At 72.1% G+C, this 56,438-nt stretch carries 55 protein-coding genes (1 of these 55 only partly in view); 18 read left to right on the forward strand and 37 right to left on the reverse strand.

Annotation, left to right across the window (positions count from 1 at the left end; all coding sequences use genetic code 11):
- Positions 1–98: 98 nt before the first annotated feature.
- The 6 genes from H7X46_RS12195 to H7X46_RS12220 all read right to left on the reverse strand — a co-directional run bounded on the left by H7X46_RS12195 (position 99) and on the right by H7X46_RS12220 (position 6,111).
- Positions 99–332: a LuxR C-terminal-related transcriptional regulator gene (locus H7X46_RS12195; RefSeq protein WP_222131903.1), complete on the reverse strand. Its 234-nt coding sequence runs from the start codon at positions 330–332 to the stop codon at positions 99–101.
- Between the two features lie 370 nt (positions 333–702).
- Positions 703–1,743: an NAD(P)-dependent alcohol dehydrogenase gene (locus H7X46_RS12200; RefSeq protein ID WP_186359518.1), complete on the reverse strand. Its 1,041-nt coding sequence runs from the start codon at positions 1,741–1,743 to the stop codon at positions 703–705.
- A gap of 26 nt (positions 1,744–1,769) precedes the next feature.
- Positions 1,770–2,897, reverse strand: coding sequence for a sn-glycerol-3-phosphate ABC transporter ATP-binding protein UgpC (locus H7X46_RS12205; protein WP_186359519.1), 1,128 nt, complete (start codon positions 2,895–2,897; stop codon positions 1,770–1,772).
- 39 nt (positions 2,898–2,936) lie between these two features.
- Positions 2,937–3,770 carry a carbohydrate ABC transporter permease gene (locus H7X46_RS12210; protein WP_186359520.1) on the reverse strand — a complete coding sequence of 278 codons (834 nt, stop codon included), beginning with the start codon at positions 3,768–3,770 and terminating at the stop codon, positions 2,937–2,939.
- On the reverse strand, positions 3,770–4,708 hold the full coding sequence (locus H7X46_RS12215; protein WP_370588721.1) for a carbohydrate ABC transporter permease: 939 nt from the start codon (positions 4,706–4,708) through the stop codon (positions 3,770–3,772). Before H7X46_RS12215 ends, H7X46_RS12210 begins: the two co-directional genes overlap by 1 nt.
- Complete coding sequence (locus H7X46_RS12220) at positions 4,705–6,111, reverse strand: sugar ABC transporter substrate-binding protein (protein WP_370588722.1); 1,407 nt, start codon at positions 6,109–6,111, stop codon at positions 4,705–4,707. The genes H7X46_RS12215 and H7X46_RS12220 overlap by 4 nt, the downstream gene beginning before the upstream one ends.
- A gap of 179 nt (positions 6,112–6,290) precedes the next feature.
- On the opposite strand from H7X46_RS12220, the gene H7X46_RS12225 reads away from it, so the two are divergent.
- Positions 6,291–7,325, forward strand: coding sequence for a LacI family DNA-binding transcriptional regulator (locus tag H7X46_RS12225; protein WP_186359521.1), 1,035 nt, complete (start codon positions 6,291–6,293; stop codon positions 7,323–7,325).
- 27 nt (positions 7,326–7,352) lie between these two features.
- Positions 7,353–7,574: an FAD-dependent oxidoreductase gene (locus H7X46_RS12230; RefSeq protein ID WP_186359522.1), complete on the forward strand. Its 222-nt coding sequence runs from the start codon at positions 7,353–7,355 to the stop codon at positions 7,572–7,574.
- A 43-nt stretch (positions 7,575–7,617) separates the two neighbouring features.
- Here the strand turns inward: H7X46_RS12230 and H7X46_RS12235 are convergent, their stop codons facing one another.
- The 9 genes from H7X46_RS12235 to H7X46_RS12275 form a co-directional block, all read right to left on the reverse strand.
- A complete protein-coding gene (locus tag H7X46_RS12235) occupies positions 7,618–8,244 on the reverse strand; it encodes a 3-oxoacid CoA-transferase subunit B (RefSeq protein ID WP_186359523.1) in 627 nt (208 codons plus the stop codon).
- Positions 8,245–8,246: 2 nt separating this feature from the next.
- Positions 8,247–8,990 (reverse strand): CoA transferase subunit A, encoded by a 744-nt coding sequence (locus H7X46_RS12240; protein WP_186359022.1) that lies wholly within the window; start codon positions 8,988–8,990, stop codon positions 8,247–8,249.
- A 2-nt stretch (positions 8,991–8,992) separates the two neighbouring features.
- Positions 8,993–9,775: a 3-oxoadipate enol-lactonase gene (gene pcaD / locus H7X46_RS12245; RefSeq protein WP_186359524.1), complete on the reverse strand. Its 783-nt coding sequence runs from the start codon at positions 9,773–9,775 to the stop codon at positions 8,993–8,995.
- On the reverse strand, positions 9,772–10,266 hold the full coding sequence (locus tag H7X46_RS12250) for a nuclear transport factor 2 family protein (RefSeq protein ID WP_186359525.1): 495 nt from the start codon (positions 10,264–10,266) through the stop codon (positions 9,772–9,774). Before H7X46_RS12250 ends, pcaD begins: the two co-directional genes overlap by 4 nt.
- A complete protein-coding gene (catC, locus tag H7X46_RS12255) occupies positions 10,263–10,550 on the reverse strand; it encodes a muconolactone Delta-isomerase (RefSeq protein ID WP_186359526.1) in 288 nt (95 codons plus the stop codon). The genes H7X46_RS12250 and catC overlap by 4 nt, the downstream gene beginning before the upstream one ends.
- A 2-nt stretch (positions 10,551–10,552) precedes the next feature.
- The gene (locus tag H7X46_RS12260) at positions 10,553–11,674 is read right to left on the reverse strand and encodes a muconate/chloromuconate family cycloisomerase (RefSeq protein WP_186359527.1); all 1,122 of its coding nucleotides are present in this window, start codon (positions 11,672–11,674) and stop codon (positions 10,553–10,555) included.
- Between the two features lie 79 nt (positions 11,675–11,753).
- Positions 11,754–12,608 (reverse strand): catechol 1,2-dioxygenase, encoded by an 855-nt coding sequence (gene catA / locus H7X46_RS12265; RefSeq protein WP_186359528.1) that lies wholly within the window; start codon positions 12,606–12,608, stop codon positions 11,754–11,756.
- 19 nt (positions 12,609–12,627) lie between these two features.
- The gene (locus H7X46_RS12270) at positions 12,628–14,202 is read right to left on the reverse strand and encodes a 4-hydroxyphenylacetate 3-hydroxylase family protein (RefSeq protein WP_186359529.1); all 1,575 of its coding nucleotides are present in this window, start codon (positions 14,200–14,202) and stop codon (positions 12,628–12,630) included.
- Positions 14,203–14,257: 55 nt separating this feature from the next.
- A complete protein-coding gene (locus H7X46_RS12275) occupies positions 14,258–14,815 on the reverse strand; it encodes a flavin reductase family protein (protein ID WP_186359530.1) in 558 nt (185 codons plus the stop codon).
- 148 nt (positions 14,816–14,963) lie between these two features.
- Here H7X46_RS12275 and H7X46_RS12280 point away from each other — a divergent pair, with 148 nt between their 5' ends.
- Positions 14,964–15,746 (forward strand): IclR family transcriptional regulator C-terminal domain-containing protein, encoded by a 783-nt coding sequence (locus H7X46_RS12280; RefSeq protein WP_370588723.1) that lies wholly within the window; start codon positions 14,964–14,966, stop codon positions 15,744–15,746.
- Between the two features lie 291 nt (positions 15,747–16,037).
- On the opposite strand, the gene H7X46_RS12285 is transcribed toward H7X46_RS12280, so the two are convergent.
- The 4 genes from H7X46_RS12285 to H7X46_RS12300 form a co-directional block, all read right to left on the reverse strand.
- Positions 16,038–16,751 (reverse strand): bifunctional 2-polyprenyl-6-hydroxyphenol methylase/3-demethylubiquinol 3-O-methyltransferase UbiG, encoded by a 714-nt coding sequence (locus H7X46_RS12285; protein WP_186359531.1) that lies wholly within the window; start codon positions 16,749–16,751, stop codon positions 16,038–16,040.
- A 97-nt stretch (positions 16,752–16,848) separates the two neighbouring features.
- A complete protein-coding gene (locus tag H7X46_RS12290; protein ID WP_186359532.1) occupies positions 16,849–17,856 on the reverse strand; it encodes a WD40 repeat domain-containing protein in 1,008 nt (335 codons plus the stop codon).
- On the reverse strand, positions 17,853–18,878 hold the full coding sequence (locus H7X46_RS12295; RefSeq protein WP_186359533.1) for a GTP-binding protein: 1,026 nt from the start codon (positions 18,876–18,878) through the stop codon (positions 17,853–17,855). Before H7X46_RS12295 ends, H7X46_RS12290 begins: the two co-directional genes overlap by 4 nt.
- Positions 18,871–19,170, reverse strand: a complete 300-nt coding sequence (locus tag H7X46_RS12300) for a hypothetical protein (protein WP_186359534.1) — start codon at positions 19,168–19,170, stop codon at positions 18,871–18,873. Before H7X46_RS12300 ends, H7X46_RS12295 begins: the two co-directional genes overlap by 8 nt.
- Before the next feature lie 414 nt (positions 19,171–19,584).
- On the opposite strand from H7X46_RS12300, the gene H7X46_RS12305 reads away from it, so the two are divergent.
- Entirely contained in the window at positions 19,585–20,865 is a 1,281-nt protein-coding gene (locus H7X46_RS12305) for an HNH endonuclease signature motif containing protein (protein ID WP_186359535.1), read from the forward strand.
- 96 nt (positions 20,866–20,961) lie between these two features.
- On the opposite strand, the gene H7X46_RS12310 is transcribed toward H7X46_RS12305, so the two are convergent.
- The 4 genes from H7X46_RS12310 to H7X46_RS12325 form a co-directional block, all read right to left on the reverse strand.
- Complete coding sequence (locus H7X46_RS12310) at positions 20,962–22,194, reverse strand: TetR/AcrR family transcriptional regulator (RefSeq protein WP_186359536.1); 1,233 nt, start codon at positions 22,192–22,194, stop codon at positions 20,962–20,964.
- Between the two features lie 23 nt (positions 22,195–22,217).
- The gene (locus H7X46_RS12315; RefSeq protein WP_186359537.1) at positions 22,218–23,765 is read right to left on the reverse strand and encodes a long-chain fatty acid--CoA ligase; all 1,548 of its coding nucleotides are present in this window, start codon (positions 23,763–23,765) and stop codon (positions 22,218–22,220) included.
- Between the two features lie 17 nt (positions 23,766–23,782).
- Complete coding sequence (locus H7X46_RS12320) at positions 23,783–24,322, reverse strand: cupin domain-containing protein (RefSeq protein ID WP_186359538.1); 540 nt, start codon at positions 24,320–24,322, stop codon at positions 23,783–23,785.
- A gap of 66 nt (positions 24,323–24,388) precedes the next feature.
- Positions 24,389–25,141, reverse strand: coding sequence for an SDR family NAD(P)-dependent oxidoreductase (locus H7X46_RS12325; protein WP_186359539.1), 753 nt, complete (start codon positions 25,139–25,141; stop codon positions 24,389–24,391).
- Positions 25,142–25,337: 196 nt separating this feature from the next.
- On the opposite strand from H7X46_RS12325, the gene H7X46_RS12330 reads away from it, so the two are divergent.
- Positions 25,338–26,507: an acyl-CoA dehydrogenase family protein gene (locus H7X46_RS12330; protein ID WP_222131286.1), complete on the forward strand. Its 1,170-nt coding sequence runs from the start codon at positions 25,338–25,340 to the stop codon at positions 26,505–26,507.
- A 125-nt stretch (positions 26,508–26,632) separates the two neighbouring features.
- Here H7X46_RS12330 and H7X46_RS12335 read toward each other — a convergent pair whose 3' ends face one another.
- From H7X46_RS12335 to H7X46_RS12370, 8 genes are all read right to left on the reverse strand, one after another.
- Complete coding sequence (locus H7X46_RS12335; protein ID WP_186359540.1) at positions 26,633–27,760, reverse strand: DUF1015 family protein; 1,128 nt, start codon at positions 27,758–27,760, stop codon at positions 26,633–26,635.
- Positions 27,757–29,016: a phosphoglycerate dehydrogenase gene (locus H7X46_RS12340; protein ID WP_186359541.1), complete on the reverse strand. Its 1,260-nt coding sequence runs from the start codon at positions 29,014–29,016 to the stop codon at positions 27,757–27,759. Before H7X46_RS12340 ends, H7X46_RS12335 begins: the two co-directional genes overlap by 4 nt.
- 200 nt (positions 29,017–29,216) lie before the next feature.
- Positions 29,217–30,524: an MFS transporter gene (locus H7X46_RS12345; RefSeq protein WP_186359542.1), complete on the reverse strand. Its 1,308-nt coding sequence runs from the start codon at positions 30,522–30,524 to the stop codon at positions 29,217–29,219.
- Complete coding sequence (locus H7X46_RS12350) at positions 30,521–31,372, reverse strand: SDR family NAD(P)-dependent oxidoreductase (protein ID WP_186359543.1); 852 nt, start codon at positions 31,370–31,372, stop codon at positions 30,521–30,523. Before H7X46_RS12350 ends, H7X46_RS12345 begins: the two co-directional genes overlap by 4 nt.
- A 52-nt stretch (positions 31,373–31,424) precedes the next feature.
- Complete coding sequence (locus H7X46_RS12355) at positions 31,425–32,639, reverse strand: TetR/AcrR family transcriptional regulator (protein ID WP_186359544.1); 1,215 nt, start codon at positions 32,637–32,639, stop codon at positions 31,425–31,427.
- A 5-nt stretch (positions 32,640–32,644) separates the two neighbouring features.
- On the reverse strand, positions 32,645–34,186 hold the full coding sequence (locus H7X46_RS12360) for a long-chain fatty acid--CoA ligase (RefSeq protein WP_186359545.1): 1,542 nt from the start codon (positions 34,184–34,186) through the stop codon (positions 32,645–32,647).
- A 4-nt stretch (positions 34,187–34,190) separates the two neighbouring features.
- Entirely contained in the window at positions 34,191–34,736 is a 546-nt protein-coding gene (locus H7X46_RS29560; RefSeq protein WP_186359546.1) for a cupin domain-containing protein, read from the reverse strand.
- 43 nt (positions 34,737–34,779) lie between these two features.
- A complete protein-coding gene (locus tag H7X46_RS12370) occupies positions 34,780–35,523 on the reverse strand; it encodes an SDR family NAD(P)-dependent oxidoreductase (RefSeq protein WP_186359547.1) in 744 nt (247 codons plus the stop codon).
- A gap of 183 nt (positions 35,524–35,706) precedes the next feature.
- Here H7X46_RS12370 and H7X46_RS12375 point away from each other — a divergent pair, with 183 nt between their 5' ends.
- A complete protein-coding gene (locus H7X46_RS12375) occupies positions 35,707–36,858 on the forward strand; it encodes an acyl-CoA dehydrogenase family protein (RefSeq protein WP_222131288.1) in 1,152 nt (383 codons plus the stop codon).
- On the forward strand, positions 36,855–37,697 hold the full coding sequence (locus tag H7X46_RS12380) for an enoyl-CoA hydratase (protein WP_186359549.1): 843 nt from the start codon (positions 36,855–36,857) through the stop codon (positions 37,695–37,697). Before H7X46_RS12375 ends, H7X46_RS12380 begins: the two co-directional genes overlap by 4 nt.
- A 75-nt stretch (positions 37,698–37,772) precedes the next feature.
- Here H7X46_RS12380 and H7X46_RS12385 read toward each other — a convergent pair whose 3' ends face one another.
- Positions 37,773–39,164, reverse strand: coding sequence for an SLC13 family permease (locus H7X46_RS12385; RefSeq protein ID WP_186359550.1), 1,392 nt, complete (start codon positions 39,162–39,164; stop codon positions 37,773–37,775).
- A 252-nt stretch (positions 39,165–39,416) separates the two neighbouring features.
- Here H7X46_RS12385 and H7X46_RS12390 point away from each other — a divergent pair, with 252 nt between their 5' ends.
- The 3 genes from H7X46_RS12390 (at position 39,417) to H7X46_RS12400 (ending at position 42,174) form a co-directional block, all read left to right on the forward strand.
- Complete coding sequence (locus H7X46_RS12390) at positions 39,417–39,890, forward strand: Lrp/AsnC family transcriptional regulator (protein ID WP_370588724.1); 474 nt, start codon at positions 39,417–39,419, stop codon at positions 39,888–39,890.
- A 188-nt stretch (positions 39,891–40,078) separates the two neighbouring features.
- Positions 40,079–41,308 (forward strand): CoA transferase, encoded by a 1,230-nt coding sequence (locus H7X46_RS12395; RefSeq protein WP_186359551.1) that lies wholly within the window; start codon positions 40,079–40,081, stop codon positions 41,306–41,308.
- Positions 41,308–42,174: a hydroxymethylglutaryl-CoA lyase gene (locus H7X46_RS12400; protein WP_186359552.1), complete on the forward strand. Its 867-nt coding sequence runs from the start codon at positions 41,308–41,310 to the stop codon at positions 42,172–42,174. Before H7X46_RS12395 ends, H7X46_RS12400 begins: the two co-directional genes overlap by 1 nt.
- A gap of 94 nt (positions 42,175–42,268) precedes the next feature.
- On the opposite strand, the gene H7X46_RS12405 is transcribed toward H7X46_RS12400, so the two are convergent.
- Positions 42,269–43,879 carry a class I adenylate-forming enzyme family protein gene (locus H7X46_RS12405; RefSeq protein WP_370588725.1) on the reverse strand — a complete coding sequence of 537 codons (1,611 nt, stop codon included), beginning with the start codon at positions 43,877–43,879 and terminating at the stop codon, positions 42,269–42,271.
- A gap of 134 nt (positions 43,880–44,013) precedes the next feature.
- Here H7X46_RS12405 and H7X46_RS12410 point away from each other — a divergent pair, with 134 nt between their 5' ends.
- The 3 genes from H7X46_RS12410 (at position 44,014) to H7X46_RS12420 (ending at position 47,702) form a co-directional block, all read left to right on the forward strand.
- Positions 44,014–44,898 (forward strand): TetR family transcriptional regulator, encoded by an 885-nt coding sequence (locus H7X46_RS12410; protein ID WP_222131289.1) that lies wholly within the window; start codon positions 44,014–44,016, stop codon positions 44,896–44,898.
- 172 nt (positions 44,899–45,070) lie between these two features.
- Positions 45,071–46,036: a cyclase family protein gene (locus tag H7X46_RS12415; RefSeq protein ID WP_186359554.1), complete on the forward strand. Its 966-nt coding sequence runs from the start codon at positions 45,071–45,073 to the stop codon at positions 46,034–46,036.
- 10 nt (positions 46,037–46,046) lie between these two features.
- Positions 46,047–47,702 (forward strand): class I adenylate-forming enzyme family protein, encoded by a 1,656-nt coding sequence (locus tag H7X46_RS12420; RefSeq protein ID WP_186359555.1) that lies wholly within the window; start codon positions 46,047–46,049, stop codon positions 47,700–47,702.
- Between the two features lie 91 nt (positions 47,703–47,793).
- Here the strand turns inward: H7X46_RS12420 and H7X46_RS12425 are convergent, their stop codons facing one another.
- Positions 47,794–48,357, reverse strand: coding sequence for a TetR/AcrR family transcriptional regulator (locus H7X46_RS12425; RefSeq protein ID WP_370588726.1), 564 nt, complete (start codon positions 48,355–48,357; stop codon positions 47,794–47,796).
- Between the two features lie 104 nt (positions 48,358–48,461).
- On the opposite strand from H7X46_RS12425, the gene H7X46_RS12430 reads away from it, so the two are divergent.
- The 5 genes from H7X46_RS12430 to H7X46_RS12450 all read left to right on the forward strand — a co-directional run bounded on the left by H7X46_RS12430 (position 48,462) and on the right by H7X46_RS12450 (position 54,232).
- On the forward strand, positions 48,462–49,643 hold the full coding sequence (locus H7X46_RS12430) for an acyl-CoA dehydrogenase family protein (protein WP_186359557.1): 1,182 nt from the start codon (positions 48,462–48,464) through the stop codon (positions 49,641–49,643).
- Entirely contained in the window at positions 49,640–50,659 is a 1,020-nt protein-coding gene (locus H7X46_RS12435) for a phosphotransferase family protein (protein ID WP_186359558.1), read from the forward strand. The genes H7X46_RS12430 and H7X46_RS12435 overlap by 4 nt, the downstream gene beginning before the upstream one ends.
- A gap of 383 nt (positions 50,660–51,042) precedes the next feature.
- Positions 51,043–52,185, forward strand: a complete 1,143-nt coding sequence (locus tag H7X46_RS12440) for an acyl-CoA dehydrogenase family protein (protein WP_186359559.1) — start codon at positions 51,043–51,045, stop codon at positions 52,183–52,185.
- Positions 52,185–53,027 carry a phosphate/phosphite/phosphonate ABC transporter substrate-binding protein gene (locus H7X46_RS12445; RefSeq protein ID WP_222131290.1) on the forward strand — a complete coding sequence of 281 codons (843 nt, stop codon included), beginning with the start codon at positions 52,185–52,187 and terminating at the stop codon, positions 53,025–53,027. Before H7X46_RS12440 ends, H7X46_RS12445 begins: the two co-directional genes overlap by 1 nt.
- Positions 53,024–54,232 (forward strand): ferritin-like domain-containing protein, encoded by a 1,209-nt coding sequence (locus H7X46_RS12450; protein ID WP_370588727.1) that lies wholly within the window; start codon positions 53,024–53,026, stop codon positions 54,230–54,232. Before H7X46_RS12445 ends, H7X46_RS12450 begins: the two co-directional genes overlap by 4 nt.
- A 23-nt stretch (positions 54,233–54,255) precedes the next feature.
- On the opposite strand, the gene H7X46_RS12455 is transcribed toward H7X46_RS12450, so the two are convergent.
- The 3 genes in view from H7X46_RS12455 to H7X46_RS12460 are tightly spaced (each overlapping or abutting the next) and all read right to left on the reverse strand, a layout consistent with a single transcriptional unit that may run on beyond the window.
- Positions 54,256–55,383 carry an MFS transporter gene (locus tag H7X46_RS12455; protein WP_370588728.1) on the reverse strand — a complete coding sequence of 376 codons (1,128 nt, stop codon included), beginning with the start codon at positions 55,381–55,383 and terminating at the stop codon, positions 54,256–54,258.
- Positions 55,329–55,709, reverse strand: coding sequence for an MFS transporter (locus H7X46_RS29565; protein WP_370588729.1), 381 nt, complete (start codon positions 55,707–55,709; stop codon positions 55,329–55,331). The genes H7X46_RS12455 and H7X46_RS29565 overlap by 55 nt, the downstream gene beginning before the upstream one ends.
- Positions 55,706–56,438: the 3' portion of a thioesterase family protein gene (locus tag H7X46_RS12460; RefSeq protein WP_370588730.1), read on the reverse strand. Its footprint extends 92 nt past the window's final position; the window shows 733 of its 825 coding nt (coding positions 93–825); the start codon falls outside the window, past its right edge; it ends in the stop codon at positions 55,706–55,708. The genes H7X46_RS29565 and H7X46_RS12460 overlap by 4 nt, the downstream gene beginning before the upstream one ends.

Consider the following 56,438-nt stretch of genomic DNA (forward strand, 5'->3'; position numbering starts at 1 on the left):
CCCTGCGGCTCGACCATTCCGGCCACCCGACACAACTCCTCGCCCACCACCTGCCGGCCGTCACGGACTACCTCGCGTGGTGGCACGAGAACGTTTCGTCACGGTGCCGGCCCACGGGCTGGGCTGGTCTCGTCGTCGTGCAGGACTCTCCGGGGACGTTCCGCTGAAGGCCTCGACCGCCGAACGGCGCCGTGAGCAGGGCCGGCAGCGCGGCCCGCTCCTGGGGACAGGTGCAGCCGGGCCGCGACGTCCGCGTTGGTCGAGCCGTCGGCGACCAGGCGCAGCACCTCGAACTCGCGGCCGGTGACGCCGAGCGCGCGTAGCCCGGGCAGGACGGCGGTGCGGTCCCGGCCCGGACGGGCACCGGCAGGCCGGGCATCACGACGCCCTCTGCATCGTCGTCGGCACCCACGGCGAGCATCCCGGCGAACTTTCTCCCGCCTCCTGCGCGGCCGGTCGGTCTCTCACGGTCTGCACGCGTCAGCCGACACCCCGTCCTCCTCGTGCCGCTTCCCGCCACCCGACCCGCCCGCGGGAGAGCGGACCGACGGTCCGGCGGAGGCGCCGCCGAGGCTGATTGCGGTGCGGACGGGTTGCGTTCAGGTATGGCCGTTCCTCCCATCGCGGCTGCTGCTACGGGGAGGCTGCGGCACCGCCGCGCCGTCGCCCGACGTCGCCCGGGGTGGGCCGTCCCAGCGCCGGTCAGGCTCCCGCCACCCGGATCTGGATCTTGGTGTCGGTCGGTCGGGCCTCGGCGCCGCGCTCGAAGGCGGCCACGGCGTCCTCGAAAGGATAGGTGGCACTGATCAGCGCGCCCAGATCCACGGCCGGCGAAGCGGCCAGCTCGATCGCGCGTGGGTAGGCGTTGGCGTAGCGGAACACGGTCTCGATGCGCAGCTCGCGGGCCTGCGCGGCGGCGACGTCCATGGGCACCGGATCCACCGGGATGCCCACCAGCACGACCGTCCCGCCCGGCGCGGGGGTCTCCCACAGCGAGCCGAAGACCCGCGGGTTACCGCTGGCCTCGAACACCACGTCGGCGCCCCAGCCCTCGGTGGTCTCCCGCACGACGTGGGCCAGGTCCTGCCGGGTGGCGTCGACGGGATGGATGGTCGGGTAGGCCTCGAGCGCGGCGAACTTCTCCGGGGCGACGTCGGAGATGTACACGCGGGACGCCCCACCGGCGGTGGCCGCGATGGCCGTGAGCACCCCGATGGTGCCGGCTCCGACGACGGCGACGACGTCGCCGGGTGTGATCCGGGCCTTGGTCACCGCGTGGACGGCCACGGCGAACGGCTCGATGAGCGCGCCCTCCTCCAGGGAGAGCTGGTCGGGCAACCGGTAGGTGAAGTCGGCCGGGTGGATGATCTCCGGCTGCAGGCAGCCGTCGACCGGCGGGGTGGCCCAGAACTGCACGCCGGGATCGACGTTGTAGATGCCCAGGCGGGCGGCACGCGAGCGGCGGTCGGGGATGCCCGGCTCCATGCAGACCCGGTCGCCCACGGCCAGGTGGGTGACGTCCGCGCCGGTCTCCAGGACCGTGCCGGATGCTTCGTGGCCCAGCACCATGGGGCGCTCGACGACGTAGGGCCCGATCCGCCCGTGCGTGTAGTAGTGGACGTCGCTGCCGCAGATGCCGACGGTGTGGACGCCGATCCGCACCTCGCCGGGACCCACCGGGCGCAACCCGGCGACGGGACGGATCCGGATCTCGTGCCGACGTTCGAGGACGACGGCGTCCATCGGCCTCTCCTGCGGGGTCGTGGCGGTCACAGGCGCTCGCCCGACTCCGGGTGGAACAGGTGCAGCCCCTCCACCGACGGCGTCAGCGCCACCCGCTCGCCGCGCCGGGCCCCGGACCGCCCGGAGGTCCGGACGACGACGGTGTCCGCCCCGGACCCGGTCAGCGCCGCCGTGTCGTCGGAGAGATCCCCGGACGACTCGGCGAGGGTGCCGTAGAGGAACGCGTCCGACCCCAGCTCCTCGACGACGTCGACCCGGGCCGGGATGCCGTCGCTGCCGTCGGGGTTCACCGACCACTGCTCGGGCCGGATGCCGAGGGTCACGGTGGTGAGCCGCTGGGCGCCGATCGCCGCCCGCGCGTCCTGGGTCAGGGTGATCTCGTGCCCGGCCAAGGACACACCGCGGTCGGTGACCGGCACGGTGAACAGGTTCATCGCGGGCGAGCCGATGAACCCGGCAACGAATGCGTTGGCGGGCCGGTCGTACAGGTCGGCGGGGGTGGCGAACTGCTGCAGCTTGCCGTCGGCGAGCAGCGCGACCCGGTCGCCCATTGTCATGGCCTCGACCTGGTCGTGGGTGACGTAGACGGTGGTGACGCCGAGCCGGCGCTGTAGTGCTGCGATCTCGGTGCGGGTGGAGACCCGCATCTTCGCGTCGAGGTTCGACAGCGGCTCGTCCATGAGGAACACCCGGGGCTCGCGGACGATCGCCCGGCCCATCGCGACCCGCTGCCGCTGCCCGCCGGACAGCGCCCGCGGCCTGCGGTCCAGGTAGTCGGTGAGCCCGAGGATCTTCGCCGCGTCGCGGACCTTCTCCGCCCGGGTCTCCTTGTCGATCCCGGCCATCTTCAGCGGAAAGGCCATGTTCTCGCCGACGGTCTTGTTCGGGTACAGCGCGTAGTTCTGGAACACCATCGCGATGTCGCGGTCCTTCGGCGACACCCCGACCATGTTCTCGCCGTCGATCCGGATCGCGCCGCTGTCGATGTCCTCGAGCCCGGCCAGCATCCGCAGCGCGGTCGACTTCCCGGAACCGGACGGTCCCACCAGCACGACGAACTCGCCGTCGTCGATCCTCAGGTCCAGCCGGTCCACGGCCGGCTTGGCGCCCGGGGTGTAGATCCGGCTCGCCTGGTCGAACACCACGTCAGCCACGGCGGGCTCCCCTCACGGAACTCACGGACAACGACTCGGTCACTTGACGGCCCCGAAGGACAGGCCCTGGACCAACTTGTTCTGTGCGATCCACCCGGCGACGACGACGGGCAGCGCGGCGACCGTGGCCGCGGCGCACAGGCTGGCGAAGTACAGGCCCTCGGAGGTGATGAACCCGACCAGGTACACCGGCACCGTCGCGGCCCGGGACGCGGTCAGGTTCACCGCGAAGAAGAACTCGTTCCAGCTGAAGATCATGCAGATCAGCGCGGTGGCGGCCATGCCCGGCGAGATGATCGGCAGCACGACCTCGCGCAGCGACCGGCCCAGCGAGGCGCCGTCCATGCTGGCGGCCTCGAGCAGCTCGCGCGGCACCTCGAGGAAGAACGACCGCATCATCCACACCGCGATCGGCAGGTTCATCGCCGTGTAGAGGACGATCAGCGTCCAGACGTTGTCGAGGGCGCCCATGTAGTTGACGACGACGTAGATCGGGACGATCGCCGCGACGACCGGCAGCATCTTCGTCGAGATGAAGAAGAACAGCACGTCCTGCGTCTTCTTGACCGGCCGCAGCGAGAGCGCGAAGGCGGCCGGGGTGCCGAGAAGCAGCACGAGCAGCGTCGACACCAGCGTCGCGAACACCGAGTTGAGCAGGTACGGCCCGACGCCGCCGGAGAACACCCCGGTGAAGTTGGCCAGGGTGGGGGCGAAGAACAGCGTCGGCGGGTCGGTGTAGGCGTCGGCCTCGGTCTTGAACGCGGTGAGGACCATCCACAGCACCGGGAAGAAGAATCCGATACCGACGATCCACGCCAGCACGGTGAGCAGCGCGCCGGAGCGGCGTCCCGACGAAGTGACGGCGACCGTCATCACGCCTCCTCGGCGGCGGAGAAGCTACGGAAGATCAGGCGCAGGGCCAGCGTCGCCACGATGATCGTCGCGACCACGGTGACCACGCCCATGGCGGCGGACTGGCCGATGTCGAAGCCCAGGAACGCCCGCTGGTAGATGTAGAAGGGCAGGTTCGCCGAGGCCGTCCCCGGCCCGCCCTGGGTCATCATGTAGATCGTGTCGAACGTGTTCACCAGGTAGATCGCGCCGAGCACGACGCCCAGCTCGATGAACCGGCGCAGGTGCGGCAGCGTCACCTCGCGGAACACCGCGAGGGTGCCCGCGCCGTCCATCCGGGCGGCCTCCAGGACCTCCGGGGGCTGCGACCCGAGCCCGGCGAGGATCAGCAGCATCATGAACGGCGTCCACTGCCACACCAACGCGACGATCACCGCGGCCCGCGGGAAGGTCGACACCCAGTCGGTCTGCCCGGCGCCGAACGGGCCGAGCACGAAGTTCACCAGGCCGTAGGTCGGGTCGAACAGCACCGTCTTCCACAGCAGTGCGCCGGCGACCGGCGTGATGAGGAACGGCGTGATGATGAGGGTCCGGACGACGCCGCGGCCGGCGAAGGCCCGGTTGAGCAGCAGCGCGATCGCCAGGCCGAGGATCATCGCGATGAAGACCGCGCCCAGCGTCAGCAGGATCGAGTTCAGTGCGACGCCGCGGAACTGCGAGTCCGTGAACACGGCCGCGTAGTTATCCAGGCCGACGAACCGCTGGCTGCCGGGCCGGACGAGGTTCCAGGACTGCAGCGAGTACCAGATCGTGACCAGGAACGGCAGCTGCGTGACGATGATCGTGAAGATCAGTGCCGGCAGCAGCGGCGCCCGGCGGATCCAGCCCTCCTTCCGCTCGGTGCCGCGCGCGGCCGGCCGGTCCGGTGGGGCCTGGGGTTTCGACTCCGTGACGGTCACGAGCCGGCTCCTTGCTGCTGGTAGCTCTCTCCGACGGTCGCGGCGTAGTTCTGGGCCTGTTCCAGGGCCTCGTCGACGGTCTGCTGCCCGGCGATCGCCGCCGAGACCTGCTGGCTGACCCGGGTGCCGAGGTCCTGGAACTCGGGGATGCCGACGAACTGCAGCCCGGTGTAGGGGACCGGGTCGCGGGTGGGCCGGTCCTGGTTCGCGGCGTTGATCGCGGCGAGGGTCTGCGGTGCGTAGGCCTTCGACGCGGCGACGTACTCCGGGATGGAGTAGGTCGACTGGCGGGCGCCGGGCGGCACCGAGGTCCAGCCCAGCTCCTCGCCGACGAGATGCTGGTAGGGCTTGGACGTCATCCAGGACAGGAACCGCCAGGTCGCGTCCACCTGCTCGGGGCCCTTCTCCGCGGTCGTCCGCGGGATCGCCAGGGACCACGCGTACAGCCAGGCCGAAGGTGTCCCGGCGACACCGGTCGGGGCCGGCGCGTAGCCGACCTTGCCGACGACGCGGGACTCCTCCGGGTTCTCGAGCAGGCCCGCGGCCACCGTCGCGTCGAACCACATCGCGGCGTTGCCCTGGCTGAACTGGGTGCCGCACTCGGAGAAGCCGGAGCCGGCGGCGCCGGGCTCGCCGTCACGGCGGACCAGGTCGACGTAGAAGTTGACGGCCCGGCGGACCTCGGGGGAGTCCAGCTGGGCGTTCCACCGGGCGTCGAACCAGCGGCCGCCGAAGGAGTTGACCATCGCGTTGAGCGGGGCCATCACCTCGCCCCAGCCCGGCTTGCCGCGCAGGCAGATGCCGGCCTGGTTCCGCTCCCGGTCGGTGAGGCGGTCGGCGAACCCGGCGACCTGTTCCCAGGTGGGGTTCGGCGGCATGGTCAGCCCGGCCTGCGCGAACAGGTCCTTGCGGTACATGAGGAACGCCGACTCGCCGTAGAACGGCACCGAGTACATGTGCCCGTCCGGGCCGGAGAGGGCGTTGCGGATGCTGGGCGTGAAGTCGGCGCGGTCGTAGCCCGGGGTCCGGGCCATCAGCGGGTCCAGGTCGACCAGCCAGCCGTTGCGCGCCCACTGCGGGGTCTCGTAGTTGCTGATCATCACCGCGTCGAACTCGTCCCCACCGGTGGCCACCGAGGCGGTGATCTTCGCGCGGGCCTCGTTCTCGGACAGGCTGACGAAGCGCAGCCGGACGTCGGGGTTCTCCGCCTCGAACCGGTGGGACAGCTCGATCGCATCCTCCATCTGCGGGTTCGACACGATCGCGATGGTCACGATCCGGGCGCCCTCGGGCAGGCCGAGCGTGCCGGCCCCGGCGCACCCGGAGAGCACCAGCGAGATCGCGGCGAGCAGCGCGGCGACGACGACGCCGGGTCGGCGGCGGGGCACGGTCGCGGGGGTCACCTCGGCAGATCCCGTTCGGCTCGGCCGTCGTCCACGGCACTCTCCCTCGTCGTCGAGGTGTCGATCGTTGTGATCCTGCGCACGCCCGGACGGTACGATAGGGCGAACGTAAGCGGTTGCGCAACCGCTTACGACTATCCTGCGTGCGTTCAGTGACCTGGAGGTGCCCGATCGCGACCATGGCCGAGGTCGCCCGGCTGGCCGGGGTGTCCACCGCGACCGTCTCGCACGTCCTCAACGGCACCCGCCCGGTGCGCGACCACACCCGCCGCCAGGTGCTCGCCGCGATGGATCGGGTCGGCTACGCGCCGAACGCCGCGGCCCGCTCGCTGGCGACGGCACGCACCCGCACGCTCGGACTCGCACTGTCCGCGATCTCCAACCCGTACCTCGGAGAGCTCCTGCACGCGGTCGAGGCCGAGTCCGCCGCGGCCGGCTACACACTGCTGCTCGCCGACCCGCACGACGACCCCGGCTACGAGGCGACGGCCGTGGCTCGCCTGCGCAGCCGGGTCGATGGCCTCCTGCTCGCTCCGTCCGCCGACTCGGCGCGCACCCTGGAGGCGCTGTCGGCGCAGCAGGTGCCGACCGTGCTCGTCGACCGCCTGCTCGGTGGCACGCACGACGAGGTCGGCACCGAGAACGTCGAGCCGGTCGCCGGGCTGGTCGCGCACCTCGCGGGGGCCGGGCACTCCCGGATCGGGTTCGTCGCCGGGCACGCGGGCCTCGCCACGACCGTCGAGCGCCTCGAGGGCTACCGAATCGGGTTGCGCCGCGCAGGGCTCGAGTACGCGCGGGTGATCGAGGGCCACTCGGAGGCCGAACCGGCCCGGCGCGCCGTGAGCGCCCTGCTCGCCGAGCCGGACCGGCCCGCTGCGCTGATCACCGGGAACAACGCCATGACGATCGGGGCGGTCCAGGCCGCGCACGACGCCGGCCTACGCATCCCGGCCGACGTCGCCCTGGCAGCATTCGACGACTTCCCCTGGGCCGACGCGTTCAGCCCGCGCCTCACCGTGGTGGCGCAGCCGTTCGCCGAGATCGGCCGGGAGGCGGTGCGGATGCTGCTACGGCGGATGGAGGAGCCGGGCGCCGAACCGCGCTCGGTCCGGCTGAAGACACGGTTCGTGCACCGGGCGTCCTGCGGCTGCGGGGGAGCACGTCACCGGAACGGTGTCCCGGACTCGGTACCGCCGCCTCCTCCGACGAACTGAGCTACGAACCTCCGCGGGGTCGTCCCGTTGCTCCGCGCCTCCCCGCGTGCTGGGGACCGGCTGCGGACCTTCGCCCCGGACCGGGCGCCGGTCCTCGGGGAGCGGCCGGGCCATCCCGGGTTCCACGTCGTCGCCGGGCAGGGCGGCTCCGGTATCGAGTCGGCGCCGGCGCTCGCCGCCCTGGCCGCAGCGGTGATCCTCGGACGCCCGGCACCGGACGACGTCGGGAGTGCGCTGGCGCGCTCGTGAGTGGTTGGTGGGGCCGGGGCCCGCGTATCCACTCACGGGCGCGTCAGCGCAGCGGTGCGCCGGTCTTGTCGCGGATCTCGGTTTCGGTGACGCCGGGGGCGGTCTCGACGAGTTGCAGGCCGTCGGGGGTCACGTCGATGACGGCGAGGTCGGTGACGATCCGGGTCACGCAGCCCTGCCCGGTGATCGGCAGGCTGCACCGTTCGACGATCTTCGGTGATCCGTCCTTGGAGACGTGGTCCATCATCACGATGACCCGGCGGGCGCCGTGGACGAGGTCCATTGCCCCGCCCATGCCTTTGATCATCTTGCCGGGGACGGCCCAGTTCGCGAGGTCGCCGTTGGCGGCGACCTCCATTCCGCCGAGCACGGCGACGTCGAGCTTGCCGGCGCGGATCTGGCCGAAGCTGTCCGAGGAGCCGAAGTAGGCGGCGCCGTCGTTGACGGTGACGGTCTCCTTGCCGGCGTTGATCAGGTCCGGGTCGACCTCGTCGTCTGTCGGGTAGGGGCCGACGCCGAGGATGCCGTTCTCGGAGTGCAGGATCACCGTGCGACCGGCCGGGATGTGCCCGGGGACCAGGGTCGGCATGCCGATGCCGAGGTTGACGTAGGAGCCGTCGGGCAGCTCCTCGGCGACCCGGGCGGCCATCTCGTCGCGAGTGAGAGCCATGATCAGCGCACCGTCCTGAATTCGACCGGCTTGTCGGCGTCGGGGACGTGCACGACGCGCTGGACGTGGATGCCGGGGGTGTGCACGTGGTCGGGGTCGATCTCGCCGGGTTCGGCCAGGTGCTCGACCTGGGCGATGGTGATCTGCCCGGCGGCGGCGGCGTCGGGGTTGAAGTTGCGGGCCGAGCGCCGGTAGACGAGGTTGCCGTGCCGGTCGCCCTTCCAGGCGTGGACCAGTGCGAAGTCGGGGGTCAGTGCCCGCTCGAGGACGTAGGAGGTGCCGTCGAACTCGCGGACCTCCTTGGTCGGTGACAGCACCGCGACCGAGCCGTCCGGGTGGTAGCGCCAGGGCAGGCCGCCCTCGGCGACGAGCGTGCCGACCCCGGCCGGGGTGTAGAACGCCGGGATCCCGGCCCCGCCCGCGCGCAGGCGCTCGGCCAGGGTGCCCTGCGGGGTCAGCTCGAGCTCCAGCTCGCCGGCCAGGTACTGGCGGGCGAACTCCTTGTTGTTGCCGACGTAGGAGCCGATCGTGCGCCGGATGCGGCCGGCGGCGAGCAGGGTGCCCAGGCCGAAGCCGTCGACGCCCAGGTTGTTCGAGATCGTCTCCAGATCGGTCGCGCCCTGCTCGAGCAGCGCCGCGATCAGCGCCGTCGGCACGCCGCACATGCCGAACCCGCCGACCGCCAACGACGCGCCGTCACCGATGTCGGCGACCGCCTCCGTCGCGGATGCCACCACCTTGTCCATCGTCAGCTCCGGTCGGCACCGACCGACGCCAGGTGTGCGGCCAGCAGCGCGTTGACCTGCTCGGGCCTCTCGGCGTTGAGCAGGTGCGCGCAGTCGGCGACCGTCTCGAACCGGCCGTCGGGGGCGCCGTCCGCGATCACCCGGACCATCTCCGGCGGGGTCGCCGGATCCTCGGCACCGGCGATGGCCAGCACCGGGACGTGCAGCGAGCCCAACCGGTCACGCACGTCGAACGTGGAGATCGCCTCGCAGCACCCGGCGTAGCCCTCGGCGGCGGTGGCGCGCAGCATCGCCAGCAGACGCTCGGCCTCGTCCGTTCCGGCGAAGGACGGCACGAACCAGGTCCCGGGGCGGCTGGCGACCATCACCTCGGTGCCGCCCTCCCGGACGGTGGCGGCCCGCTGCGGCCAGCTGTCCGGGTCGGCGAAGCGGGCCGCCGACGCCATCGCGGTCAGGCTCAGCACCCGGTCCGGGTGGTCGAGAGCGAGCTGCTGGCCGATCGCGCCGCCGATCGACACGCCGGCGTAGTGCACGCGGTCGACGTCGAGCAGGTCCAGCAGCGCGACGACGCGCTCCGCGAGACCGGCCATCGTGTACGGCCCGTCGGCGGCGGGGGTCCCGCCGTGACCGGGCAGGTCGAACCGGACGATCCGGTACCGGTCCGCGAACGCGGCGACCTGGGCGTCGAACAGGTGCAGGTCGGTACCCAGCGACGGGCCGAGCACGAGGACGGGTGCGTCGTCCGGGCCGTCGATCCGGTGGTGCAGTGCGGTGCCGGCGGTCATGCGAAGGGCCTCCCGGGGTAGGTGGCGGCGGCCGAGGTGACGGTGAAGCGGCCGTGGTCCCAGCCGTCGGTCAGCGGGACGAAGTAGTCGAACGAGACCTGCTTGGTGACGTAGCGCCAGTTGCCGTCCTCCCGACGCAGCGCGTCGGTGTAGCGCCCGGCCGCGATGTGCGGCTCGCCGTCCTGCACACAGGGCTGCCACAGGAACGAGCGGGCCCGGGCGGTGTCCGGGCCGTCGAGGTCGATCTCGAGGTTGGTCACGTGGTGCCAGAAGGCGGTGAGCCCGGCGCCGGCGAGGCCGGCGAAGAAGGCTCGCAGCTCGGCGTGGCCGCTGGCGCGGGACAGGCCGACGAACTCGCCGTCGTCGGTGAACAGCGAGACCAGGGTGTCCCAGTCGCCGTCGTCGAGGGCACGGCAGTACCGGGCGTCGAGCTCGCGGATCGCCTCGAGCGCCTCCAGCCGGGCGACCCGCTGCTCCAGGGTGGCGGTCACGCCTGCGCCTTCAGGCCCGAGGGATGTGTCGCCAGCGGGGTGACCTTGATCGTCATGTACGGGAAGAGCGGCAGCGACGACAGCAGTGCGTGCAGCTCGTCGCCGGAGCCGACATCGAAGACGCTGATGTTGGAGTACTCGCCGACGACCCGCCACAGGTGCGGCCACACACCGGAACGCTGCAGCTCCAGGGCGCGTGCCTTCTCCTCACCGACGATCTCGGCACGCCGCTCGGGGTCGAGGTCGTGCGGGATGGCGACGTCCATGCGGACGTGGAACAGCATGGTCATTTCCTCCGGAACGCGCGGATCTTGTCGGGGTCGAGCTCGACACCGAGCCCGGGGCCCTGGGGCAGGTGCAGGCCGTCGGCGTCGTAGACGAGCGGGTCGACGAGCATCTCCTCGGCCATCAGCAGGGGGCCGAACAGCTCGCTGCCCCACGGCGCGGCCGGGCTGGTGCAGGCGGCGTGCAACGAGGCAGCCGTCCCGACCGGGCTCTCGATCGAGGTCGCCGCGTAGCAGGGGACACCGGCCGCGGCGGCCACCTCGGCGATCGCGCGGCTCGCCCGCAGCCCGCCGGACTTGGTGGTCTTCACGGCGAAGATCCCGGCGGCCCGGGAGGTCACCAACCGCAGCGCGTCGGCCGGGGTGCGCAGGCTCTCGTCGGCCATGACCGGGATCGGCAGGGCGGCGCTGACGGCAGCCAGCGCATCGACGTCGTGGCCGGGGACGGGCTGCTCGACCATCTCGACGCCGGCGTCGGCGAGGGCGGGCAGGTGGGTCAGGGAGGTCAGCCGGTCCCACCGGGCGTTGAGATCGACGCGGACCCCGGCGACGCCGGCGAGCTTCTCGGCGACCGTCGTGATCCGGGCGACGTCGGCGGCCGGGTCCTGCGCGCCCATCTTCAGCTTGAACGAGGTGTGCCGCCCGGTGTCGAGCGTGGCCAGCGCCTCCTCGACGACGGTCTCGGCCGGCTCGGTGCCCAGTGCCCAGGTGACCGGCACGCTGGTCCGGGCCGGTCCACCGAGCAGCGTGTGCACCGGAACGCCCAGGTGGCGGGCCCACGCGTCGTGCAGGGCGACCTCGACGGCGGCCTTCGCGAACAGGTTCGCGGCGACCACGTCGGCGGCGTCGCGCAGGATGCCGGTGACGTCCTCGACCCCGCGGCCGAGCAGCACGGGGGCGATGTAGCGCTCGACGATCAGCTGCATGGTCTCCACGGACTCGCCGCCCCACCACGGCCCGCCGGGAACCACGCCCTCGCCGACGCCGGTGACCCCGCCGGCGGTGCGGACGAACACGTAGAGCACGGGCTGGGCGTCCATGCCGGCCCGGGCGAACCGGTGGGCGCGGCGCAGCGGGATGTCGACGATCACGGTCTCGACCCGGTCGATCCGCATCTCGCTCATGAGGTTCTCCGTTCCGGAAGGGGCGGGCGGTGGGAGGCGCCGGGGCCGGGACCGCACTCACCGGCCCCGGCGCCAGATCTCACGCGCGCTCGAGCACGAAGTCGTACTCGACCACGTGGGTCCCGTCGCCGGCGTCGACCGGGTCGAGGATCAGTTCGGGCTTGGTCGCCGACGCGACGTCGCTGTCGAGCCACTCCCCACCGCGGAAGTACAGCTGGGTGGTGATGGTGCGCATGCCCGGCGCGCCGACCAGGAGGTGCAGGTGCGCGGGCCGCCAGGGGTGCCAGGCCGCGGCCTCGATCAGCGTCCCGGTCGGTCCGTCGGTCGGGATCCGGTACGGCGCCGGCTCGATCGTGCGGATCTCGAACCGCCCGTCTGCGTCGGCGACGACCACGGCCCGCAGGTTGCCGTCGGGCACGTGCGGGGCGAACCCGGAGTAGTAGCCCTGCTCGTCGGCCTGCCAGATCTCGACCTCGGCACCCGGCAGCGGGGTGCCCTCGGTGTCCCGGACCTGCCCGGAGAGCGCCAGCGGGGTGCCCTTCTCGTCCGCGCGCCGGGGCAACGTCGCCGGCGAGTCGAGCCGGAGCTGGCCGGGCAGGTAGTACGGGCCGAGGATCGACCCCTTGGTGCCGTGCTGGTCGCGGGCGGCGACGTCCTCGACGACGTGCTCGACGAAGACGTCGAGCAGCAGCGGCCACTCTCCGCCCTCACCGACCTCGATCAGGAACTGCTTGGCGGCCCGGAACTCGTCGTAGGTCACCGACTCGGTGCGGATCGTCTCGTGGATCCCCGCCAGCAGCGAGGACACGACCGCCGAGACCCGCTCCGGCGGGACCCCCGTCGTGCCGGACGCGGTGGCCCGGGCCGCACGGAACGCCTCGGTGGCCGAGCTACCGGATCCGGCGGCGGTGGGTGAGGGCTGTGTGGTGGTCATGGCGTGTCCTCCTGCGTGGTCAGCGGCGGCCGAGGATCGACACGTCGTCGTTGTCGATCAGATCCGGGACGGTCCAGCCCTTGAGGTCGTACTCGGCCAGGCACTGGTCGGCGAGGCCCTTCATCGCGTCCGCGGTGCCCGACATCTGGGCGTCCACGAGCATCTCGGCGCGCACTCCCTCGTGATTGCCGGCGTAGTTGCGCTCGTAGAGCTCGTGGCGGCTGCCGAACTCCGACCCGATCGAGTCCCAGATCAGCTTCATCAGCTTGACCCGGTCCACGGCGTCGTAGCCGTTCGAGCCACGCACGTACTTGTCGAGGTAGGGCCGCACCTGGGCGGAGGCGAAGTCGGCGGCGTGACTGGGCAGGTAGATCAGCGAGGATCCCAGGTCCTGCATGATGATCTCGCGGATCCGCGGGTAGCCGACCGTCATGAACCAGCGGTAGGCCATGCCGTACTCGTGGTTGGGCAGCAGGGTTCCGGCGATCCACTCCTCGGGGTTGCCGATCATCCCGTCCGACAGGCCCCAGAACAGGTTGCGCCAGGCGATGACCTCGCCGACGCGGGTCTGGATGCCCCGGAAGTCCTTGGTGCCGGTGACCTCGAGGCCCTTCATCAGCAGCCCGGCGATGAAGTCCAGCTTGACCGCGAGCCGGGTGACGCCCTGGAACGTGAAGCGGTGCAGGAATCCGGATGCGGGGACGAAGCTCGAGGCCTTCTCCGGGTCGCCGTAGACGAACACGTTCTCCCACGGGATGAGGACCTTGTCGAGCACGAAGATCGTGTCGTTCTCGTCCAGACGGCTCGTCAGCGGGTAGTCGAACGGGCTACCGTTCACCGCGGCCTGGTGCGAGTACGACGAGCGGCAGATCAGCTTCATCCCGGGTGCGCCCATCGGCACGGTGCAGACCAGCGCGTATTCCCGCTTCTTGATCGGCAGGCCGTAGTGGGCGAGGAAGTTGAAGTGGGTGATCGCCGAGCCGGTGGCGACGACCTTGGCCCCGGAGACGACGACGCCGTTGTCGTTCTCCTCCTCGACGTGCATGAACACGTCGGAGACCTCGTCCGGATCGCGGTGCCGGTCCACCGGCGGGTTGACGATCGCGTGGTTCCAGTAGAGGACCTTCTCCTGCGACTCCTTGTACCAGCGCTGGGCGTTGTCCGAGTGCGGTGCCCAGAACTCGGGGTTGGCGCCGAGCGAACCGAGGAAGGACGCCTTGTAGTCGGGGCTGCGGCCCATGAACCCGTAGGTCATCCGGGCCCACTCGGCGATCGCCGCCTGGTCCTTGCGCATGTCCTCGATCGAGTGCGGGGCCCGGAAGAACGGGTGGGTGAATCCGCTGCTGCCGGTGTCGGTGGGAACCGTGAGCACGTCCTGCTTGTCCGGGTCGTGCAGGGCGTCGTAGAGGCGGGCGGTCATCCGCACCGCGTTTCGGAACGCGGGATGGGTGGTGACGTCGTCGACCTTCTCCCCGTGGAGGTAGATCTCGCGACCGTCGCGCAGGCTCTCGATGTACTCGTCACCGGTCAGCGGTCGGGTGACCGGGCCCGTCGCATCGGTCGGCACGCTGGTGTGGTCCTGCTGGAGCGTCATCGTCGACTCCTTCGTCTGTGAACCGTGCAGGTCATCGGGGAACGGTGGGGGTGGGTCAGGCCCGGCCGGCGGTGGGCCGGGCCGCGAAGAACGAGACGCCCGCGTTCGGCCCGTCGGCCGAGTCGTCCCACAGCAGCGGGTTGTGGTCGTCTCCGAGGTGGTGGAACTGCCCGCTGTGGAACAGCAGCGGCCGGCCGGGGTGGATGTGGAACTGCTGGACCTCGCCCAGGTAGAGGACGTGGTCCCCGCCGTCGTAGGCGCGCCACGGCGTGCAGGAGATGTGCGCCAGCGTGCCGTCCAGCCGCGGTGCGCCGCAGCCGCTGTCGGCGGCCCAGCGCACCTCCTGGTTCGGCCGGCCCGCGAAGTGCAGCGCCAGCTCCTTCTGCGCGGCGTCGAGCACGTTGACCGTGAACGGACGGGACTCGAGCAGCCCGCAGACCCGGGAGCGCCGGTCCAGCGAGACCAGCACCAGCGGCGGGTCCAGGGACACCGCGGTGAAGGCGTTGACCGTGGCGCCGTGCGGTGCGCCGTCCTCGCCGTGACAGGTGATCACGGTGACGCCGGTGGCGAAATGCCCCAGACACCGGCGGAGCTCTTTCGGATCGATCGCCATTGATTCCACCTCCGTGCACGCTCTCCGTGCATTCTGCACGCTCACCGTGCATCCGTGAGAAGGGTGCCGCGGTGTGTGCCGCCCGTCAACCCCGGAGCCGGGATTCGCCGGGCCGGGGGTGCGGGTCACGGAGTGCGAAGATGGAGGGGTGGACGACGTGGACGCCGACGCCGGCCCCAAGGACCGGATCCAGAGCATCGAGCGCGGTTTCGCGGTGCTGCTGGCCTTCGACGACGAGCGGACCAACCCGAGCCTGATCGAGATCGCGAAGGCGACCGGGCTCTCCCGGCCCGCGGTGCGGCGGATCCTGCTGACGCTGCAGCATCTCGGCTACGTCGAGCCCACCGGCGGGAGCCGCTGGCGCCTGACCCCGCGGGTGCTGACCATCGGCCAGCACTACGCCACCTCCAGCGCGGTCGTCGCGGTGTCCGAGCCGCACATGGGCCGGCTGGTCGAGGAGACCCACGAGACGGCGTCACTGTCCGCGCTGGACGGCGACGAGGTCGTCTACCTGGCCCGCGTACCGGCGAAGCGGGTACTGAACGTGACGGCTGCGGCCGGCACCCGGGTGCCGGCGCACGCGACCTCGATGGGGCGGGTGCTGCTGGCGGCCGCCCCGCCCGAGTTCGTCGAGCGGTACCTGGTCGACCCCGGGCTCCAGCCGCTGACCCCGCACACGATCACCGACCCCGACCAGTTCCGGGACGCCCTGGAGAAGGTGCGCCGGCAGGGCTGGGCGCTCGTGTCCGAGGAACGCGAGCGCGGGTTGATCGCGGTGTCCGCGCCGATCCGCGACCACACCGGACAGGTCGTCGCCGCGCTCTCGTCGTCGAGCTCCACCGGGCGGACCAGCCCGGGCCACATCGAGCGCTACGTCGTCCCGGTCCTGACCCGGATCGCGAAGGAGATCAGCAGCGACCTCGGGGGCTGAGCTGCGACGACGGTCCGAGGTGTCGGTGCCTCGGGCCAGGGTGGAGCACCACCTCGCCGGCCGAGGCGTTCGCCTTCTCCGGTTCGACGTGTCCCTCGGCCTCGATGGATATGACTCCCAGATGGTGAGATGGCGATCTCGCGACCCGTGCCGTCGTGATCGGGTCCGGGGTGGCGTGCGGGTCGGCGGGACGGCGTTGCGCCGACGCCGCGGTGCTCGCGGACGGGGGCCGGGGCGGGGCCCGGGGCGACGTCGAGGAGGCGGGCTCGGCGTACTGGATCCCCGGTGAGCTCAGCGGGTGCCGACGACCAGGTCGTCGTCCAGCCGGACGGTCAGGCCCGCTGCCCGCAGCTCGCCGGCCAGCTCGTCGGCGGAGACGATCCACCAGTCGTAGCCGGTGACGACGTGCTCGAGCTCGCGCTCGCCGTCGAGGGTCCGGTACTCCATCGTCCAGCGCACCGACTCCGGGCCGGTGGGTTCGGCACTACCGGTCCCCTGGTAGGCGAGCCCACCGTGCACGACCTCCATCGGCGGGAACGGGGGCACCGCGACCGCCGTGTCCGGCAGCTGCACCAGCAGCACGACCGGCGCTCCGGGGGCGAGCCGGGCAGCCACCGCGCCCCAGAGGGCGCGGCGGTCCGCCGGCGGCAGGTGCCCGACCATGTGCATGCCGACCACCGCGGACAGCCGGTCCGGCAACGGAACCTCCGCCGCCCCGGACGGGTGCACGGTGACCCGCTCCCCGCCCGGCACGCGATCGAGCCGGCCGAGCAGCACCGCCCGCAGGGCGGCCGACGGCTCCGCCGCCAGCACCGGCGCCCCGGGCACCGTCGCGAGGATCGTCTCGGTGCCCAGGCCACTGCCGGGGCTCAGCTCGAGGATCGTCCCGGCGCTCGGGTCCACGTCGGCGAGTGCCGCGGCCAGTCGCGGGCGGACGGGTTCCCACATCGGAACGCTGAGCAGGTGCACGTACGGTGCGGACGCGTCGTACTCGGGGTAGCTCACGGGTCGGCTCCTTCGGGGATCTCGGTGGCGATCGCTCGAGCGGCCGGTCTGTGCGTGAGCAGGCCGGACGGCTCCGAGCACGTGCTCACGGCCATCGTCAGAGCGCGATGCGGCTGAGTGCCCCCGAACGGTGGCCGACGATCACGTGTCCGTGCCGGGCCGCGACGGCGCCGACCGGGTCGTCACCGGTTCGGGTCCGGCTCGGGCGCAGCCGGGTCCCCGGCCCGGCGTCGGGACCGAGGTGCCAGACCGCGACGTCGCCGGTGGCATCACCGGTTACCAGGGTCCGCTGGGTGTCCGTGCTCCAGGCCAGTGCCGAGATGGAGCCGCGGTGTCCCTGTCCGAGCATGGCTTCCCGCCCGGTGGGGCCGGAGCCGGAGAAGTCCCAGAACGCGACGGTGTCGCCTCCGTCGCAGGCCATCCACCGACCCGTGCTGTCGAAGGCGAGGCGGGAGACGGTGGTGGGGAACCCGCTCATCTGGAAGTCGTCGCCGCCGGGGACCTTCCAGCCGTGCAGGGTCGCGTCCTGGCTCCCGCCGACGACCCACCGGCCGTGTGGGGAGACTGCGATGCCGGCGATCGCCCCGGGTGCCGGGAGGTGCTCGATGACCCGGTCGGTGGCCGGTTCGAGGATGCTGACCCCGCGGTAGGCGGCCGCGGCGATCCGCCGGCCGTCGCGGCGGAGCCAGGACAGGCCGGCCACGGTGGACCGCATGGCGGTCGAACCCCAGCGGGCGTTGCCGTCGCGGTCGAGCACCCGGACGTGCCGGCCGTCGCCGATCGCGATCCCATCACCGGATGCCGTCCAGGCCAGGGCCGAGCACCACCTCGCCGGGTGGTCGGCCAGCAGTCGGCCGGTGCCGACGTCCCAGATCCGCACCCGCTGGCCGCCACCGGCGGCCAGCCGGGTGCCGTCCTCGCTCAGGGCCAGCGAGAGCAGGAAGTCCCCGAGCTCCAGCCGGAACCGGACATCCCCGGAGGCGTCCACGACGGCGATCGTGCCCTCGGAGCCGCCGGCGACGGCGACGTCGTCACCGGCAGCGACCTCGACGACGGGTTCGTCGAGGCTCAGCGACCACACCGGTGTCGTGGCGGGGGCGCTCATCGGGCGCCCGCCTCGGCCGGCTGGTTGGTCAGGCAGGCGTGGAAGCCGTCGGTGAGCGCGGCGCGGTCGAGATCGCGCCCGATGAACACCATCCGGTTGGTGCGGGCCTCGCCCGCGCGCCACGGCGCGCCCAGCTCGCCGTCGTGCAGCATGTGGACGCCCTGGAACACGTAGCGGCGGTCGGATCCGGCGATGTTGAGCACGCCCTTGCTGCGGAACAGGTCCGGTCCGCGGGTGGCGAGCAGCTCGCCCAGCCAGCCGTTCAGCTTGTCCGGTTCGACGTATCCCTCGGCCTCGATACCGACGCTGGTGACACTCAGGTCGTGCTGGTGCTCGCCCGGGTCGAGGAAGTCGGGTTCGGTGTGCAGCACCGCGTCGAGGTCGAAGGCGTGGACGTCGAGGATCCGGCCGAGGTCGACGTCGCCGCGCACCGCCGGGAGCACGACCGTGTGCCCGTTGATCAGGCGGATCTGACGCTCGACATCGGCCAGGGTGTCGGTGTCGACGAGGTCGGTCTTGTTCAGCACGACCCGGTCGGCGAAGGCGATCTGCTCGACCGCCTCGTTCTCGACGCCGTCCGGTTTCTCGTCGTGCAGGTGGGCCAGGACGTGCTTGGCGTCGACCACGGTGACGATCGCGTCCAGGCGCAGCTGAGCGCGCAGAGCGTCGTCCATGAAGAAGGTCTGGGCGACCGGGGCGGGGTCGGCGAGCCCGGTGGTCTCGATCAGGATCGCGTCGAAGCGGTCGCGGCGGCGCAGCAGGGAGCCGAGGATGCGGATGAGGTCGCCGCGCACGGTGCAGCAGATGCAGCCGTTGTTCATCTCGAACACCTCCTCCTCCGAGTCCAGGACCAGTGCGTCGTCGACGCCGACCTCACCGAACTCGTTCTCGATCACCGCGATCCGGCGGCCGTGCTGCTCGGTGAGGATGCGGTTGAGCAGGGTCGTCTTACCCGAACCGAGGAAGCCGGTGAGCACGGTGACCGGGATCCGGTCGTCGTGGGGTGCGGATGCGTCAGGCATGGGTGTCTCCTTCGGGGTCGTTGCGCAGCAGGCCGACGACCAGCGCGTCGTCGACGTCGGCGAGGGGGCGGTGGATCGTCCAGCGGCGGCCGTCGGGTCCCAGCACGGCGATCACGGTCTCCACCGGCGGGCAGCCGGGCTCGCGGCAGGCCAGCTGGGAGACGGTCACGGCCGCCTCGTCGGGCAGTTCCAAGGTGGTGCGGACGAGGTCGGCGAGCTCGCTCGCGCGACGTGCACGGTCGCCGTCGCGCGCGGAGCCGCCGAGGATGCCGGGGAACGGGGGAGCAGCCACGCTGCACAGTGAACACGTATCGAATATCGTTTTCAAATAGTGAGATGGCCATCCCGCGACCGGTGTCCGCGACCGCGTTGCCGGCGGCCGGGTTGTCTCCACGGCCCAGCAGCAGCACGTCGCCGAGCCGACCGACACCGTCCTGCGGACGTCCGGCGAGCCGGTCCGCGACCAGGCCTGGCGCCGCGGACAGGCGGGGCCGCGCGAAGGTCGAGTCACAGCGACGACGACCGGGGCGGCAGCGGTGGGGTCAGGCGCCGGGTCGAGCTCGTCTCGTCCAGACTCGACGTCAGCTCGCAGCATCTGCGAGGTCTCGGAGACCCGTCGAGCCGACAGTCGACCGGGAGGCCGCCGAACGGTCGCCGGCCTGCGACGATGGACAGTCGATCAAACACATGTTCGAAGAATGAGGGCATGCCCAGCGACCGGCTCGCCGCCGCGCACCGCCTGCTCACCGAGGCGATCACCGCACTCGACGAGGCCGCGGGCCCGGCCGGCTCCGACGACGAGCTGCTGTCGGTGCTGACCCTGTGCGAGGGCGCGGTCCGCCGGTTGGACCGGGTCACCGTGGCCACGATCGCGACCCTGGAGCGGCGGGGCACGTTCACCGAGCGCGGCTACCGCACCCCGGCGGCAGGGTTGGCGGACCTGCTGAACTGGGAGCGTTCGGAGGCGCGGCGCCGCACCCGCGCCGCCGAACACGTCCACCCCCGTACCGGGTTGGATGGCGGCGTGCAGCCGCGGTTGCCGGCGACCGCGCAGCGGTTCGCCGAGGGCCGGGTCGGGCTGCGGCACGTGGACGTGATCGCCTCTGTGCTGGACTCGCACGCGGCACGGCGGGTGCATCCGGACCGGTTGGCCGCGGCCGAGGAGAAGATCGCCGAGCACGCCTGCGTGTACAACCCCTCCGAGCTGCACACCTGGGCGACCCGGCTGATCGAGGCCCTCGACCAGGACGGCCCGGAACCCGACGACACCCCGCCCCCGTCGGTGAACACCCTCACGGTGGTCGCGCACCGCAGCGGATCCGGGGGGCCGGATCACCGGCCGGTTCGACGACGCGGCCCGGTTCGACGCCATCGCCGCCGCCATCGACGCCCTGGCCGCACCGCGCGACCACCTCGACGACCGCCGCCCCGAACAACGCCAGGCCGACGCCCTGGCCGACCTGTGCACGCAGGCCCTCGAACGCGGGGAGCTGCCCGAGACCGGTGGACGGCGCCGATGCTGAACGTGCTGATCGGGCTGGAGGACCTGCAGCGGCGGGCGACGGGCGCGCTGCTGGACTTCGGCGGGCAGGTCAGCCCGGAGAGCCTGCGGATGCTGGCCTGCGACGCCGCCGTCGTGCCGATCGTGCTGAACGGCGCCGGCCAACCCCTCGACGTCGGCCGGGCCACGCGCACCATCCCGGACGGGTTGCGCCGCGCGGTCACCGCCCGCGACCGCGGCTGCGCCCACCCCGGATGTGACCGGCCCCCGTCCTGGTGCGAGGTCCACCACATCGTCCCGTGGGAGATCGGCGGACCGACCGCACTGTCGAACACGGTGATGGTGTGCAAGCTGCACCACCGGCTGCTGCACCACCCCGGATGGATCGTCCGGATCCGCGACGGGCTCCCCGAGTTCGTCCCACCCCGCTGGATCGACCCGCTGCAACAACCACGCCGCCGACCCCGCACCGCCACCGCGGCATGACCGTGGCGCGGAGCTGACTCGTCCGGTGTGGACGCAGCTTGCCGACCTCGAGCGAGCCCGCACCGTTCACGTTCCACGGGACCGTCGAGCCGCTCGTCACCCCCGTCCCACGCCGGCGAAGATGGTGTGGGTGATCGCCAGGAGTTGGGCACCGAGGGCGTCATGGTGCAGGTGTGGGATGCGGACGACGTCATCGACGACCGCGACCGCGGCGTGGACGAGCAGGACGCAGGTGGCACCGTCGAGTTCGGGCCGGGTCCGGTGGAGCAGCCCGGCCCATTCGGCGATGATGTCGGCTCGTGCGCGGCGGAGCTGGTCGTGGTCCTCGTCCGGTAGGTAGAGGACTTCGGTCACGGCGACCGAGACCAGGTCGGGGAACCGCAGGGCGAGCTCGATGTAGGACACGGTGAGCAACCGCAGTGCCTCTGCCGGATCGGTGGTGCGGCCCCGGGCGTTGAACAGCGCCAACGTGAGCCAGTCCTGGAAGCGGCGGACCAGGGTGACGAGGAGCTCCCCCTTGCTGGGGAAGTGGTGGTAGATGCTGGCCCCGAGGATGCCCGCACTCTCGCCGATGTCCTCCATGGTGACCGCGGGATAGCCGTGCTGGCGGAACAGCCGTGCCGATGCACGCAACAGGGTCTCCCGGCGCGAGGGGAGTGCTGGTTCCTGAACGTAGCCCTGCGGGCCGGCGGCGTCGGTCGCGCCGGGCGATCGCAGATCGGTGGTGACGACGGCGAGCGCCGCATGCCGGAGCAGGGCATCGGTCGCGGGTCGGGGGAGCGGCTCGCCGTGATGACCGGGGCTGGCCAGCACGGCCAGCGCGGCCCAGGCGAGCAGCTCCGTGTCCGGGTCGCCGGTGGGCCGGGACCGTGTGGCGGTGATCATCGCGGCGATGCGCTGAGCCACCTCGGCCACCCGGGCGCGGACGACGGCCCGCTGGTCCGGATCGAGGTGTCGAGCCTCGCGTTGCCAGAGCAGGGCGTGGGAACGGCCGTCGAGGGTGACCCCGGCGAGCCGCCCGACCGCGTCGACGAGGAGCTGGGCGGGATCGCGAGCGGGAACATCGCCCGGATCGGTGAGCGCGTCGAAGTACAGGTCCTGCAGGGCGGTCGTGACGTGGAACAGCAGCGCCCTCTTGTTGGGGTAATGCCGGTAGAGGGCGCGGGCGGTGACACCGACCGCGCCGGCGATGTCTTCCATGCGGACGGCAGGGAAGCCACGGGCGCTGAACATCTCGGCGGCGTGCCGGGCGACGAGCTCGCGGCGTTCCCGCGGTCGGCGCTGCACCTTCCGCACGGCGGTCGGCTCCGTGGGGTCCTGCGTGGTCACGGAACCGGACGCTACCGGCCAGCTCATGGGGTCATGGGTGCGCCCGCGTCGGCGTATCGGGCGCGAAGCTCCCGTTTGAGGATCTTGCCCGCAGCCGAGGTCGGAAGCTCGTCGACGAACGACACCGACCGCGGTGCCTTGTAGCCCGCGACCAGGGACTTGGCGAAGGTGCGCAGCTCGGCGGCGGTGACGTGGGCACCCTGCCGCAGGACGACGACGGCGTGGACGGCCTCGCCGTAGGTGTCGTCGGGAATGCCGATCACCGCGCAGGTCGCCACGGCCGGGTGCTGGTGGAGCGCATTCTCGACCTCCGTGGAGTAGACGTTCTCACCGCCCGTGATGATCATGTCCTTCACGCGGTCGACGAGCGACAGGTATCCGTCCTCGTCGAGGTAGCCGCCGTCGCCGGTGTGCATCCACCCACCGCGCAGCGCCTCGGCGGTCTCGTCGGGCTGGTTCCAGTATCCGAGCATGACGTGGCCTCCGCGCACGGTGATCTCGCCGACGACACCGGGCGGCACGTCGCGGTCGTCGCCGTCGACGATGCGGAGCTCGCTGTGCAGAGCCGGTACCCCGACGGTGCGTAGCCGTGGGCTGCCGGGTCGGTGCTGCTCGGGGGTGAGGATCGTGGCGACCGGGGAGAGCTCGGTCATGCCGTAGGTCTGCACGAGCTCCAGCTGCGGAATGCGTTCCATGGTGCGTCGCAGCACGGCATCCGAGATCGGCGCCGCGCCGTAGATCATTCGCCGCAGGCTGCTCAGATCCGTCTCGGCCGCCTGTGGGTGGTCGATCACCAGCTGGATCATGGTGGCGACGAGCAGCACGTCGGTGACGGCGTGGGCCTGCACCGCCCGCAGGAAGTCGGCCGGGTCGAAGCGCGGGATGACCACCTGGGTGTTGCCGAGGGCGAGATGGGCGAGCCAGCCGGTGAGATCGGCGAGGTGGAACATCGGCGCCGAGTGCAGGAACGCTCCGCCCGGCGTGGCGAACGTGCAGCTGGCCATCGAGCCGAACGTGGAGGTCATCAGATTGGCGTGGCTGAGCATGACGCCCTTGGACCGGCCGGTGGTCCCGCCGGTGTAGAACAGGGCGGCGAGGGAGTCGCCCCCGCGGCGTGCGTCCGGGACCGGCTCGTTGTCGGTGATCAGTTGCTCGTGGCCGAGCACCCCGTCGGCCGGGGTGGTCGCGAGATGGATGACGTGGGCCAGTTGCGGGCACCGGTCCCTCAGCGGTTCGACGAGATGCAGGAAGTCGTCGCCGACGAACAGCACGGTGGTCTGGCAGTCGACGAGCGACGCCGCGATCTCGGCCGTGCTCCAGCGCGTGTTCACCGTGTTGATCACGGCGTCGGCCCAGCACGTCGCCAGGAGGCACTCCAGGTACAGGTCACTGTTGAGTGCGAGCACGCCGACCCGGTCGCCACCGCCCACACCGAGGGCTCGCAGTCCGCCGGCGAGTCGAGCAACACGGTCGGCCGACTGGGCGTAGGTCCGCGTGCGATCACCGAAGACGGTGGCGATCCGATCGGGGTCGCGCTGGACGGCGCGGTGCAGGCTCTGTGTCAGATACATCCGCTTCCCCGGGAGTGTCAGCTCTTGGCAGAGATCATCGTCGCGACGAACGTCACGGGCTGATCGGTGCGGTTGCTCCAGGCGTGCTTGGTCCCGCGCTGGATCAGGCTGTCGCCCGGACGCAGCAAGGTCTCGCCGTCCTCGAGAACCGCGTAGACCTCGCCGGACACCACGACGATCACGTCGACGGTGTCGGTGGCGTGCATCCCCGAGCTGTCGTCGTGGTCGTCAGCAGCGGCGTCCGCCCCACCCATCGCCGACAGGGATTCCCCGAACCCTCCGCCGGAGGTCTTCCACTCCGCGTCCGGTGGGAGGGTCACCATGCGAACGAGGGCACCCGCCGGTGGCGGGTCGAGGGCGACGTTCCCGTCGAGGGAATCCGGGTCCTCGACGACGGCGGGCAACGACGGCACCGACCACAGGTCGACGACGGTGCAGATCGGAAGGACCGCCCGGGTAGTGGCCGGGCCGTCCTCGACGATGGTCGATCGGCCCACGTCGGTCGTACCGACGACGACCCGGCGGGCCTGGTAGTCAGCGGCGGTGGGGGGTGTCATGGCTCCTCCTGTGGATTCAGGTCGTGGCTCGGGCACGGGGCGGGCGTCGTCGGCGGGAAGCCGAGGTCAGCACATGAACATGCCCCCGTTGACGTTGATCGTCTCGCCGGTGATGTAGCTGGCCTTCTCGGAGATCAGGAACACCGCGACGTCGGCGATCTCCGTCGGTTCGGCGAACCTGCCGAGCGGGATCGCCGCGGGCAGGGCGTTCATGCGCTCGTCCCCGAGCGCCGCGCGGTACGCCTCGCTCATCGGGGTGTTGACCAGGCCGGGAGCGATGGCGTTCACCCGCACCCCGAGCGGTGCGCTCTGCGCGGCCAGGGTCATGGTGAGCCCGATGATGCCGCCGTTGGCGGCGCCGTAGCTGGGCGCGGTGAAGACCGACTTCGTGCGGCCGGACATCGAGGCGATATGCACGATGCCGCCGCCGCCGGCCGCGGCGATCAGCGGGATGGCGGCCTTGCTCACCAGGAACGCACCCTTGAGCTTGATGTCGACCAGCCGGTCCCATGACGCCTCGTCGATGTCGGCGGCAGTGCCGACATCGAAGACTCCGGCGGCGTGCACGACGCCTCGCAACGGTGCGTGTCGACCGGCGGCGTCGATGCCGTCGGCCACGGCCTCGGCGTCGAGCAGGTCAACCGGGATCGTCAGCACGTCGGCGCCCTCGGCCCGCAGCTTCTCGGCCTGCTGTTCCAGCAGCGTCGTGTCGCGGTCGAGCACGGCCACCGAGTAGCCCTCGGCGGCCAGCGCCCGGGCCGACGCCGCTCCGATGCCGCTCGCCGCCCCGGTGATCAGCGCCAGCTTTGTGTCGGCCATGGCCTCGTTGCCCTTCGTCGGTGGTTCCTGCGGTCTCCGGCGCTCCGTCGCGTCGCGGATCGGCAATCTATCGGCTATGTACTTAGATGCGCAAGGCTGCTGTTTGCAGGGCTCATAGGGGCATGTTGCCTCCGATCTCGCTCGTAGGGCAGCCTGTTGCTCATTACCTAGCGGGTCGATGCGAGCGGAGAGACCGATGGCGCGCAGCAAGACGCGGCGGTGGATGGATGCGGAGTGCGCGCAGCTGTCCGCGCTGGCCGACGAGTTCTTCACCAGGGAGGCCGTGCCACGGGCCGCGAAGTGGGAGGCCCAGCGCCACGTCGACCGCGAGTTCTGGACACTCGCCGGCGGGGTCGGTCTGCTGAGCTGCTCGGTTCCGACCGAGTTCGGCGGCTCCGGCGGGTCGGTGGCCCACGACCTCGCCGTCATCGACGCCCAGGCCCGCGTCACCGACTACGCCTTCGGGGGCGCGGTGCACAGCGGCGTGGTCACCCACTACCTGCTCGACTACGGCACCGACGAGCAGAAGCGGCGATGGCTCCCGTCCATGGTCACCGGCGAGACGGTCGGTGCGATCGCCCTGACCGAACCCGACGCCGGGTCGGACCTCAAGGCGCTGCGGACCCGCGCGGTCCGCGACGGCGACGACTGGGTGCTCGACGGCTCGAAGACCTTCATCACCAACGGCAGCATCGCCGACCTCGTCGTCGTCGCCGCGGTCACCGAGCCCGGCGCCGGGAGTCGCGGCATCTCCCTGTTCCTCGTGGACGCCCGCGTCCCCGGCTTCACGGTCACCCGCGTGCTCGACAAGATCGGCCAGCATGGATCCGACACCAGCGAGCTGTCGTTCGTGGGGGTGCGTCTGCCCGCGTCCGCGCTGCTCGGCGAACCGGGCCGAGGCTTCGCCATGATGATGGAGCAGCTCCCGCAGGAGCGGCTGTTCGCCGGCGTCATGGCCGTCGGCGCGATGACCCAGGCGGTGGCGCTCACCGTCGACTACACCTCGCAACGACGGGCATTCGGGGCGCCGCTCTCCGACCTGCAGAACACCCGCTTCGAAGTGGCCGAGTGCGCGACCCTCACCGAGGTGGCCCGCACCTTCGTCGACGACGCCATCGTCCGTCACCTCGACGACAGCCTCGACCTGGCGGCTGCTGCCATGGTCAAGTTGTGGACCACCGACGTGCAGGGACAGGTCGTCGACCGTTGCCTGCAGCTGTTCGGGGGCTACGGCTACATGCGGGAGTACCCCATCGGCCGGCTCTGGGTCGACGCACGCGCGCAGCGCATCTACGGCGGGAGCAACGAGATCATGAAGGAGTTGATCACGCGGTCCCTGCTGCCCACACCGGCCCGGCGAGGATGACGATGTCCACCCCGCTACGCCACTCTCTGCGCGTCGACCACCCCCCGGGCGTGTTCTCGCGGCCGTCGAACGTGCCGGTGCGGGACGAGGCAGCCACGCCGGTCTGCGGGCGACGTTGATCCTGGTCAGGCGGCGGGATCGCGCAGGAAGATGCCCGAGCCGGGTTTGGGTGAGAAGAACGTGCTCTTGGCCGGCACCACCTCGCCGGCGTCGGCGATCGCGAGAAGGGTCTCGAGCTCCGGCGCGGGCAGCGCGATCAGAACTCCGCCGTCCGCGTCGCACGCGGCGACGAGGTCCTCGAGCGGGGCGCGGGCCAGTTCCACCTCGGTGCCCGGGGGTAGCCGGTCGAGCACGCGGTCGTGAAGCAGCGAGACGTCCAGACCCTGCGCCCCGGGCGGCCGGTGACCGGAATACCTCGCGACGTACCAGCGGCGGTCGAGGTTGACCGCGATGCCCGACGCCAGCGCCTCCTGCGCGCCGGCCGCCGGGCGGACGTCGAAGCTCGCCTCGAGCAGGCCGCGCACCAGCGCGGAGTCGACCGGGCCCGCCACCCGCCGGTCGAAGGAGGCCAGCCGCAGCCCGTCGAGCGGGTAGGCCACGCACAGCACGCCGCGGCGCACGGGCGGCCCGGAGCGGGCCCAGACCTCGAGGCTGGCCGCCACCCGGTGGTGCCCGTCGGCGATGTAGTGGGTGGCGGCGCCCAGCTCCCGGCACAGCTGCGTGGTCTGCGGGCCCTCCGGAACCCGCCATATCGTGTGGCGCGAGCCGTCGGGCCCGGCGACGTCGCGCGTCGGCGACATCTCGATCGCCCTTGCCAGCGTGGCCAGCACGTGCGGCCCCGCCCGATGCAGCGTGCTCACCAGCTCCACCCGCTGCGGCGCCGTCGCGAGGTATCGCGCCAGCCCGTCGACCCGGCACGGCTGCACCGACTCGTGACCGCGTACCTGCCCGTCGAGGAACGCCTGGGGTCTGATGTCGCAGACGATGCCGGTGTGCTCGCCGTGCGGCGTGGCCTGGCGGTAGACGTAGAGCGCCGGGGGCATCGGCTCGTAGGCGTCCGCGCGCACCGGGCGGGACGCCGATCCCGCGGCGACCGCGGCCTCCGACATGGCCCCGACCTCCTCGGCGGCGGCCTCGGCGCGGACCAGCCACCCGGTGAACGGGCGTACGAGCTCGGCGCCACGGGCCGTCTTCCGCCCGGCCGGACCGGCTCGCGTGACCTCGGTGGCCGGGGGAGTGGGCGCGCGCGTCACGTGGACCCCGTTCCGATCGAAACCGTGCCGGTCGACCCGGGGCCGGCGGAGTCGAGGGCGACGAGCGAGCTGCCCAGCACTTCGGGGATCGCATCGAGGTGCGCGAGCAGGTCGGTGGGCACGGTGCCGGCCAGGTCCATCGTGGCGACAGCAGCCTCGCCGCCTGCGAAGATCCGGTTCTGCATGTGCTCGACGTTGAGCCCGGCCTCGCGCAGCAACTCGAGCACCCTGGCCAGCACACCGACCTTGTCGAGGTGACGCACGGTGAGTGTGGCGCTGCCCAGACCGCGCGGTGCGAGGTTGACGCAGTTGCGCGCCTCGCCGGCCGCGAACGCGTCGACGATCTCCACGACCCCCGCGGCGACGGCGGCCTGGGCCTGTGCGGTGGAGGCTCCGATGTGGTGGGTGGCCACGACCCCGGGGTGCCTGGCGAGCGGGGAGTCCCACTCGGCGGCGCCCGAGCCCGGCTCGTCGGCGAACACGTCGAGGCCGGCGCGGACGTGGCCGGCATCCAGCGCCGCGAGCAGCGCCGCCTCGTCGACCACCTCACCGCGCGAGGTGTTCACGAGGATCGCGCCGGGCTTCATCGCGGCCAGGAAGTCGCCGTCCACCAGGTTGCAGGTCTCCGGCGACGACGGCACGTGCAGGCTCACCACGTCGGCGGCGGCGAGCAGCTGCGCGAGCGAGCCGTGGCACACCACGTCGAGTTCGGCCAGCCGGTCGAGGGTGGCTCGGCTGCGACCGGGGCGGTCCAGGCAGCAGATCCGCATCCCGAACCCGGCCGCCCGCTCGGCCACGGCGAGGCCGATCGAGCCCAGGCCGACGATGCCGAGGGTGCTGCCGAACAACCCGTTGGCCTTGCTGTAGGTCGCCTTCGCCCAGCGGCCCTGCCGCGCGTCGGCCACGTTGTCGGCGATCCGGCGGTCGAGCGCCAGGATCAACCCCATGGTGAGCTCGGCAACCGCGACCGAGTTGCGGCCGGGCACGTTGGACACCACGACCCCGTTCCGGGCCGCGGCCTCGACGTCGATGGTGTTGGTTCCGGCGCCGGCCCGGATCACCAGGGCGAGCTTGTCGGCGGCCTCGAACACCGCCCGGTTGACCTTGGTGCTGCGGACCACCAGCCCGTCGACGCCGGCGATCCGGCCCGGCAGTTCCGCGCTGGTCAGCGTCGGCTCCACCGAGCAACGATGCCCCCGTGACTCGAGTTCGGCGGTGGTCCGGTCGGCGACCGAGTCGGCGAACAGCAGGTGCATGGGCGGACACCCTTCACGACGTCAGGGCCCGATCGGCGGGTGCCCGGCCGAGCCGACAAGGCTAACTTCCGGCGGCCGCGCTCGGAAGCCCCATGTCGTGCGTCGCGGCGGTGCCGGAGCCGTCCGGCGCCGACCGGAGACGCTCCCGGCGTTGCGTGGCCTGTGCGGGGTACGACCGTGCGCCGGTTCCCGCCGATCTGCTAGAGGGCACGCATGTCGGTGTCGCGACGGTCGCGTAGCGGTATCACGGCGACCACGGTGACCGCGCCGAGGACCGCGAGGTACCACGGGAACACGCCGCTGAGCCCCTTGCTGGTCAGCCACTCGATGAGCAGCGGTGCCGTCCCGCCGAAGAGCGCGACGCCGAGGCCGTAGGGCAGGCCGGAACCGACGGCGCGGACCTCGGTGGGGAACTGCTCGGCCATGACCGTCGGCCCGATCGCCGCGTAGCAGGCGAAGACGAGCAGCGCGGTGGTCTGGACCAGCACCTGGGAGACGAACGTCGGCTGCAGGACGGCGAACAGCGGTACCGCGCCGACGGCGACGGCGGCCCCGAAGGCGAGCACGAAGGCGCGGCGACCGTGGCGATCGGAGAGTGCACCGATGAACGGCAGGGCCACGGTCATCACGACCAGGGCGATGATGCCCGCGGTGAGCGCCGGAGCGGCAGGCATGCCCTGGCTCCGGAGGTGGACGGGCAGGTACGAGGCGAAGGTGTAGTACCAGACCCCGGTGAGGCCGGAGAGCACGAACAGGCGGACCACGGCGCCGGGGTGGCGGCGGAGCAGCTGCCGCGCCGGGGTCGTGTTCCGGCCGGGGCGGACGGCGCGGAACGCCTCGGTCTCGGCCATCCGGCGGCGCAGGACGAGCGCCACGAGCCCGAGTGCACCGCCGAGCAGGAACGGGATCCGCCAGCCCCAGGAGGCCAGCTGCTGCTGGCCGAGCAGGCCGGTCAGTGCGAGCGAGGTCCCGATCGCCGCGAGCGCGCCGAGGTTGGCCGAGATGTAGAGGAGGCTTCCGTAGCGCCCCCGCTTGTCGGTCGGGGCGTACTCGGCGAGATAGGTGGCCACGCCCGCGAACTCACCCCCGGTGGACATGCCCTGCAGGGCGCGGGCCAGCAGGAGGACGGCGGGCGCGGCCAGGCCGACCTGTTCGTAGGTGGGTGCGGCTCCGATGAGGACGGCGCCGGAGGCCATGAGGAGCATGGACACGACCAGGCCGGTGCGACGCCCGTGGCGGTCGGCGAGGGCGGCGAGAACGACACCGCCGAGTGGCCGGAAGAAGAAGCCGACACCGAAGATCGCGAGGGTCCCGAGCAACGCGGCGGTGCGGTCGCCGGCCGGGAAGAACTGCAGGGACAGCAGCGCGGCGAACTGGGCGTAGATCAGCCAGTCGAACCACTCCAGCGCGTTGCCGACGCAGGCGGTGAACAGGGCACGGGTGCGGCCGGGGCGGGTCGGTGGCGACGTCCGGGTCGTCGGGGCGGGCACGGTCCTGTCGTCGGTCATGGCTTCTCCGGGTGTGTGTCGAGTGGTTCCCGATGGGCGTCGCCCGCGTCGCCGAAGGCGGTCCAGCCGCCGTCGACGGGCAGGACGACACCGGTCAGGTAGCCGGAATCGGGATGGGCGAGGAAGGCGGCGGCGTGTGCGATGTCCGCACCGGAACCGAGGCGGCCGACGGGGACACGGGCGCGCAGCCGCGCGACGTCGAGGTCGCCGGTGGCGGCGAGGGCGGCGACCGGTGGCGTGTCCACGTACCCGGGCGCGACGGCGTTCACGGTCACGCCGTGGCGGGCCCAGTCGCAGGCCAGGGTCCGGGTGAACATGGCGACGGCGGCCTTGGCCGCCGAGTAGGCGTGCATCCGGGGCACGCCGACGAGGCCGGCGACCGAGGTGATGTTGACGATGCGGCCGCGGCCCGTGGGCAGCATGAACCGGGTGCCGAACTCGCGGCTGCAGATCCGCGTGCCGTGCAGGGACACGGCCAGGACCCGGTCCCAGATCTCGGGGCGCTGGTCCTCGAACGTGCTGGGGCGTTCGGCGAGGCCGGCGTTGTTGACGAGCACGTCGACCCGGCCGGCGCGATCTGCGACCGAGCCGGCGAGCGCCCGGACGTCGGTCTCGTCGGTGACGTCGCAGACGTGTGCGGAGGCGTCGCCGCCGTCGGCGGCGATCTCGTCGCGGACGTGGCGGGCAGCCTGCGGACTGCGGTCGGTGACGAGGACGGTGAGTCCGTCGCGGGCGAGACGGCGCGCGACGGCACGTCCGATGCCGCTACCGGCGCCGGTGACGAGTGCGGTGCGCGGGGATGGCGTCGGCGGGTCGGGTGCGGGCACGGCGGTGACCTCCTCGGGCATGCGGCATCACACCCCGGGCACGCCGGGTGGCGGGTTCGGCAGGTGTCGGGGCTCAGACGGTGGTGTGGAGGAGAACGGCGGTCGCGGCCGCCTCGAGCTCCGCGGGGACCGCGGTGGGGCAGGTCGCGGTCAGGTGCGGGACCCGGACGGTGTCCTCGATCAGCACCATGGCGGTGCGGACGAGCAGCGTCGCCTCGTGCCGGCCGAGGCCGGGACGGGCGGCGAGCAGCCACTGCTGCCATTCGGCCACGAGGTCGTTGCGCAGCCGCTGGAGCCGGTCACGGTCGGGGTCGGGCAGGTCGGACCACTCGGTGACGGTCACGGCGACGAGGTCCGGATTCTCCGTCCCGACGACCACGTAGGCCCGGACCAGCCGCTGCAGGACGTCGGTGGGGTCCGCGGGATCGGCGGCGCGGAGTGCCCGGTGCGCCTCGTGTGCGGCCCACTCCTGGAACCGGGCGACGAGCGCGACGAGGATGTCGGACTTGGCGTCGAAGTAGCGGTAGATCGCCGGTCCGGCGATGCCTGCGGTGGCGGCGATGTCGTTGATGCCGACCGACGGGTATCCGGATCGCCGGAACGCGCGGGCGGCGTCCAGGAGCAGCTCTTCCCGGCGGGACGCCGGCCGTGCCCCGGTGCCGGTGGCGACCGTCGCAGTGGACCCCACCGGCTCCGGTCGCGCGTCGAGCACGGCGAGGCACGCGTCGACCAGCATGCGGTCGTACCGCGGGCGCGGCAGCACGAGATCGTGATGGCCCGGGCTCGAGAGCACCGCGAGCAGGACCCATGCGGTGATCTCGGCGTGCGGCCGGTCCGGGCCGAGCCGGTCGGCGATCCGGCCCGCCATGCCGTGGAGCCGCGCGCGGAGTCCGGCACGGTCGTCGTCGCCGAGGTAGCGCGACTCGCGCTGCCAGAGCACGGCGAAGTGCGCGCTGTCCAGCGACGCGGCGGCGAGCCCGGTCAGCAGCGTGGTCAACGTTTCCGGGCCGTGCCTGCGGACGTCCGCCTCGTCGCCGGCCGCGTCGAGCTCAGCGAGATACCGCTGCTGGCTGGAGTTGACGATCTCCGAGAGGAGATCCTGCTTGTTCCGGAAGTGGCGGTACAGCGCGCCCGCGGTGATCCCCGTCGCGGCGGCGATGTCGTCCATGCGCACCGCGTTGAATCCCCGCGCGGCGAAGAGCTCGGCCGCGTTGCGGGCGATCGTGTCCCTGCGGTCGCGCGGGCGTCGTGCGACGTCCCGGCCGCCGGTCCCGTCGATGATCCCCACATCCGTCATGGTCGGACGCCGGAGGACGTCGTGTTCCGGCGCAGGTCGCGTTTGAGGATCTTACCTGCGCCGGACAGCGGGAGTTCGTCGACGAAGTCCACGCTGCGCGGGGCCTTGTAGCCGGCGATGAGGCCTTTGCAATGTTCGCGCAGCTCGCCGGCGTCGATCCGGTGACCGTCACGGAGCACGACGACCGCGTGCACCCGCTCGCCGTAGACGGTGTCGGGCACGCCGATCACCGCACAGGAGGCGACGGCGGGGTGGCGCAGCACTGCCTTCTCCACCTCGGCCGAGTACACGTTCTCGCCACCGGAGACGATCATGTCCTTGATCCGGTCGACGACGAACAGATAGCCGTCCTCGTCGAGCCGGCCGGCGTCGCCGGTGTGCATCCACCCGTCACGCAGCGCCGCCGCGGTGGCCTCCGGCTGGTTCCAGTACCCGAGCATGGTGTGGCCGCCGCGGCTGACCACCTCACCGACGGTGCCGGTCGGCACGTCCGCACCGTCCGGGTCGACCACTCGGATCTCGCTGTGCGGCGCGGCGCGGCCCGCCGAGTAGCGGCGCGGCGAGTCGGAGCGGTGGTCGTCCGGGCCGAGCAGCGTCGCCACCGGGGACAGCTCGGTCATCCCGTAGGCCTGGGCGAGCTCGACGTCGGGCAGCAGCCGTAGGGTCCGGTCGAGCACCTCGGGGGAGATCGGCGACGCGCCGTAGCAGAACCGGCGCAGGCTCGACAGGTCGTACCGGTCGAAGTCCGGGTGGTCGATCAGCATGCCGATCATCGTGGGGACCAGGAACAGGTCGGTGACGCGGTGCCGCTCGACCGCCTGCAGCACGCGTCCCGCCTCGAAACCGGGGACGACCACGTGCGTGCTGCCGCCGAGCGAGTGGGCCGCCCACAGGCACAGGTCGGCCAGGTGGAACATCGGCGCCGAGTGCAGGAAGCGGCCGCCCGGTGTCGCCCAGAACCCGGCGGCCGCGCAGCCCAGCGCCGAGGTCATGAGGTTGGCGTGGCTGAGCATGACGCCCTTGGACCGGCCGGTGGTGCCGCCCGTGTAGAACAGGGCTGCCAGCGCGTCCCCGCCGCGCCGGGCGTCCGGGACCGGGTCCGAGGAGCCGACCAGCTGGTCGTAGTCGACGGAGTCGGGGATCGGTTCGTCCCCGGCACGGACGACGGTGGAGAGCCCGGGGCACCGGGCCTGCAGTTCGGCGACGGTGTGTGCGTAGGCGTCGTCGACGAGCAGGACCCGGACACCGGCGTCGACGAGGCTGTCGGCGACCTCGGTGACGCTCCATCGGGTGTTCACCGGGACCAGCACGCCGTCGGCCCACGGCACGGCCATGAGGTACTCGAGATAGCGGTCCGAGTTGAGCGCGTACATCGCGACACGATCACCCGGGGCGACCCCGAGCTCCCGCAGGCCACCGGCCAGCCGCGCGACCCGGTCGACGTGTTCGCCGACGGTGTACTCCCGGTCGCCGTCGACGGTCGCGATGCGGCCCGGGTGCTGCTGGAGGCCGCGGTGCAGCGGCTGGGTCAGGTACACGGCGTCATTCCGTTCCGCCGGTGCCACGGTGCGCGCCGACCATGGTCGCGACGATGGTGGCCGGCCGGTCGGTGCGGTTGCTCCAGGCGTGCTTGGTGCCCCGCTGCACCAGCGAGTCCCCGGGCCGCAGGAGCACCTCACCGGTCTCCAGCACGGCATGCAGCTCGCCCTCGACGACGGTGACGACATCGACGCTGTCGGTCGCGTGCATGCCGGCGACCTCGGCGTCGGCGTCGTGCGACCCGGCGCCGCCGATGCTGGCCATCGCGTCCTCGTAGCCACCACCGGCCTGCCACTCGCTGTCCGGCGGGAAGCTGACCATGCGGACCAGCACCCCGGAGCGGGGTGGTTCGAGCTCGACGCCGCCGTCGAGCGGGTTCTCGGCGTCGACCCGCGGCGGAACGGCGTCGACGCGCCAGACATCGGCCACGGTGAAGGTGGGGGTGACGGCGCGGGTCGTGGTCGGTCCGTCCGAGACGACGGTCGACCGGCCGTCCGGTCCGGTGCCGGTGGTGACGACGCGGGCCTGGTAGTTCTCGAGACTCGACATGGATGGCGTCCCTTCGGGAGTGGTGACTGCGGGAGGAAGCCGGTCAGACCATGAACATGCCGCCGTTGACATTGATCGTCTCGCCGGTCACGTAGCTGGCCCGGTCGGAGACGAGGAACCCGACGACCGCCGCGATCTCGGCCGGATCGGCGAACCGGCCCAGCGGCACCGCGGCACGGATGCCCGCGAGCTGCTCGGTCGTGTAGGCCTCGAGCATCGGTGTGTCGATCATTCCGGGCGCGACGCAGTTGACCCGGACACCGTCGGCGGCATGCTGGTTCGCGAGGCTCATCGTCAGACCGATCACCCCCGAGTTCGACGCGACGTAGTTCGGGGCCGTCAGCACCGACTTGGTGCGCCCGGACATCGACGAGCAGTTGACGACGGCGCCGCCGCCGTTCGCCGTCATGATCGGGATCGCGGCGCGACAGGTCAGGAAGTCGCCGCGCAGCTTCACCCCGAGGACACGGTCCCAGTCCTCGGTGGTGATGTCGGTGATCGTGCCGAGCGAGATGAGCCCGGCCACGTTGACCAGGGCACGGAGGCGGTCGCGACCCGGGAGTCCGTCGAAGACCGCCGTCACGGCGTCGGAGTCGAGAAGGTCCACGGTGTGCGCCCCGACGGTGGCCCCGGTCCGGCCGAGCTCGTCGGCGACCGACTTCAGCCCGGGCCCGTCCCGGTCGAGGAGCTCGATGTCGTAGCCGTCGTCGGCCAGGACGCGCGCACAGGCCGCGCCGAGGCCGCCGCTCGCTCCGGTCACCACCGCGACCGGTCGGGATGTCTGCATTCCGGGCATCGCCACCTCCGTCGGGGGCTCCGTGGTCTCCCAGCTCAAGCTGGTGGTGATGCAAGTTATCCGTCGTTGACTTCGTTGGCAAGACCGAGCGAGTATCTGTGTCTACCTGGCTATCAGCGAACAAAGTGTCATGATCACTGATTAGTGGAGATTTACATGTCGCATGGCAAGTGGATGACGGAAGAGCGCCGGGCGCTGCACGACCTGGCGTATCGGTTCGCCGAGGAGGCCGGCGTACCCGCCGTGGACCGGTGGCGGGCACAGCAACGCGTCGACCGGAGCTTCTGGACCGCCGCGGGCACGCACGGGCTGCTGTGTTGCGGCGTGCCGGAGTCCGACGGTGGGGGAGGCGGGAGCGTGCTCGACGACTTCGTCGTGCTCGATGCCTTCGTCCGCGCCGGGGTCACACCCGCCCCGATGCAGGTCCACAACGTCGTCGTGCCGCACTACATCGTGCGGCACGGCACCGCCGAGCAGCGCCGGCGCTGGCTCCCGGAGATGGCCGCCGGCCGGATGATCGGGGCGCTGGCGATGACCGAGCCCGACACCGGTTCCGACGTCCAGGCCATCCGCACCCGGGCGGTCCGCTCCGGCGACCACTACGTCCTCACCGGTGCCAAGACCTTCATCACCAACGGCGCCACCGCCGACCTCGTGCTCGTGGCGGCCACCACCGACCCCGCGGCCCGTGGACGGGGGATCTCGCTGTTCGCGGTCGAGACGAAGGACTGCGCCGGCTTCCAGGTCGGGCGGGTGCTGCACAAGATGGGACAGCACGAGTCCGACACGGCCGAGCTCGTGCTCGACGAGGTCCGGGTGCCGGTCGGACATCGGCTCGGTGCCGAGGGCGAGGGCTTCGCGATGCTGATGGGGCAGCTGCCCCAGGAACGGCTGATCGTCGCGGTCACCGCGACCGCGGCGATCGAACATGCCGTGGACCTGGCGACCCGCTACGTCAACGAGCGGTACGCCTTCGGCAAGCCGCTCATCGCCCAGCAGCACGTGCGTTTCGAGATCGCCGAGTGCGCGACGCACGCCCGCGTGGCGCGGGCCTTCCTCGACGACTGCATCCACCGCCTGGAGGCCGGCACGCTCGACGACGTCACCGTGTCCATGGCCAAGTGGTGGTTCAGCGAGCTGGAGGGCCGGGTCGTCGACCGATGCCTGCAGCTCTTCGGCGGCTACGGCTACATGGACGAGTACCCGATCTCCCGGATGTACACGGCCGCCCGGGCGCAACGCATCTACGGCGGCACCAACGAGATCATGAAGGAGATCGTGGGGCGCAGCCTCGTCACCTCCGACACCGCAGGAGCCGTTCGATGACCCAGCAGGACGACGCCCCCCGGATCCGTACCGAGCACCCGGCACCGGACATCGCCCGGATCCGTCTCGCCCGCCCGGCGAAGCGCAACGCACAGGACCCGGCCCTGCTGTACCAGCTCGACGCCGCGCTGGCGGCCGCGGCCGCCGACACCCGGGTCCGGGTGATCATCCTGGCCGCCGACGGCCCCGACTTCTCGTCGGGACACGACCTCGCCGCGCCGTTCGAGCTCCCGGGGCCACCGACGGCAACCCTCGAGGGCGACTTCGACGCCCCCGGGGTCGAGGGGCATCTCGCCTTCGAGTGCGAGGCGTTCCTCGGCCTGTGCCGGCGCTGGCGGGAGCTCCCGAAGCCGACGATCGCGCAGGTCCAGGGACGGGTGATCGCCGGAGGCCTGATGCTCGTCTGGCCGATGGACCTCATCGTCGCCGCGAACGACGCCACCTTCGCCGATCCGGTCGCGGCGTTCGGCGTCAACGGTGCCGAGTACTTCGTGCACGCCTTCGAGGTCGGGGCACGCCGGGCCAAGGAACTGCTGTTCACCGGCGAGCCGATCACGGCCGAGGAGGCGCACGCCATGGGAATGGTCAACAAGGTGGTCGATCCGGGCGAGCTCGAGAACGCGACCCTCGAGCTCGCCACCCGGATCGCCGCCCGGCCGGCTTTCGGGCTCCGCCTGGCCAAGACCAGCGTCAACCGGTCCCAGGACGCGCAAGGCATGCAGCAGGCGGTCGACACCGCCTTCGCCCTCCACAACCTCGGCCACGCGAACAACCTCGCCCGGTTCGGGACGATCATCGACACGTCGGCGATCGAGCACGTCCGCCGGCCGGGGCGGTGAGCAGGCCCGAAGGGGGAACGGCAGCGGGACCGGCCCGCACGTGCGGGCCGGTCCCGAGCGAGCGCCTTCGGACGGTCAGGCGGTCGGCAGGATGACGGTGAGGAACGCCAGCACCGGCGCGACGACGACGATCATCAGGCAGTAGCGCAGCAGTCGCTGCTGGAACGCGTTCCGGTCGGCGACCTGGGCGTTGGCCAGCACGATCGCCCCGTTGCTGGAGAACGGGCTGACGTCGACGACGACCGTGCAGAAGGCGATCGCGGCGACGAACCCGATGACGCCGAGCTCACCGGCGAGCAGCATGGGCGCGGCGAGGGGGAACACGATGCCCAGCGTCCCGATGGACGAGCCGATCGCGGAGATGATGCCGACCGCGAGGCAGAGCAGGAGCGCGGTCAGCAGTGGCGACCCGAGGCTGGCCGCGGCGTCCCCCAGGAACTGCAGCGTGCCGTTCTCCTCCAGCACGCTCATGTAGGTCAGCATGCCGCACACCAGGACGACGACCGACCAGCTGACGTTGTTCATGGCGGCCTTGTGCCGGTTCGGCGCGGCCATCAGCAGCACCGCCGAGATGCACATCGACCCGATGCCCACGTCCACTCCGAACACCGCGGCGCTGAGCAGCAGGCCCAGCATGCCGAGCAGGGTGAGGATCCGGATGGGGGTCAGTCCGGGCGTCTCACCCTCCGCGTCGTTGGCACGCACCGGCGGCGACACCACGACTGCGGCCGGAGCGGCGACCGCGCCGCCGCCCGCGCTGCCGGACGGCACGGTGCCCAGCTGGTCGGTACGCGTGCCACCGGCCGCCGAACCCGGGTCGGTGGTGGTGTCCGCGTCCGCCTCGACCGGGCCGTCGATCGTGCCACCGTCCTTGCGCAGCAGGTCGCGGCCGCGGGTGAAGAACAGGACCAGCGCGAGGAAGACGTTGAGCGCCAGCGGGATGAAGAACAGCGCGGTCGGGTTGGTGGGGAGCCCGGTGTCGGCGAGCCAGCCGGTGGTGAACGCGCCGTAGACGGTGATGGGGGAGAAGGCCGTCCCCAACGCGCCGTGGCTGATCATCATGCCCATCAGCAGTGGATCGATCTTGTACTTCTTCGCGATCGGCATCGCGATCGGTGCGAGCATGCCCACGGCCATCACACTGCCGAGCGCCATCAGCGTTCCGGCGAGGCCGAACATGACCCACACGATCGCCCAGCGTTTGCCCCGGACCAGCGTGAGCAGGGCCTTCACGACGAGGTCGATGGTGCCGTTGACCCGGGCGATGCCGAACAGCAGGGTGATGCCGACGACGATCAGGAACAGGTTGCCGGGGAAGAACCCGACGATGTCGTCGAGAGCCATGTGCGAGACCCAGCCGCCGACGATGAAGGCGGCGGCGAAGGCCAGGACGCCCATGTTGACCGGGGTGACGGTCGCGACGGTGAAGAGGGCGACCAGGGCGAGTATGGAGACGGCATAGGTCATCGATGACCACTCCCGGGTGTGAGCCCGCAGCGTCGCGGGCGTAACGGGCAGTCGGGCAGGATCGAGCAGCCGCGGATCGGCGCGGGTGTCGAGCTGTGCAGCTGGCCGATGAGACTACGAGTTCGCTCCTAGATTGGCCAAGAAGCTCGCAGAATCTTGCGCACTGTGCTCAAATCCACGTGAGTCAGGCGGGTTTGGGGTAGGCCGTTGGCCCCGATACCGCCCCGGAACAGCGTGGATGGAGCGGACGCCGTGGTGGTGAAGAAGGCGGAGCTGGAGATGCTCCGCATGATGATCGAAGCACCCCGTGTCGGGGTCCGGGAGTGGGCGAGGCGACTGGGCATCGCCCGCGGGACCGCGCAGGCGCGGGTCAAGCGCCTGGAGGACGCCGGGGTCATCCGTTCCTACCGGCCGGTGCTGTCGAACGTCGCGCTGGGCATGCCGGTGCTCGCCTACGTGCGGGTCAACGTCAGCCAGGATCGGCTCGAGGACACCTTCACCGACCTCGAACAGATCCCCGAGCTGATCGAGCTCAACTCGGTCGCGGGCGACGTCGACCTCGTCTGCCGGGTCGTCGCGCGCGATCTGGAGCACCTGGAGGCGCTGTTGCAGCGCATCATCCGGACCAAGGGCGTGCGCCAGACCCGCAGCGAGATCGTGCTGCGTCGCCGCTTCGGAACCCGTGTCGGGCCACTGGTCGACTCGCTCATCGCGGAGGCGGACTGACCCCGGCGACGGCGCGGAACCTGAGCCAGGTGCACGGTCGGGCCCGGCATCCTGCCCCGGCTACTTGAGCACTGTGCCCAGCGAATGATGAGTTGTTTGACCGTGTAGCGGGTCGCTGGCTCTACTGGTTGGGCGATTGGCTCCCAAGGGTGTGAACGCCGTGCTCACCGGTGAGAAGCGAGGTACATGTGTCGGATCTCAGCGCGAACGTCCCTGCTCCTCTCGAGGGCGTACGAGTGCTGGAGCTCGGGAACTTCATCGCCGCGCCGTTCGCCGCGCGGATCTTCGCCGACTTCGGCGCCGAGGTCATCAAGATCGAACGTCCGGACTCCGGGGACGAGCTCCGCGGCTGGCGGCTCGGCCGCGGGTCGACGTCGATGATGTTCCGCACGATGGCCCGCAACAAGAAGTCGGTGACCCTCGACCTGCGCACCGACCAGGGCCGCGAGCTCGCCCTCGACCTCGTCCGCCACTGTGACGTGATCATCGAGAACTTCCGCCCGGGGACCCTCGAACGGTGGGCGCTCGGGCCGGACGAGCTGACCGCGGTCAACCCGGACGTCGTGCTGGTGCGGATCTCCGGCTACGGCCAGACCGGCCCCTACAAGGACCGGGCCGGCTTCGGTGGCGTCGCGGAGGCCTTCGGCGGGCTGCGTCACGTCACCGGTCATCCCGACCGCGAGCCGGTGCGTCCGGGCGCCGCGATCGGCGACTCCGTTGCGGGCCTCTACGGCACCATCGGTGCCCTGATGCTGTTGCTGGCCAAGAAGAACGGGCAACCCCACCACGGTCCCCGCGTCGCGGACGTCGCCCTGTACGAGTCGGTGTTCATGATCATGGACTCGCTCGTACCGGACCTCGACGCCTACGACACCGTGCGCCAGCGCACGGCCGGTCCGCTTCCCGGCGTGGTCCCCAGCGGCAACTACCCGACCGCCGACGGCCAGTCGATCATGATTGCGGGCAACGCCGATCGCGCCTTCTCCCGGCTCATGGTCGCGATCGGGCGTCAGGACCTCGCCGATGACCCGACCCTCGCCGGCGGTCCTGCCCGTGCCCGGCGGGCCGACGAGATCGACGACGCGATCACCGCGTGGACGCGCACCTTGTCCGCCGCCGCCGCCGTCGACGTCCTCGCCGAGGCGGGCGTCCCGGCCGGTCCCATCCTCGACGCGGAGGCGATCGCCCGCGACCGCCACTACCGGGCCCGCGACATGGTGCGACCGGCCAAGGTCGTCGTGGAGGACGAGCCGGAGGAGATCCGGTTCCCCGGGGTCGTCCCCCGGCTTCCCGGCTCTCCCGGTGACGTCCGCTGGGTCGGTCCCGAACTCGGCGAACACACCGACCAGGTCCTCCACGAGCTCCTCGACCTCAGCGCCGACCAGCTCGACGACCACCGGGCACGTGGAGTCATCTGATGCAGATCACGATCAACGAGGTCGTCCTGCGCGACGGCCTGCAGGACGAACCCGTCGTCGTCTCCGTCGCCGACCGGGTCCGCATCGCCGAGTCGCTGCTCGCCGCGGGCCTGCGCCACCTCGAGGTCGCCTCCTTCGTCAACCCGGCCCGGGTCCCCCAGATGGCGGGTGCGGCCGAGCTCGTCGCGGCACTTCCGGACCGGCCCGACGCGCGCTTCAGCGCCATCGCCCTCAACCGGCGCGGAGTCGAACGCGCCGCCGCGGCCGGCGTGCGCGACATCGTCCTGGTCGCCTCCGCGAGCGAAGGGCACAGCAGGGCCAACGCCGGTCGCGACGTCGTCAGCGCCCTCGCCGAGATGGCCGCCGTCGCCGCCGGGTACCCCGGCATCCGGTTCGCCGGAGCGGTCTCGACCGCGTTCGTCTGTCCCTTCGACGGGGAGATGCCTCCTGGGCGGATCGTCGAGGTCGCCTCGGCGTTCGACGCCATCGGACTGAGCCGGCTCGCGCTGGCCGACACCCTCGGCATCGCCGAACCCGGGCAGGTCGCCCGCACCGTCGCCGCCGTCCGCGAGGCGCTCCCGGACACCCCGCTCGCCCTGCACCTGCACGATGCGCACGGCCGGGCGCTCGAGACCGTCGACGCCGCCATCGACCTCGGTGTCGCGCGTTTCGACTCCGCTGCCGGTGGTTACGGCGGCTGCCCGTTCGCGCCCGGTGCGCACGGCAACCTCGCCACGGAGACACTCGTCGCGCACCTGGAGAAGCGGGGGGTGGGGACCGGGGTCGATCTCGGCCGTCTCCGCCGTGCGACGGACCTCGTCCGGGAGGCCATCGCCGGGAGCAGTCCCGTGCCGCAGCCGGCCTGAGCCAGTTGACGCTGGGGGTGATCGGGCGGCCGGTTCGAGCTGACCACGACTGTCGGTGCTCGTCAGGACCGTGGTCGTCGAGGGGTGTCCCCGGTCAGGGGCGACGGAGGGCCCGGCGCATGACCTTGCCGGTGGCCGTGCGCGGCAGGGCGTTGACGATCTCGACCTCCCGCGGGTACTTGTAGGCGGCCATCCGCCGGCGGCAGTAGTCGATCAGGTCGATCTCGGTGGCGGTGCACCCCGGCCGGAGGGCGACGTAGGCCCGGGTGGACTGGCCCCGGTAGTCGTCCGGGATCGCGACGACGGCGGCCTCGCGCACGGCCGCGTGCGTGGTGAGAACCTGCTCGACCTCGTGCGGCCAGATCTTGTACCCGGCGGCGTTGATCAGGTCGGTGCTGCGGTCGACGACGTAGAACCAGCCGTGCTCGTCCATGAAGCCCACGTCGCCGGTGCGCATGCCGGCCCCGGTGAACACGGTGGCGGTCTCCTCCGGGCGTCGCCAGTACCCGGGTGCGATCTGCGGTCCCGACGTGATCAGCTCGCCGATCTCGCCGATCGGGAGCGGGCGGCCGTCGTCGTCGACGACGGTCACGGCGGTGTCGGACACGGGGAGTCCGACCGAGAGGGTTCCGGTGTCGGCGTGGACGGGCGCGCGGACCCCCGGGGGGACCATGTGGGTGGGTGAGCACGACTCGGTCTGGCCGTAGATGTTGTGGATGTAGCCGCCGAGTGCGGCCTCGAGCCGGTCGGCCACCTCGGGGAGCAGCGGTGAGCCGCCCGAGTAGCGCAGGCGCAGCGACCGGAGGTCCTCGGGGGTGGTCCCGGGCTCGTCGGCGAGCGCGATGTAGGCGGTGATGGGTGCGACCGCGAACGACGGCCTGCGCTCCCGGACCGCGTCGCGCACGACACCGGGGTGGAAGCGGTGGGTGAGGACCAGGGGAGAGCGGAGGAGGAAGGCGAGGAGCACGGCGCCGACGAGGCCGGTGACGTGGAAGACCGGCGCCATCGCGAGGACCGGTTCGCCGCTGCGGAGCCCGGTCCAGTCGCGGTAGGTCTGGGCGTTGAACGCGAGACCGCCGTGGGTCAGCATCGCCGCCTTGGGTTCACCCGTCGTGCCCGACGTCGGGGCGAGCACGGCGACGTCGTGGGCGGCGGGCGGACGGTACGGCAGGGGCGTTCCCGAGTACGCGGCGACGAGCGCGTCGAGGTCGAGCGTGTCCGCGGGCCGCCGCCGGGCGGCGCCGTCGAAGAGGCGTCGGTCGGTGCGTGTCCGGCCGTCGAGGGGGGAGCAGGTGATGACGGTGCGGACGTCGGTGTCACCCGCGGCGAGGACCTCCCGGATCACGTCCTCGTAGAGGTCGTCGAGCGCGAGGAGCGCGGCCGGCGCGTGGTCCTGCAGGGCGGACCGGAGCTCGCGTTTCTTGCTCATCGGGCTGATCAGCGACGCGATGCCGCCGGCCTTCCACGCCGCGACGAGCCCGACCACGAAGGCGGGGTCGTTCTGCAGGCAGAGGGCGAGCCGGTCACCCGGTGCGAACCCCCGCGCGCGGAGGAGCGCGGCCACGGCGTCCGAGGCCCGGTCGATGTCCGCCCAGCTGGACGTGGCGTCGAAGTAGTGCACCGCCGGGGCGTCCGGCGCGGACCTCGCCGCGGCGGTGAACATCGCGAGCACCGAGTCGTGCTCGCGACGCAGGGTCCGGCTCACGTGCGGGGGGTACCGCGCCGACCAGGGACGGCGGTCGTAGACGTTCATGACCTGCGACGGGCGGGAGGATCGGCGGTGACGGGTCCCACGGATCGGCAGTGTACGGGCCCGGACCGGCCCGTATGATGTTCAGCGTGGCTGAACCATCGGCAGGGGGAGCTGCGGTCCGCGCGGCCCGCCGGCGCGCCGGGGTCACGCTGCGTCAGCTGGCCGCGGACCTGGGTGTCAGCATCGGGACGATGAGCGCGATCGAGAACGACAAGGTCGGGCTCACGGTCGAACGCCTCCAGCAGATCGCCCACTGCCTGGGTGTGCCCGCAGGTCGCCTGCTCGAGCCGCAGGATCGCGCCGACGCGGACCCGGCCGTTCCCGCACCGGAGACGGGGCCGGGGGAGTGGCGGACGTTCGCCGGGCTCGATCTCGATCCGGTGCTCGCCTCGGCGGTGGAGGTCCTCAACGAGACCGGATACCACGGTGCGACGATGCGGGTCATCGCCACCGGCGCGGACATCAGCGTCCCCGGGGTCTACCACCACTACCCGAGCAAGCAGCACATCCTGGTGGCGCTGCTCGACCTGGCACTGCGGGATCTCGAATGGCGGGTCGTGGCCGCCGGACGTGAGGTGGACGATCCGGTCGACCGCTTCGCCCTCATGGTGGAGGCGCTGACGCTCTTCCACGCGGAGCGCGCCGAGCTCGCCTCGCTCGTCCTGTCGGAGATCCGCAGCGTCGAGGAGCCGAACCGTGGCCGGCTGGTCGCGGTCCAGCGCCGTGTCCGGGACGCGCTCGAGGAGGCGGCGTCCCGCGCGGTCCGGATGGGACGGTTCGCCGTGCAGGACGTGCGGACGACCACGAGGGCGATCACGACGATGTGCCTGGCGTTGCCGTACTGGCTCCCGGAGTCGGCCGAGGCCGACGAGCTGGGGTCGGCGCAGCTCGCCCGCCGCTACTCCGGTCTGGCCCTGGACATGATGCGGCTCGTCCCGCACCGCGAGACCTCAGATTTTCAGTTGAGCTGAAATTACCGCCCGTGTCGCTGGGTCGTCCTCTGGTCGTCGACCCGCTGAGACGAGGAGATGGGCAGGTGGAACGGTCGGGTTGACGCGACGTCGTCTCCTCTGCATCATCCTGAACACCTACCGAGCGAGCGCTCTGGTGCTCGATCGGAACTTCAGCGTAGAAGGAGACGGCATGCCCGACGCGCCCACGATGCGAGAGCTCCTCGGTGACGACGCCCCGAGCAACTGGGGCAGGTGGGGCCCCGAGGACGAGGTCGGGTGCCTGAACTACCTCGACGCCGCGCAGGTGCTGCGCGGGGCCCAGCACATCCGGTCCGGCGAGGTGTTCCCGTTGCAGGCGCCGATGGGGCACCCGCACGGTGACCCGGTGTTCCCGGGCCGGGAGAGCATCAACCGCACCAACGTCCTCGACGAGTCCTCCTGGGACGACGGGCAGGACGGTGCGCCCGCGTTTCCCGGCGGGCTGCACTACGCCGACGACAAGGCCGAGATCTTCCTGCAGGGGTCGACGCAGTACGACGCGCTGGGCCACGTCTGGTACGACGGCAAGATCTGGAACGGCTACGACGCGCGGTCCACGGTCGACGGTCTGAAGAAGGCCTCGGTGCAGGCCATCGCCGAGCGTGGGGTCGTCGGCCGCGGCGTGCTGATCGACATGGCCCGCCATCGCGGAAAGCAGTGGCTCGACAAGGGCGAGACGTTCGACCACGACGACCTGGAGCAGGCCGCCAAGGCCCAGGGCGTGGAGCTCGGGCAGCGGGACATCCTGCTGATCCGCACCGGGTTCCTGTCCTACTTCTACTCGGTTCCGGCCGAGGAATTCTACGCCGACTTCGTCGAACCCGGGCTGACCTACTCCCGCGAGCTGGTCGAGTGGTTCGCCGATCGGGAGATCCCGAACCTGGTCACCGACACCATCGCCAACGAGGTCACCAAGGACCCGGTCTCCGGGGTGATGCTGCCGCTGCACTGCGCGCTCATGCGCAACCTCGGGGTGGTGCTCACCGAGATCGTCGCGCTGGACAAGTTGGCGGAGGCGTGCGCCGCCGACGGGCGCTGGGACTTCCTCTACACCGCTGCCCCGCTGAACGTCGTCGAGGGCACAGGTGCCCCGGTGAACCCCGTCGTGATCCGCTGAGGACGGACCCATGAGCGTCTACGACGACAAGCCGTGGCTCGCGCGCTACGACCCCGGACAGCCGGCCGGGATCGAGCCCGAGTTCGACACGGCGCTGGCGATGTTCCGGGCGACGGTGGCCCGCACCCCGGACACCGACGCGATCCGCTACCTCGACGGCCGGATCACCTTCGCCGAACTCGACCGGCTCACCGACGCGTTCGCGGCCGGCCTGGCGGGCGAGGGGTTCACGGCCGGGGAGCGGGTCGCCATCTACATGCAGAACGTCCCGCAGTTCGTCATCGCCCAGATCGGGGCCTGGAAGGCCGGCGGCATCGCGGTGTCGATCAATCCGATGAACCGGGAGCGGGAGCTGACCGAGCTGCTCACCGACTCCGGTGCGACCGTGCTGGTGGCCCTGCAGGCGCTGTACCGGGACGTGGCGGCGACGGTCGTGCCGGGCACCGCCGTGCGCACGGTGATCACGACCTCCGAGCTGGACTTCCAGTCCCGCAACGAGCCTGCCGTCTTCCCGGGGGTGGAACGCATCGAGTGTCCCGGCACGCTCGACCTCGTCGAGCTGCTCGACCGGCACGCGGGCGCCGCCCCGCCCCAGGTGTCGCTCGGCCCGGACGACGTGGCCTTCCTGACGTACACCTCCGGCACCACCGGCCCGCCCAAGGGGGCGATGACCACCCACCGCAACGTGGTCTTCAATGCCCAGAGCTACCGGGACTGGATCGGCATCGGCCCGGACGACGTCGTCCTCGGCGTCGCGCCGCTGTTCCACATCACCGGCCTGGTCGGCCACATCGCGATCTCGCTGCTCGCCGGGGCGCCACTGGTGCTGATGTACCGGCTCGACCCGGCACTGACCATCGACACCGTCGACGCGGAGAAGGCGACCTTCACGGTCGGGTCGATCACGGTGTTCATCGCGTTGATGAACGCCCCGAACGCCGACAGGTCCAAGCTGGCCTCGCTCACCAAGATCTACTCGGGCGGGGCACCGATCCCGCCGAGCACGGTCGACGCCTTCCGGGACACCTTCGGGCACTACATCCACAACATCTACGGGCTGACGGAGACGACCTCCCCGTCGCACGCGGTCCCGGCCCACGCCACGGCCCCGGTCGACCCGGACTCCGGCGCCCTGTCGGTCGGCGTGCCGATCTACGACACGATCGTGCGGATCGTGGACGAGGACGGCAACGAGGTGCCCCCGGGCACGGTGGGCGAGCTGGTCACCGAGGGCCCGCAGGTCGTCGCCGGCTACTGGAACAAGCCGGACGAGACGGCGAACGCCCTGCCCGGCGGCGCCCTGCACACGGGCGATGTCGGCTACATGGACGAGCAGGGCTGGTTCTACATCGTCGACCGGAAGAAGGACCAGATCAACGCCGGTGGCTACAAGATCTGGCCCCGCGAGGTCGAGGACGTGCTCTACGAGCACCCGGCCGTCCGGGAGGCCGCCGTGGTGGGCGTGCCGGACGAGTACCGGGGGGAGACGGTGAAGGCATTCGTCTCCCTCAGGGGCGGGGCCACCGCGACCCCGGAGGAGATCATCGCGTTCACCAGGGAACGGATGGCCGCGTACAAGTACCCGCGGCGGCTCGAGATCCTCGACGAGATCCCGAAGACCGTGAGCGGCAAGGTCCTGCGACGGGAGCTGCGGACCCGCGCCTGATCGCGGACCCGGTGCCGGTCGCGCCCCGATCCGGGGCGGGGCCGGCACCGCCGGGACGGACCGGTCGTGCCGTCCTGCCGCCGAACAGGGGTCATCCCGCGCCGACCAGACGGAGCGCGAACTCAACCTGGGCCCAGGCGACCTCGTTCTCGGTCGGTCCGGAGCCCTCCCGGAACCAGACCGCGACACCCATGCCGAGGTCGAGCAGGGCGTAGGAGGCGAGGAGGGGGTCGGTGACCCGGAACGCGCCGCGTTGGACGCCGTCGGCGATCAGTGTGTGGAAGCGTTGCTGGTAGGTCGCACGCAGGCCGAGGATCTCGGAGCGGCCGGGCTCGGTCAGGCTGCGCAGCTCGCGGTTCCCGACGAAGGCCTCGACCCGGTGCCGGGCGTGGAAGCGGACGTGCGCGTCGACCGCCCGCCGGAGCCGTTCCACGGGGTCGTCCACTCCGGAGACCGCGGCGTCGTGGTCGCGCAGCAGCGCGGTCATGGTCGCGTGGATCACCGAGGCGAGCAGGTCCTGTTTGGAGCGGACGTGCTTGTACAGGCTCGGCCCGCGCATGCCGACGGCCGTGCCGATGTCGGCCATCGTGGTCGCCTCGTAGCCGTGCCGGGCGAACCGTTCCAGCGCGGCCGCCCGGATCTCCGCCTCCCGCACGGTCGACGAGTCTATAGCCAGGACTGTGATCCGTGCGTCGTGCCCTTGCATTGATCTGCACCGACAGTGGCTAATGGCTATTAGCCACGATCCGAGGAGCTGACATGGCCGTCGACTTCACCCCTGACCCGCTCGCCGCCGAGCTCGCGGAGCGGACCGCCCGCTTCGTGCGCGAGGAGGTGATCCCGGTCGAGGAGGAGCACGACGGGGTCGTGCCCTCCGAGCGGGTGCGCCGCGAGCTGCAGGACGGCGCCCGGGCGGCCGGGGTGTTCGCCCCGCACGCCGGGGCTGAGTTCGGCGGGCACGGCCTGGACATGCGCGGTCGAGCGGTGGTGTTCGAGGAGGCCGGCTACTCGCTGCTCGGCCCGCTCGCGCTCAACATCGCCGCCCCGGACGAGGGCAACGTCCACATGCTCGAGCAGATCGCCACCGAGGAGCAGAAGGTGCGCTACCTCGCACCGCTTGCCGCGGGCGAGGTCCGCTCCTGCTTCGCGATGACCGAACCCGCCCCCGGCGCCGGCTCGGACCCGGACGCGCTGACCACCACCGCGACCCGGGTCGACGGTGGCTGGCGGATCGACGGGCGCAAGTGGTTCATCACCGGCGCCGACGGTGCCGGGTTCGCGATCGTGATGGCCCGCACCGCCGGCGTGCCCGGTGAGCGTGGCGGCGCGACGATGTTCCTGGTCGACGCCGACAACCCGGGCATGCGGATCGGCCGGCACATCCCCACCCTCGACGAGTCCCTCTACGGCGGCCACCTCGAGGTCGAGTTCGTCGGCTGCCGGGTCGGTGACGACGCCGTGCTGGGCGAGGTCGACCAGGGCTACCGGTATGCCCAGGTCCGGCTCGGGCCCGCCCGGATGACGCACTGCATGCGCTGGCTGGGCATCGCCCGCCGCGCCCAGGACATCGCCGCATCGCGGGCCGTGCAGCGCGAGGTGTTCGGTTCCCGGCTGGCCGACCTCGGCATGGCCCAGGCGATGCTCGCCGACAACGAGATCGACATCCGGGCCGCACGCGGGCTGATCCTGCAGGCCTGCTGGGAGCTCGACCAGGGCCACGGCGCCGGCATGGAGGTGTCGGTGGCCAAGACCTTCACCGCCGAGGCCGTGTGGCGGGTGGTCGACCGGTCCCTGCAGCTGTGCGGATCGCTCGGCGTGTCCGGCGATGTGCTGCTGGGCCGGTTCCTGCGCGAGGTGCGTCCGTTCCGGATCTACGACGGCCCGTCGGAGACCCACCGGTGGGCGATCGCCCGCCGGGTGGCCGGGCGAGCCACCCGATGACCCCCGATGGTCTCGATCTCACCGCGCTCGACCGGTTCCTGCGGGTCCACGTCGACGGCTACCGCGGCGGTGTCACCGCCGAGCTGGTCTCCGGTGGACGGTCCAATCTCACCTACCGGGTCACCGACGGAGAGCACGTGTGGATCCTGCGCCGCCCGCCGCTGGGCACCCTGACCCCGAGTGCCCACGACATGGGCCGGGAGTTCCGGTTCGTGCAGGCACTGGCCGGCTCCGGCGTGCCGGTCGCCCCGGCGGTCGCCCTCGCCGACGACACTGTCCTCGGGGTCCCCTTCGCGCTGACCGGGTTCGTCGACGGCGTCGTGCTGCGCACCGCCGACGACCTCGCCCCCTACTCCGACCAGCAGGTCCGTTCCATCGCCTTCGCCCTGGTCGACACGCTCGCCGCGCTGCACGCCGTCGACGCCCGCACCGAACCGGTCGCCGCCCTCGGCCGCCCCACCGGCTACCTGCGCCGCCAGGTCGACCGCTGGTACGCGCAGTGGCAGCGGGTCCGCACCCGCGAGCTCGCCGACGTCGACACGCTGCACGCCCACCTCGACCGGTCGTGCCCGGCCGAGTCCGACGTCGCCGTGGTGCACGGCGACTACCGGATCGACAACGCCATCCTCGACCCGGCCGACCCCATCCGGGTGCGCGCGCTCGTGGACTGGGAGATGGCCACCCTCGGCGACCCGCTGGCCGACCTCGCCCTGCACACCGCCTACGGCGACCCCGCCTTCGCGCCGGTCCTGGGCGGCGCGGCCGCCTCCACGGACCCCCGCGTGCCCGGCCCCGACGACCTCGTCGACCGCTACGTGGCCACGTCCGGCCGTTATCCGCGGGACTGGGCCTTCCACCGCGGCCTCGCCTACTTCAAGATCGCCGTCATCGCCGAGGGCATCCACCAGCGACACCTGCGCGGCGACACCCGCGGCGACGGGTTCACCCGGGTCGGCGAGGCCACCGCACCGCTCGCTGCGGCCGGACTCGACAGCATCCGGCGCCGGGGCGACTGACGCCCGGCGGGCGGTGTCGGCTCGCGACGTGCGGGCCGTGCCGGGGGCGTCCCGGCCGGCTCGCGGGCGGCGGGACGAGGTGGACCAGGGCGGTTGCGACGGCGATACGCGGGCGCGCCGGAGCCCGTGGGGCGGACGTGGCGGATGCCGCACCGGTGGTTGTCCTCCGGCGTGCGGGCGTCAAGGATGGACCGCGATCCGACCGGCCCGCCGGGTCGTCCACCGTCAGCCGAGGGGAGGGCCGCGCCGTGTTGCACCGTCGTTGAGTCCTCCTGATCAACCGTCCGGTCGGGCGGTGCCCACACGGTCGCGACGGGACCTCTGGATCGAGCTAGCTCTCCGCCCCGTCGCGGTCGCCCCGCGATGTGTCGAGGAGCTTCTCCATGTCCGCAACAACCCTGACCCCTGCCCTGCCGGAACTCGGCGCCGTCATCGAGGAGACGATCGCGCCGTCGGCCGCCGAGGTCGACCGCACCGGCGCCTTCCCCCGCGCCGAGGTCGATGCCCTGGCCCGCGCCGGAACGCTGGGCCTGCTCAGTTCTCCCGAGGTCGGCGGCGCCGGCGGCTCGCTCGCCGACGTCGTCATGACCGTGGAGAGCGTGGCCCGCGCCGACGCGTCGGTCGCGATGGTCCTGCTCATGCACTACGCCGCCGTGTCGGTGATCGAGGCCCACGGGCCCGACGACGTCCGGTGCGCGGTCGCCGCCGGTGACCACCTGAGCACGCTGGCGTTCTCCGAACGCGGCTCCCGCAGCCATTTCTGGGCTCCGGTGAGCACCGCGACCCCGGCCGGTGACACGGTCCGCCTGGACGCGGCGAAGAGCTGGGTGACCTCGGCCGGGGAGGCCGACAGCTACGTATGGTCGAGCCGTCCGCTCGCGGCGGACGGGCCGATGACGCTGTGGCTGGTCCCGGCCGGCACCGACGGCGTCGCCGTCTCCGGGGAATTCGACGGTTTCGGGATGCGCGGCAACGCGTCCCGTCCGATGTCCGCCGACGGCGCCGTCGTCGGCGCGTCCGCGCGCCTGGGTGACGACGGCGCCGGTCTGGATGTCGCGCTGGGCACCGCACTCCCCACCTTCCTGGTGGGCAACGCCGCGGTCTCGCTGGGCCTGATGGAGGCCCTGGTCGCGGAGGCCGCCACGCATCTCACGAGCGCCCGGTTCGAGCATCTCGGCCGGAGCCTGGCCGAGCAGCCCACCAGCCGGCTCGCGTTCGCCGCGCTCCGCACCCGCGTCGACCAGACGCGGGCGTTCCTGACCGACACCGTGGCCGCGCTCGGCTCCGGCCGGGAGGACGCGACGCTGCGGGTGCTGCAGGTCAAGGCGGTGGCCGCGGAAGCGGCGGCCGAGGTCGCCGACGGCGTGATGCGGCTCTGCGGCGGGGCGGCGTTCCGCAAGGAGCTGGGTATCGAGCGCCGCTACCGCGACGCCCTCGCCGCGCGGGTGATGGCACCGACCACCGAGGCGCTGCACGACTTCGTCGGTCGCGCCACGCTCGGCCTGCCGCTGTTCGGGGGTGCGTGATGACGCTGGTCATGGGCGGGGTCGCCTACGACCCCAAGGTGGTCACCATCTGGGACGGGTTCCGGACCTGGCTGCGCGGGCAGGGCCTGGACTTCGACCACGTCCTGTACTCCCACTACGAACGCCAGGTCGAGGACCTCGTCGCGGGCCACATCCACGCGGCGTGGAACTCGCCCCTGGCGTGGCTGCGCACCGAGCGGCTCGCCGCCGCGCGGGGACGCGCGGTCCGGTCCGCGGTCATGCGGGACACCGACCAGGACCTCACCTCCGTGGTCGTGGTCCGGGCCGACTCGCCGGTGAGGTCACTCGCCGACCTCACCGGCCGGACCGTCGGGGTGGGAGCCGTCGACTCGCCACAGTCGACGCTGATCCCGCTGTCGTTCCTGCGCCGGTCCGGTGTGGACGAGCTGCGGGTACGGCGCTTCGACGTGGGCGTCGGCCTGCACGGCGACCACATCGGCGGCGAACGGGACGCGGCACGCGCGCTCGTCGCCGGCGAGGTCGACGCGGCATGCATGATCGACGGCAACCACCTGCTGTTCGGCCAGGAGGGCACGCTCCCCGCCGGGTCGACCCGCGTGCTGGGCCAGACCGGCGTCTACGACCACTGCACGATGGCGATCATGGACACGGCACCCGCGGACGAGGCCGACCTGTTCGTGCGCCTGCTGGAGTCGATGACCTACGCCGACCCGCAGGTGCGGCCGTTGCTCGACCTCGAAGGCCTCAAGCAGTGGGTGCCGGGACGCACCACCGGCTTCGGCGCGCTCGCCCGGGCCGTCGACGAGACCGGGTTCTACGACCCGGCCGGTGCGGTCACCGCGCGGGAGTACGTCCCGTGATCGACGAGCCACGACCGGGTGCCCCGCTCGACCTCGGACACCTGGGGTTCGAGCAGGGCGCCCACCTGCTCGTCCGGCGCGCGCTCCGGGCGGTGGAGGTCGGGGGCCGGGTGACCGTCACCGGCGGTGACCCGGCGCTCGGCGTGCACCTGCGCGCCTGGGCACGGGGCGAGGGCCACGGGTTCGCGGCCGTGCCCGACCGCTCCGCGACCTGGGAGCTCGTCCGTGGCTCCGGCGAGAGCGACCGGTGGGCGGGCGCGGAGCGGGCCGGTGGCCCGGGACCGGACGGGATCGTCGCCCGCCCCCCGGCGCGCTGGGGTCTCGCGGCGCGGGGAGCCCTGGTGGAGGCGGGCGGGCCGGACTCCCGGTTCGACCTCGACGACCGTGACGTCGTGTGGGCGGACCTCGCCCCGCGGCTCTACGCGCACGCTGCGGCCGCGCAGTGGGACCCGGCCACCGCCGTCGACTGGACGGCAGCCCGCGACGTCCCGGCCGATGTGGAGGCGGCCGTCGTGCAGGTCATGACGTACCTCGTGGAGAACGAGCAGGCCGCACTCGTGGTCCCCGCCGGGTTGCTCGCCCGGGTCCACCCCCATTTCCGGGAGGTCCAGCAGCTGCTCGCGGTGCAGGCCGCCGACGAGGCCCGGCACGTGGAGGTCTTCACGCGGCGGGCGCTGCTGCACGGCGGGCAGATGGGAACGTCGTCCGCGGGCGGACGGTCCTCGCTGGCGACGCTGCTCGCGGAGCCGGACTTCTCGCTGGCGTCGTTCCTGCTCTCGGTGCTGGGCGAGGGCAGCTTCCTGTCGCTCCTCGGGTTCCTGGAACGGCACGCACCGGACCCGGTCACCGCGCAGGTCACCCGGCTCGCCCGTGTCGACGAGGCGCGGCACGTCGCGTTCGGGGTCGCCCACCTCGAACACCAGAGCCGCGTCGATCCGTCGTTGCGCGGCAAGCTGCGCGGGGCGATCGAGCGCAGGCACGACGCGCTCGCCGACACCGCGGGCCTCAACGCCGACGTGTTCGACTCGCTCGTCGTCCTCGCCGCGGGCGCCTGGACCCCCGCTGCGATCGCCCGCGGCCACGCAGCGGTGCAAGAGCTGCACCACGCCATGGACGACGGCCGCCGGCAACGCCTGTCCCGGCTCGGCTTCCCGCCCGACGAGGCGGCCGAGCTGTCCGCCCTCCACACACGCAACTTCATGTGAGGAGAAGGTGGTGCCGGACGCGGTCAGGGCGCCGGTTCCGTGGCCGGTTCGGGTGCTGCCACGGGCCGGGTGCTGCGGCGTTCGACGACCGTGAGCACGGCGGCGAAGCCCGCCGCGACGACGGCGGAGATCGCCAGCAGGAGCCAGCCCGCGCGGAGGGCGCCGAGCTCGTCGGGGTGCCCGGTGGTGTGCGTGCCGATCACCGAGACGAGGAGCGCGACCCCCAGGACCGATCCGCCCTGCCGCGCTGTGTTGATCAGCGACGAGCCGGACCCCCACTGCCGGGCGGGCAGGGCCGAGCCGACCAGGGCGGAGAGGGTGGGAAGGATGAGCCCGACGCCGAGCCCGGTCATGAGCTGGCCGGGCAGGACCCCGGCCCAGTAGTCCTGCGTGGTGCCCAGCTGCAGCCACCACCAGACCGGTCCGGAGGCGAACGCCGCGGCCCCGGTCAGCGCGACCGGTCCGGCGCCGAACCGGCCCGCCAGCCGGCCGCTGAACCGGGCGACGACCACGACCACGAGCGGGCCGGGAGCAAGGGCGAGCCCGGCCAGGAGCTCGGACCAGCCCCAGGTTCCGGTCAGGAACAGCACGTTGACGACCAGCATCCCGGCGAACGAGGTGGCGAACGCGGCCATGGTCAGCGCGGCGGCGGCGACCACCGGGACCTGCAGGACGTCGAGCTCGAGCGCGGGGACGGGATGCCGGCGGGAGCGCCGGAGCACCCAGGCGAGTCCGACGATCGCCACCGCCGCCCCGGTCAGGACCGGGGCCGACACCCAGCCGTCGTCCGGGGCGCGGACCAGCGCGTACGCCAGGGCGCCGACCCCCACGACGAGCCCGGCGGCCCCGAGCACGTCCGGGACGCCGACCCGCGCGGTACCGGGTTCGGACAGCACGCGGAGCCCGACCACCAGTGCGGTGGCGTCGACCGGGACGTTCACCAGGAACACCCAGTGCCAGGACAGCTCGACCAGCAGGCCACCCAGGGGCGGGCCCAGTGCCGCGGCGACGGCGCCGACCGAGGCCCAGGTCCCGACCGCGTGCGAGCGCCGCTGTGGCGGGTGGGCCGCGAGCAGCAGCGACAGCGAGGTCGGCATCACCAGGGCGGCGCCGAGTGCCTGGACGGCTCGGGCGGCGACGAGCGTCCACACGGTCGGGCCAGCGCGCAGAGCGCGGAGGCGGCGGTGAACACGCCCAGCCCCCAGAGGAACAGCCTGCGGTGGCCGAACCGGTCCGCCAGACGCCCGGCCAGGGCGAGGAACGCGGCGAAGACGACCGTGTAGCCGTTGAGGACCCAGGACAGCTGCCCGAGGTCGGATCCGGGGAAGTCCGCCCGGATCGCCGGGAAGGCGATGTTGACGATGAACAGGTCGAGGCTGGACAGGAACGCGGCGGCGGAGGTGACGAGCAGGACCGCCGCCGCTGACGGGCGTCCCGAGGTGACGGGCGTGCGCGTCCCGCCCGGCCCGCGGTTCACGGGTAGCGGATGCCGGCGAGCTGGCTGCCGTGGGCGACCAGCCGTCCGGAGCTGTCGTGGATCCAGCAGGCCTCGTCGACCCGGCCGCCGTCGATCAGCGACGAGCTGCACCGGACGTGCACCGGTCCCGGTGCCGGCAGCGCCCGCACGTAGACGGTCATCGACACGGTGGGTACCCAGCCGGTCGCGGCGACCGTCAACGATGCCGGGGGCAGCGCGTCGACCGCGTAGAGCAGCGCGCAGTCGTCGAAGGGCTCCGCGCCGGGAAGGGTGAGCCGGCCGGCGATCTCGCCCCGGCCCGACGGGGTCCCGGTCGCGAACCCGGCCGTGCCGGCGTCGAGGTCCACCGCGACCTGGTCCATGATCGGCACGGGCACGCCGTCCGGGGTGACCGGCGGGACCCGGATGCCGTCCGGGGAGGCCGGGGGCGGGACCGGCGCGTCGGGGGCGGTCCACGCGGCCGGGGTGCCCGGCGCCTCGAGCCGCCCGGTGACGAGCAGGGACTCCACGCAGGCGGTGCCGTCCTGGCTCAGCTGCACGCGCACGTGCGTCGCGGTCCGTCCGTGCCGCAGGACCTCGGTCCGTAGCTCGACCGGTCCCGGCTCCGGAGGCCGCAGGTACTGCGCCGACGCGGCCAGCGTGTGTGCCCGGTCGGACGCCGCCACGGCGGCCCGGCCGGCAACGGCCAGCAGGTAGCCGCCGTTGGGCCGCCCGCCGATGGTCCACCGG

Origin of the sequence: Pseudonocardia sp. C8 (assembly GCF_014267175.1) — a bacterium.
Classification (GTDB): Bacteria; Actinomycetota; Actinomycetes; order Mycobacteriales; family Pseudonocardiaceae; genus Pseudonocardia.

Coding starts and splice junctions, on each gene's coding strand:
- H7X46_RS12385 (WP_186359550.1), bottom strand. CDS start 39,164: ATGACCTATGCCGTCTCCATACTCGCCCTGGTCGCCCTCTTCACCGTC.
- pcaD (WP_186359524.1), bottom strand. CDS start 9,775: ATGACCGCCGGCACCGCACTGCACCACCGGATCGACGGCCCGGACGAC.
- H7X46_RS12290 (WP_186359532.1), bottom strand. CDS start 17,856: ATGAGCGCCCCCGCCACGACACCGGTGTGGTCGCTGAGCCTCGACGAA.
- H7X46_RS12370 (WP_186359547.1), bottom strand. CDS start 35,523: ATGCAGACATCCCGACCGGTCGCGGTGGTGACCGGAGCGAGCGGCGGC.
- H7X46_RS12380 (WP_186359549.1), top strand. CDS start 36,855: ATGACCCAGCAGGACGACGCCCCCCGGATCCGTACCGAGCACCCGGCA.
- H7X46_RS12420 (WP_186359555.1), top strand. CDS start 46,047: ATGAGCGTCTACGACGACAAGCCGTGGCTCGCGCGCTACGACCCCGGA.
- H7X46_RS12315 (WP_186359537.1), bottom strand. CDS start 23,765: ATGTATCTGACACAGAGCCTGCACCGCGCCGTCCAGCGCGACCCCGAT.
- H7X46_RS12235 (WP_186359523.1), bottom strand. CDS start 8,244: ATGGCTCTCACTCGCGACGAGATGGCCGCCCGGGTCGCCGAGGAGCTG.
- catA (WP_186359528.1), bottom strand. CDS start 12,608: ATGACCACCACACAGCCCTCACCCACCGCCGCCGGATCCGGTAGCTCG.
- H7X46_RS12240 (WP_186359022.1), bottom strand. CDS start 8,990: ATGGACAAGGTGGTGGCATCCGCGACGGAGGCGGTCGCCGACATCGGT.
- H7X46_RS12435 (WP_186359558.1), top strand. CDS start 49,640: ATGACCCCCGATGGTCTCGATCTCACCGCGCTCGACCGGTTCCTGCGG.
- H7X46_RS12225 (WP_186359521.1), top strand. CDS start 6,291: ATGGCCGAGGTCGCCCGGCTGGCCGGGGTGTCCACCGCGACCGTCTCG.
- H7X46_RS12340 (WP_186359541.1), bottom strand. CDS start 29,016: ATGCACCTGCTGTTCGCCGACTCGGTCGCCGACCGGACCACCGCCGAA.
- H7X46_RS12305 (WP_186359535.1), top strand. CDS start 19,585: ATGCCCAGCGACCGGCTCGCCGCCGCGCACCGCCTGCTCACCGAGGCG.
- catC (WP_186359526.1), bottom strand. CDS start 10,550: ATGCTGTTCCACGTCCGCATGGACGTCGCCATCCCGCACGACCTCGAC.
- H7X46_RS12400 (WP_186359552.1), top strand. CDS start 41,308: ATGCAGATCACGATCAACGAGGTCGTCCTGCGCGACGGCCTGCAGGAC.
- H7X46_RS12320 (WP_186359538.1), bottom strand. CDS start 24,322: ATGACACCCCCCACCGCCGCTGACTACCAGGCCCGCCGGGTCGTCGTC.
- H7X46_RS12260 (WP_186359527.1), bottom strand. CDS start 11,674: ATGAGCGAGATGCGGATCGACCGGGTCGAGACCGTGATCGTCGACATC.
- H7X46_RS12440 (WP_186359559.1), top strand. CDS start 51,043: ATGTCCGCAACAACCCTGACCCCTGCCCTGCCGGAACTCGGCGCCGTC.
- H7X46_RS12295 (WP_186359533.1), bottom strand. CDS start 18,878: ATGCCTGACGCATCCGCACCCCACGACGACCGGATCCCGGTCACCGTG.
- H7X46_RS12210 (WP_186359520.1), bottom strand. CDS start 3,770: ATGACGGTCGCCGTCACTTCGTCGGGACGCCGCTCCGGCGCGCTGCTC.
- H7X46_RS12330 (WP_222131286.1), top strand. CDS start 25,338: ATGGCGCGCAGCAAGACGCGGCGGTGGATGGATGCGGAGTGCGCGCAG.
- H7X46_RS29560 (WP_186359546.1), bottom strand. CDS start 34,736: ATGTCGAGTCTCGAGAACTACCAGGCCCGCGTCGTCACCACCGGCACC.
- H7X46_RS12430 (WP_186359557.1), top strand. CDS start 48,462: ATGGCCGTCGACTTCACCCCTGACCCGCTCGCCGCCGAGCTCGCGGAG.
- H7X46_RS12270 (WP_186359529.1), bottom strand. CDS start 14,202: ATGACGCTCCAGCAGGACCACACCAGCGTGCCGACCGATGCGACGGGC.
- H7X46_RS12345 (WP_186359542.1), bottom strand. CDS start 30,524: ATGACCGACGACAGGACCGTGCCCGCCCCGACGACCCGGACGTCGCCA.
- H7X46_RS12350 (WP_186359543.1), bottom strand. CDS start 31,372: ATGCCCGAGGAGGTCACCGCCGTGCCCGCACCCGACCCGCCGACGCCA.
- H7X46_RS12325 (WP_186359539.1), bottom strand. CDS start 25,141: ATGGCCGACACAAAGCTGGCGCTGATCACCGGGGCGGCGAGCGGCATC.
- H7X46_RS12275 (WP_186359530.1), bottom strand. CDS start 14,815: ATGGCGATCGATCCGAAAGAGCTCCGCCGGTGTCTGGGGCATTTCGCC.
- H7X46_RS12445 (WP_222131290.1), top strand. CDS start 52,185: ATGACGCTGGTCATGGGCGGGGTCGCCTACGACCCCAAGGTGGTCACC.
- H7X46_RS12200 (WP_186359518.1), bottom strand. CDS start 1,743: ATGGACGCCGTCGTCCTCGAACGTCGGCACGAGATCCGGATCCGTCCC.
- H7X46_RS12415 (WP_186359554.1), top strand. CDS start 45,071: ATGCCCGACGCGCCCACGATGCGAGAGCTCCTCGGTGACGACGCCCCG.
- H7X46_RS12375 (WP_222131288.1), top strand. CDS start 35,707: ATGACGGAAGAGCGCCGGGCGCTGCACGACCTGGCGTATCGGTTCGCC.